This is a genomic window from Alcaligenes sp. 13f, assembly GCF_020496585.1.
Lineage (GTDB): Bacteria > Pseudomonadota > Gammaproteobacteria > Burkholderiales > Burkholderiaceae_B > Alcaligenes > Alcaligenes phenolicus.
Genome location: NZ_JAHKKC010000025.1, coordinates 1 through 52,248, shown reverse-complemented (window position 1 = coordinate 52,248; position 52,248 = coordinate 1). Strand labels below are relative to the sequence as shown.

Genomic DNA, 52,248 nt, shown 5'->3' with positions numbered 1-52,248 from the left:
CGTTACGCCAGCCCGGATGTACCATCCAGCAAGGAGCTGTCCTTGCGCGGCATAGAAGTGGAAATCGGCCTGATTCTGGGACAAGACTTGCCGCCCGGCCAGGCACCGTATTCCATGGAACAAATCTGGCAGGCGGTCAGCCAGATCTGTGTAGCCGTCGAAATTGTGGAATCCCGCTTTGCGCAGCGTGACTCCGTAGGCCGTCTATCCACCCTGGCCGATCTGGCTAGCCACGGTGCGCTGGTCTATCAGCCGCAAGGCGTCGCCGCGCAGGATATGGCACTGCTACAACCTGAATGGGCACGCCTGCAAGTGGGGCAGCAACCCTTGCTGCAAGGGCCGAACCAGAACCCGGCGGGTGAGCTGACGCGACTGCTCATCTGGCTGGCTAATCAAGGCAGCCACCACCTTGGCGGGCTGCAAAAAGGGCAGGTCATCATTACGGGCACCTGTTTACCCATGCTGTATGCCGCCCCCGGCGACCGAATTCAGGCTGCCATTCAGGGGATCGGCGAGCTGAACTTTATCTGCGCTTAAGATCTCATCGCCAGCGTCCGAAACGGCGCTGGTTTTGCCCGACAGAGCCTCTCATCAGGCAGCACAAGCTCTGCACTGCTGCTCTAGGGAATGCCGCGTGCAAAGCCGATTTGCCAATAGTGGCTGACCTTGGGAGACAAAGACTAGTCGGGTTTAAAAAAACTCATCCAACAGGCAGAAGAAAGCGATGCGCTCGGCATCCATTTCCACGCCGTACAAAGCAAAGAAAGGCGCTAGCCACTCCTTGCCCAAATTGCGCTCTATGCTGCGCGCCGTCAGCGCCAGATCCTGATAACGATCCGCCACGCCCAAACGTCCGCAGTCGATAAAACCGCTGAACTGCCCTTGATGCACCATGAAGTTGGGCAAGCAGGCATCGCCATGGGTGACCACCAGATCTTCTTGTCCTGGGCGGCTGGCATATAGCTCGTCCAGCAGGCTTTGAACCGGCATGCCCTGACGCTCATCGTCAAAATCTTCTTCATCAATCAGGCCCGCTTCCGCCCTGGCACGTGCATCGGCCAACCGATGCTCCAGGCGATGATCGAAGGGGCAGGCTTCAAGTGGCAAGCGGTGCAGGCCTTGCAAGGACGAAGCCAGTAACTCCACGGTTTGCTGGGGAGACAGGCCTTCAGTGCAGGCCAGATCGCGCCCAGGAACAGCACTCATCAGCAGCCAATGGCGGCCTTGCGCCAACAAGGTATCCAGCACCTCTGGGCAAGGCAGACCTTGCGTATGCATCCAGCGCAAGCGCTCAATTTCGTCGGGCAGCTCGGCCAAAGGCAGATCGTCTTCTGCCTTCACAAACTGGCAGGAGCCATCCGGCCAGTCCAGACGCCAGACATCAGCCCCGGACTCCCCAATGGTTTGACGTTGTACCTTGGCGGCAGCCAGTCGGGTTTGCCAGGCAAGAGGAAAACTCATACTTAAAAACCTTGCTGAAAACAGTCGATAAAAACGGAGGGAGGGATCAAGCCAAACGAATCAAACCGTGATGCCCATCAGACCTGATACTGCAGGTGAATCAGCGGGTATGGCTTGCCCTGATCATCCACGGGCGAGCGTCCAATACGCTTGAAGCCCATTTTTTCGTAAAAGCCTACAGCCTGCTCATTCTGTTCATTCACATCAGTGGTCATGCTGGGATGCAGGCTCAAGCCGTGCAGCACCAAAGCCTTTCCTACGCCCGTTCCCCGGCTGTCCGGGTCCACAAACAAGGCCTGCATATGGCCCTGCTCAAGCAGCATGAAAGCCAGCGGGTAATCCGTCTCATCCACCGCCAGCCATAAACTGGCCCGAGGCAGAAAACCGCAGACCATGACATCAATTTCCTGACGATCCTGCACGGATAAAAAATCGTGCGTGGCATCCACGGCCTTGCGCCAGATTTCAACCGCACGTTGCCCGTCCTCCGGGCGCGAATGACGAATCCTCATGGGGCGCATCCTGTTTGTAAAGTGTTAGCTGGCAAGCAGGACACTGATGTCAGCGGTAGGTACGTCAAGGCTGCAGCCGGGACAAGAACACCGGCCAGGCTCAAGACGACAGTCCCTGCGATGCAAAAATCTTTTGATAAATATTCCGCACTACTGCCTGCTTTCGCTGGTTGTAATCCCGCACACTGCCAGCCCCTTCTTTAGCCTGCATTTTGGCCTGGGCATAGCGCTGCAAATCCTCGGGATGCGTACCCAGCCAGTCCCGAAACAGGATATGGCGAATATGTTCAGGGCAATCCGGGCCGAACACATGCAGATTCACACGCGGCTCTTCCTGACGCAGCATGCGGTGCTGATACCAGGAGCGCTCACGTATGCTCAACTCATAACCCAAGGCATTCAACGCAGGAACATAGTCCTCTTCCTGCTCCGGGTCGGCCACCAGCACATCAATATCAATCACAGGCTTGGCAGGCAGGCCGAGCACCGCGGTCGAGCCCACATGCGCAATAGTCAGGGCCTTATTGCCCAGGGCCGCCTGAATTTCCTGACTCAAGCGCTGATACAGCACCGGCCAGTTCGCGTCGTAGTCCTGAACCTCGATCAGCTCAGCTTTAGGCTCGCCTGCCACCCAGGGATTCTCATTGGGGTCGCCATCCTCGAAGGTGGTGATTTTGCTTAGTGCCGATGCAGACACGGTCCTGTTCTCGCGATTCACACAAATTCTCCTTGATACGACTTTCAACTTTTCCACGTCCACCTCACATGGACTGACCGGCTTTCAAAAGTTGGGCATACACACCGTCCAGCGCAGCCAGTTCCTGATGGCTACCCTGCTCAACCAGCCTGCCCGCCTTGAGCACAAAAATGCGGTCGGCATGACGGACGGTAGACAGGCGGTGCGCAATCGAAATAACGGTACGAGTTTCCGCCATTTTGGCCAAGGCGGCTGACATGGCATTTTCCGTGGTGTTATCCAGCGCACTAGTGGCCTCATCCAGCAAGAGAACGGGCGGGTTGCGCAGAATGGTACGAGCCAGAGCCAAGCGCTGTTTTTCGCCCCCGGAAAAACGATACCCTCGCTCGCCCACCGTAGTTTCATACGCCTGCGGCAAGGACATGATGAAGTCATGAATCTGCGCGGTTTTGGCTGCGGCCAGCAGCTCCTCATCACTTGCCTCAGGCCGTGCAAAACGCAAATTCTCCGCAATGCTGGCATTCAACAAAAAGGGCTCCTGATTCACCACGCCCAGCACACTGGCCAACTGCTCGAAACTCATCTGGCGCAGATCAATACCATCAATCGTGATGCTGCCTTGATTCGGGTCGGCCAGACGCGCCAACAAGTAACCCAGGGTAGTTTTACCAGCGCCTGTCGGTCCCACAATCGCCACATGACTGCCCGCAGGAATATCCATATTGATGTCGGACAAGGTAGCGGTCTCGGATTGATAGCGGTAGCTCACTCCTTTGAGCCGCACATGACCTCGCGGTCCCGTAGCCGGGAAAGGACGGGGCTGGGCAGGCTCTGTCAACTCGGGCGGCGTATCCATGTACTCAAAAATCCGGGTGAACAGCGCTCGGGTAGTGCGCAGACGCACCCCGCTTTGCAGCAGTTCTTCCAACGGCCACATCAACTGCTCCTGCAAGGCAATCAGGGCAACCAGGGTTCCGATGGTGACCACCATCCCCTGGCCGATCAGCCAGCCACCCAGCAACAGCGTCAAAGCGGGCAAGGCACTTAAAAACAGATAGATCAGCGACCATTGCCATTCACCAGCCGTGTGCGCACGCACTTCCAGTCGGGCTACCTCCGAGGAGACCTGTGCAAAGCGCCGCGTCAAAAAACCGCCTTGTGCCAAGGTACGGGACAAAATGATGCCCGGAGCTGACAAGGTTTCCTGCACTGTCGCCGACATATTCGCGTGACCAGCCTGCTGATCATGCGTCAAACGCTCGCGCAGTTCCCCTACCTTATTACTCAGCCAGATCAAGGGCGGCAAGACAGCAAAGGAGAACAGAGCCAAGCGCCAGTCCAACAGCAACATGGCAATGGCCGTGGTGACCACCACGCTCAAGTTACGCGCCAAATCAGTGGCTGTGTTGCTGACCACAGCCTGCAAGCCACCAATATCATTGGCGATACGGGACTGAATTTCACCTGTACGAGTACGAATGAAAAAGCCCAACGACAGGCTTTGCAGATGACGATACAAACCGACCCGCAAATCGTGCATGATGGCCTGCCCGATCTTGGTGGACAAAATGGTTTGCAACACACTGATGCTGGCACCCAAGGCACTGATACCCAGCAGGCCCAGCACCAGCCAAACCAGCAGTCCAAAGTCCTGGTCCGGCAAAGCTGTGTCGATAATCTCGCGCAGCAAAAAAGGAGACACCACGCCAATCACTGCACCAAAGGCAATCAGCAGGGCCACCATAAACAAGCGCATGCGCCAGGGTTTGAACAAACCCAAAATCCGGCCCACGGAGGTATGGCGGGAGGATAGCGTTTTGTAATCAGTATCGATTTCCATCATCAAACTACTTAAGGCAGGCCGACGGATTCAGGCTAAGTCGGCCGGGTTTCCAGAAAAAATAAATGTCGCAAATGCTGTTCGGCCTGGGCAGGGCTCAGATCCGTAAAATCGGTCAACAGCATATTGGCCAAGCCGTCATACATCGCAGATAAACGCAGTGCCGTGCCCTGGGCATCGGCTACCTGCCAAAAACCTTGCTCCGTGCCCCGACTCAGGTAAGAGGCCAGTTGTTCCAGCATTCTTTTATGCACGCGGGTGGTCACTACGGCCAGGGCTGCATCGGTTTTGGCCAGATCAGTGGCATCAATCCACAAAAACCAATAGATGCGATTGCGCTCTTCAAAGGCCGTCTTCAGGTAATCCTCCATCAGAACCCGAGGGTCTGCAGATTGCGCAGCCTCCCATTCCATGAGCTGATCGAAGATCTCGCCCCAAGCCTCGGCCCGCAATTCGGACCAGCGAAAGTAATGGTTCAACAGTCCACGGCCCACACCAGCCCGTTCGGTCACCATGCGAGTGGTGGCGGCACGAACACCAACTTCCATCAGGACCTCAACCGCGGCCTGTCGAATTCGTGTGGCACTGTCTTCTTTTTCACTCATCACCTTCCCTCCCTATTGACACATTGAGCAAGCGCTCAATATTATGGCATTGAACAAGCGCTCAATCAATAAACATCTATGTCTACGGTTTCTCGAAACTCCTCCATCGACCTGATTCGCACCGCCGCTCTGATCGGTATTTGCGTGGTAAACCTGCCCTATCTGGCACTGAGCGACAGTGGCCCGACAGCCACATCCTCCTCCTATGACCACATGGCTGCCTTCCTGATCGAATTTCTGTTTCAGGGCAAATTCTTTCTGCTGTTCTCGCTGATTTTTGGCTGGGGTATAGAAATCCAGGCACGCTCTGCCCAACGTGCTGGCGTCCCCCTCAGCAGCCGCTACTTCCGCCGCATGTTCGGCCTGGCCGTGCTGGGTTGCTTGCACGCGACGCTGGTTTTTACCGGCGATATCCTGCTGCTTTACTCGGTGCTGGGTGTGCTGATCTGGCCGCTACGCAGGCTCTCCCCGCGCGGATTGATCAAGGTGGCGTTGTTGATGGTGCTAGTGGAAATTGTCAGCCTGGCACTGATCGCTTATCTGCTGGCCGGTAGCGAAGACATGGCCCCGGTGTACTCCCTGGGCGGTGCCTTCTCCGAGGCAACGCTGGCACGCATCAGCGAATGGCCGGAGTCCTTTGCCTTCCTGTTTCTGTACCAGGGTCCACTGGCCTTTGGAGCCATGCTGATGGGCTTGGCCGCGGCCAAGAGCAACTTCTTTGAAGCCCATAGCGCCGGACAACAAAAGCTGGGGCGCGCCCTGCCCTGGCTCCTGCCACTGGCTTTGGCGATCAACTTCTTTAGCGCCTCCGTGGCCAACGAAGAAAACCTGATGGGGCTGACGGGTCTGTTCAGCATCGCCATCGGCGCGCCCTTGCTAGCCACGGTGTATCTGTACCTGCTGCTGCGTTGCGGACAATGGCTCAGCCTGCCCAATGTACTGATTGAGGCAGGCCGCAATTCACTGAGCGCCTATGTCAGCCAAGGCATTCTGGCGGGTCTTGTTTTCAGCAGCTATGGCCTGGATCTGTTTGACTCCTTTGGGAATGCAGCACTGCTATTGATCTCCATTGGCCTGGCTTTACTGGCCATGAGTCTGACAGGCCTGATCGCCCAGCGCTGGGGACGTGGCCCACTGGAGGCGGTTCTACGACGCATCACCTACGGGTCCAAGCACGCCTGAACCGAGCGCCTTTTAGCTGAACATGAAACCTTGAATTCATATGAGTGAACAAACCGTTTCCAAAGACGCCACCGTCTCTTTTCGTCGCATCAACTCGCAAACCGTCTACGAGGTATGTGAGCTAAGCGAGACCCTCTCTCCCGCACAGCGCAGCATGATTGCCGACAATGGCACCTCCATTGCAGAGGCTCACTTTTCCGAGAATGCCTGGTTCCGTGCCATCTACGCTAATGACACCCTGGTGGGCTTTATCATGCTGCATATCGGTGCCGACCACGACGAAGGCATTCTGTATCCTGGTGCCTTTTTATGGCGTTTCATGATTGCCGCCCCCTTCCAAAACCTGGGTTTCGGGCGCAAAGCAATTGCACTGCTGATCCATGATCTGAAGTACCAGGGCTACAAGGAAATTAGGCTAGGCTATAGCCGAGGTGAAGGCAGCCCGGAAGCGTTCTACTCGAAACTGGGCTTTGAGCTGACAGGCGGCACCTATGGGGAGCACGAGCTGGAAGCCGTGCTGAAATTTGCTTGATAGCCAAATGGGCAAGGTGCTGAACGACGGCCTTCGCAAACCGTGTACAGCCCTTGTGCAAACCGCATCCTAATCACCAAATAGGCTTAGCGCTGCCCGAACAAATCCGAAATGGCCGTGCGCAACCAGCGCACGCCTTCGTCCTGTCGACTGCGCTCATGCCAATGTACGCGCACATCAAAGCTGGGCAGAGCCAGCGGCGTAGGCACAATGCACAAGGCGGCAGGGTCCTGGAAAGACAGGACGGCCACATTGGGCACGGTCAGCAAATAATTACTGTTGACCAGAATCTGCTCCGCAGCCAGATAGTGGGGAATCGTCAGGCTGATATTGCGCCGCATATCCAGGGAGCGCAGGGCGTTTTCCACCAGAGAATGCCCGCTGCTGGTGGCATCAATGGCCAGATGATCAGCCGCCACAAAGGCTTCCAGATCCAGCTCATTTCTGGCCAGGGGATGGCCTTTGCGCATGGCTGTCACATAACGCTCGTGGCGGAACACGCGCGAATGCACTCGCCCTTTAATCATGGGCAAAGAGCCAATCGCCAGATCAATCTCGCCCGAACTCAAACCACTTTCCAGCGATTCCCAGCCCAGATTCTTGATGACCAGGCGAATACCTGGCGCGTGTTTGGCGACAAAATTGTTCAGCCCCGGCAAAAAAACCAGCTGGCCAATATCCGTCATATGGACCTTGAAAACACGCGTAGACTGAGCAGGATTGAAGCCTTGGGTTTGCGTCAAGGCAATACCCACTTCTTCCAGCAACGGTTGCAGTTTTTCGCGCAGTGCAATGGCGATCTGCGTGGGTGCCACACCATAGCGCGCCCGTACAAACAAAGGATCACCCAGCGCCTGTCGCCAACGTTGCACCATCAGGGAAATAGCCGACTGGCTGATCCCGATACGCAGCGCGGCCTGACTCAGGTTCTGACATTCACAGATCAGGCAGAAAGCATGCAGCTCGGCCAGCGTCCAGTTATATGTTTTGTAAATATCAGATAGCACGCTGACACCACCTCAAGTCGTTTTTTGCTCTCTATTATGTGTGTTGGAAATAGTACAACGACAAGATAAATTGCCACTACGTCCCAACAAAACCAGGAGGAAAGCCCCATGAGTAAAAATGAAATCACGTGGTCCAACGGTCAATGGAACAGCACCAGCGCACCTTTGATTGGCGCGACCGACCATGCGTTCTGGATGGCCACCACGGTCTTTGACGGTGCCCGTTCTATTCAAGGCCATACTCCGGATCTGGACCTGCACTGCGAGCGCTTGAACCGTTCTGCCCTCACCCTGGGCATGGAGCCCGTGATGACGCCGCAGCAAACCGTGGACCTGGTGCGCGAGGGCCTGAAAAAGCTGCCTCACACTACGGACTACTACATCAAGCTACTGTATTTCGCACCCGGCGGCTTCTTGTTGCCCGACCCGGCCACCACCCAACTGGCAATTCATATTTTTGAATCCCCACTGCCTGCTGACAGCGGCTTTAGCGCGACCTTCAGCGAATTCCTGCGCCCTGATCCGTCCATGGCTCCTACCGATGCCAAAGCCTCCTGCCTGTATCCCAACACCCAGCGTATTTTGCGTGATGCCAGCGCACGCGGTTTTGACAACGCCATCGTGCTGGACTCCAAGGGCAAGGTGGCCGAGTTTGCTGTTGCCAATCTGTGGATTGTGCGTGACGGCGTTGCCCTGACCCCGGCGCTGAACGGCACCTTCCTGAACGGCATTACCCGCCAGCGTGTCATGCAGCTGCTGCGCGACGACGGAATTGAGGTACGTGAAGCCAGCCTGACACCACAAGACGTACTGGATGCCGATGAAGTATTTAGCACCGGCAATAACGGCAAGGTCCTGCACTGCAATCGCATTGACGATCGCCACTACGCCCGCGGCCCGATTGAAACCCGTGCTCACGAGCTGTACATGGCCTATACCAAGCGCAACTAAGTCTCAGAAAGTAGCCAACAGCATGGTTGGAAATGGGCCATGTGCCCAATAGAAAAACGGCTCATTATTGAGCCGTTTTTGTTTTTACATCTCGGCAGAAACCGAACTATCGCCCTGCCCCAAATCCGGTGTTTGAGCTCTCTCTGCCTGCGCCTGCGCCTGCTTCATCTGATTGAGCAAGCTATGCAGCATCTCTGTAGACAGACCGTGCAGCACCAAACGGTAACCTGCTCGCAAGGTCGACATGGGCACCAAGGGGTGACCATTGTTCACCAGAATCAAATGCTCGGGTGCCTGCAAAATCTTGGCCGCGTAAATCCCGATGGTCTCGTCCAGCTGCAGGGAATTGGCCGCACGCCAGAAGTCGTTATCAGTCAGCAGCAACTGGTACAGGGGCGTGAACAGTTCGATGGCGCTTTGCAGATCCATCTTGTTCAGCGGGCCTTGCGGCATATCGTCCAGCGCCAAAGGCACGGGCTGGATCATGGAGAAATCCACGCGCTGCGGCGGGCCGATTTCCTGATTATTGTCCCGCAAGGTCTGATTGAGCCGGATCACGAAATTGAACAGATTCAAATCGTGCTTCACAAAGGTGTGATCGCGCAATTCGTCGATGTTCATGGGGGTGAGCGGCGTGGTCGGCACCTGGGTGGGCGAATTGGCCGCGATAAAGGCTAGCACCTGTGATCCCAAATGGAAGTGACGCAGAATCAGCCAGTTGGCCTGTGGCGAGACAAAGCGCTTCAGACCCCACACCAGAATGCGGTGCAGCAGGCCCGAATGTGACCATTTACGCGGCAAAAAGGTTTTAACGACCTGAATCACGATAATCATCAGGCGCGCCAGTGGCCGCAGGAATGGCAGCAGGTACTGGCGCGATGACGAACTGGAGTCGGCCAGCCAAGCCTGCTTCACTTCATCAGGCAGGGGCGTGCTGCGATCCAGATACAAGGCCCGCCAAGGACTGGGGTCCTGCGGGTCATGCGGCTTGCTTAAAAAATCCGGGATTTGATCCATGACTTAAAACTCTTTCGCGTATTGGAACTGCATCAGGTACAGGGCGGCGGTACGACGCGCGGTTTCAATAATAATCTGCTCGGCGCGGCCTGTTTCATCACAATCCAGAGCCAGTTCAACGGCCACCAGCCAGCGGGCCAGGTGATGCTCGTCGTTCATGCCATGGTAGTGCAGGAAACGGTACATATTCGGTTCGAGCGACAGCGAGGATTTCAGCAAAGGCAACAAGGCCGGAACAATACGCTGGCCGGTGCCTTCAATAATATAAATCGCCCCCAGCAAACCAATCGGGTCCTGGCTGGCGGCCAAGGCATGCAGGTAAGCGTTCAGGGCCTGACCGCCGGGGTTACGGCTCAACTGCTCGATCTCGGTCGCGGTGCCACCAGCGTGCTGATAGTCCTCGAACAGAATCTTGAAGTCATCCTGCTCTTCACCGGCGTGCAGGCGAATCAGCTCGGCCAGCGGCGCGTAAGCGGGCGACAAAGAATCGCAAGCTTCACGCATCCACTTGGCCCCTTCACGTACCTGGGGAATCCAGTCCCCCATCCATTTCTGATAGTCCTGCATGCGGATGGAACCGTCGTGCAGGCTGCGCAGCAAGGGCGTACGCCACACTTGTGAACGATAGTCGTGCCAGATCGGGGCCAATTGCGTCAGCAGATCGCGCAAACCCTGCGGGGCTGTGGCCGGGTCATGCGGAGGGGCAATATCCACCTGATCCACCGAGGCCGGAGCCGACTGTTTGGCAGACGGGTAAGACACGGCCGCTGCGGGGGCATCGCAGGCTTCCACTTCCAGCAGCATGTAGGCCGTCATGAAGCGGCCAGACTCGGGCACGTAGCACAGGATTTGCTCGCCGGGCGTCAAGGTCCGGTCGCGCATGAACTCGGCCAGCATGATCAGAATGGACGCTGCGCCCGTATTGCCGCGCCAGCGCAAATTGCTGTACCAGCGCTCGGCAGGAATGCCCAGACCAGCCTGTTCCAGCAAATCCGCCACCACGGGGATGAATTTTTCGGAGGAGTAATGGCACAGGAAATGGCTGATGCGCTCGGGGTCTACCCAGCCATCACGCACCAGTTTTACGTATTCGTGTATGCCGATGTCGAACAGATGCGGCAGCAGGCGAATGTCCTGGCGCAGGGACAAGGCACCATCTTGCTCGGCCTCGGCCCAGGAATCGTAATCCAGATGGCTGCGAGTGGAATCACGCGTTGCTCCCAGCTGCATGCAAACCGGGTAATCACCCGAGAAGGATTTTTGATGAATCCAGCGCAGGCGCAGGCGGACGCCGGGCTGCGTTGTGGGCAGAACCTGATCTTGATGACTTAACAAGGCCGCGCCCGCACCATCGGACAACATCCAGCGCAGGAAGTGTGAGTCAAAGTCCGCCTGATAGCCTTGCGAAGCAAAGCGCGATCGGCGGAACAAGCGCGATGGCATTTCACTGGCCACGGCCATGCCGTGACGGTGCGCACCCAGCTCGATCCCCTGGGCAACGGCCTGCAAGGCGGTCACGCCAGCGGCGCAAATTCCGTGGACCGAATGCACCTCCAGTGGAGGAGCGGCCAATTCACCTTGAATGGCATTGGCAAAGCCGGGCATCAACAAATCCCCGCCCGAGGAGCCGCTGGCCAACAAGCTCACGTCCGCCATGCTCAAACCCGCCTGCTCCAGGCACGCACGCACGGCATTGGCGGCCATGGCCGTATTGCTCCAGCGCGTGCTGCCATCTTCACCAATGGCGTAGTAGCGCTGCTGAATACCGTTCTCGGCCAGAATGCGTTGCTTGATGCGCCCCGAAATACGGTTCAAAGGGGCAATAAAGTTATCCATTGCGGTGTTATCGACCGGCTCTCCGGGCATAAACCACTGGGCCTGATGGATAACAACGTGCTCAAAGGCCACGGGCATAGAAATACTCCTGATTACACGGAATCACGCCGACGCTCCGTCTGGCCCACGGCGTTCAAGGATTGACTGCGGTAGCGGGGCATGAACAGGCCCAGCACAAAAACACGCAGCATATAAGGCACCAGCCCCCCTTCGTTCAAGGCGTCCGGGGTGCGGGCTCGGTATTCGGTGTCGTGCAGCCGGGTCAGCTCGGACCAGTGCGCACGAGAATGCTCATGGTGGGCCACATGCAGGCCGATATTAAAGAGCAAGGGATTGACCAGGCCCTCGAAATTGCGGGCATAGGCTAGCTGCTCGCCATGACGGCCCTCATGACTGCCATCAGCATGGGCATGTTGCAGATAATTCGTGGTCAGCAGCCAGTGCAAACCGTGCAGCTGCGGCAGGATCACGTACAAAAAGCCTTTTACCGGGTCCAGCGCCAGGGCCAGCGCCCAGCTTCCCAGCCACACGCCGTACTGCGCCATGCAATAGGCCCAGACGCCCGGCCAATGACGGCGCAGGCTACCCAGCCAGCCAAAAATCATGGGGTACAGCGCAGGTACGGCCTCAAAGGGGTGCATCAACCAGCCCAGCGTGTCGTTGGTATCGCCCCGCCAGAAACGGTAGGTGCGGGCCACATCTTTTTCACCATGTTTGTAGCGATGGTGATTGCGCCCATGCGCAGGCCAGAACACGCAAGCGGGGTGGCCCTGTACCAGGGTCAGCCAGAAGTCCGTCAAACGATTGGGGAGACGTCCCCGCCACATGCGCAGATGATGATGGTTATGGTTGATGACGCCAACGCCCAGCGTCAGGAACAGCAGCAAGCCGTACAGAATCCAGGAGAAGCCGCCCCGCCACAGCACGACCACCAGCACAGGATAGGCAATCAGGTACAGCAGGCTTTGCCAATCGCGCGGCTGACGCAAACGCCACGCAGCGCTCATCCCCGCGCCTCCTCGGGGCGATCGGGCAAGCGGGTGCCAAACAGGCGATCCATAAAGCTGAATTGAAAACCGTAATTGCCGTTGTACTGCGCGTGATGGCGTTGGTGACGACGGCTGGCCGCCAGCCAATGGCGGCTGGAAACATTGGGGAAAAAGTCGTAATTGGAGTGGCCGATACTGTTGAAAAACAGGCTGAACAAGGGCACGGACAAAAGCGACCAGAAACTGAAGTCATGCACGACCATGGGCAGCAAAATCACATTGCCCAGCATGATCGACTCCAGCGGGTGGAAACTGTAGGTGGAGAACGGCGTCACCACAACGGAAGAATGGTGCGGGCCGTGATAACGGCGCAACCAGCGGGTATGCAAGAGACGGTGATTGATCCAGAAGTGCACGTCGTTCCAGATCACCAGAGCCAGAATTTCCAGAACAATGCGGGTCGCGCTGGCATCAGGCGTCAAATGCGCCCAGCCTAGCTGCAAAAAGCCCCAGGGAAAAATCATGCCGGTGCCAAAAATCAGAATGGCCGTGCCGGATTGCTTCAATTCCCGGCGCAGTTGGCCAGGACGCAAAGGGCGCGTGTCCAGGGGGCGTCCCCAACCCAAGGCAGGTAAAAGCCAATGTGTCAGCGCCAAGGTGCCCAGTGCAAACAGCACGTAAATGCCGCCGAAGAACAATAAGCCCACGCCCATTACCTGCCAGACGCTCAAGGCCTGAAAAGCCTGCCCCATTCCACTCTCTACGTAACAAAGTGCGCTAATGCTAGCGCGGTCAGGAAGATTACGTTTGTTAATTTGGTTACTAATTGCTCACATTCGTCCAGCCCGCCCAAGCAATACAGTTTTGCAATAGCGGGGGCTAATCATAGCGGGGTTTCGCCCCTATCCTTGAAGGCATGCGCTTTCAATCGGAATCCATGCCATGAAAAAGGTTGTCAGCATCCTCAGTCCATGCCCCTCTTTGGCGGGTGACGATGGTCTGGCGGCGCGTACCTTGTTCAGCCATCAGGACCACGCGGACCGGCACAGCCCCTTTCTGCGCTTGAATTATGCCGCTCCCACCCCCTACCCGGCCCGTAGCCGTCGGCACAAGGTGCATGGCTCCCCGCAACGCGGCTTTGAAACCGTCACGCTGGTGTATCAGGGCGAGCTGGAGCATCGCGACTCCAGCGGTCATAGCGGCGCTCTGGGTCCGGGCGATGTGCAATGGCTAAGTGCGGCCTCCGGCCTGCTGTATCAGGCCAGCCACTCCGAGCCGTTCGCCCGTCAGGGTGGTACCTGGGAAATGGTGCAGCTATGGATCAACCTGCCTGCTTGTGCGAAAACTCTGCCACCCAGCCAGCAGTCTCTGCCCAGCGCAGACATTCCCGCTCTGGCCCTGCCCGATCAGGCCGGACAGATACGAGTGATTGCCGGGCAATACCGGGAGCAGCCCGGCGCGGCCCGGCATCACAGCCCGCTCCTGTTGTGGGACATACAGATCAAGGCCGGGCATCAAGCCTGTTTTCAGGTGCCCGAGGGCTGGAACACCAGCTTGCTGGTGCGAAGCGGCGAAGTACAAGTGAACCAGCAAACGCGAGTGCGCCCCGCTCAGGTCGTGTTGCTAAGCCTGGAAGGCCAGACTATCCGGCTGAACGCCCAAAGCGACACCCAGCTACTGTTGCTGGGCGGCGAGCCCATTGATGAGCCCGTTTTGACCTACGGCTCTTTTGTGATGAATACACAACAGGAAATTACCCAGGCAATTGCCGACTTTGATCAGGGCCGGTTTGGCTGCCTGGGCTGAGCTTTCCCTCTCCTATTTCCAAGCTGCCACGCGCCCCGATGGCGGCCCCTGCCACCCCGACCTGACCATCCATCATCACAGCACACTTGCATTGAGCCAGCCCGCATACGATATACTGAACCGTCATCGACTTCCCTTAGACACTATGAGACGCTGGTTCGTCGTCGTCTTGCTTCTTATTCTTCCCCTGCAGGCTTACAGCTCCCACTACCACGCAACCGTGCAAGGTGGTCAATCGGCTTTATTCGCTCAACACGAATCCGATGCAGCCGAGTCTGCGGAACGCCGTGTCTCATCCGCCAATCATCCTTTGCATCAGCTCAGCGCCATTTTGGCGCACACGCCCATGCAACAGTACGCCGATCACGCGGATACCCCCTTGCCCTGCCCGGTTCAGTCTTTCTGGCTGCATGCCTGGCCATCGGCTTGTCCGACCTATTCCCTGCCAGCAATTTGCTGCGAATTTGCCCCGGAGCACCGCCCGCCCCGCGTCTGACGCCTGACGCGCCGCGGCGCCCTGCTTCTTTGCTTTTTTGCACTTATTTATCTGTCTAACAGGACAACATCATGGAATGGCTACTCGATCCCAGCATCTGGGTCGGCTTATTAACTCTGGTGGTGCTGGAGATTGTTCTCGGCATCGACAACCTGATCTTTATCGCGATTCTGGCCGATAAACTGCCCCCGCATCAGCGCGACCGTGCTCGCCTGATCGGCCTGTCGCTGGCGCTGATCATGCGCCTGGGTCTGCTTACTATCGTCTCCTGGCTGGTCACCCTGACCACGCCACTGTTCTCCATTGGCCCGCTCAGCTTCTCCGGGCGCGACCTGATCCTGCTGCTGGGCGGTCTGTTCCTGCTGTTCAAGGCCACCAGCGAACTGCATGAGCGTCTGGAAGGTGGCGATCATCACTCCAGCACCAACAAGGCCTATGCCAGCTTTGGTGTCGTGGTAGCCCAAATTGTGGTGCTGGATGCCGTGTTCTCGCTGGACGCGGTGATTACTGCCGTGGGGATGGTGGATCAACTGCCCGTCATGATGGCAGCCGTCATTATCTCGATTGCGCTGATGATCTGGGCTTCCAAGCCACTGACCACCTTCGTGAACAACCACCCCACCGTGGTGGTGCTGTGCTTGAGCTTCTTGCTGATGATTGGTCTGACGCTGACCGCCGAAGGCCTGGGCTTCAAGATCCCCAAGGGCTATCTGTACGCGGCCATTGGTTTCTCCATCCTGATCGAGTTCTTCAACCAGATTGCCCGCCGCAGCCTGCAGCGCTCGCAGTCACGCCGTCCTTTGCGTGACCGTACCGCGGAGGCCGTACTGCGCATGCTGAGCAACCGCAAGAATGAAGACAAGGACGACAACGGCAACGAGGGTCAGCTGGAACTGGACGAGCAGGCTTTCCGCACCGAAGAACGCAATATGGTCAGCGGTGTGCTCAGCCTGGCCGAACGCCCGATTCGCTCCTTGATGACGCCTCGTCAGGAAATTACCTGGCTCAATATCGAGGACTCCGCCGACACCTTGCGCCAGCAACTGCGCTCCACCCCACACAGCTTCTTGCCGGTGTGTCAGGGCGATCTGGACCAGGTGGTGGGTGTGGCTCGCGCCAAGGATTTGCTGGCCGATCTGGACGACTACCCGCAAGTCAAACTATGGCCGGATCTGCGTGAGCCCATCATCGTTCACGAGCACACCGATGTACTCAGCGCGATTGCCATGTTGAAGCAGTCCAATGGCCAGTTCGTGCTGGTAACGGACGAGTACGGCGCGATTGAAGGCCTGCTGACCCCCATCGACATTCTGGAGGCCATTGCCGGCGAGTTCCCCGACGAGGACGAACAACCCGCCATTCAGCAGATTGGCCCCAATCTGTGGCAAGTGGATGGCAGCATAGACCTGCTCTTGCTGGCCCAAGCCGTGGAAGCGGACGACCTGCTTTTGAAAGACAGCAGCTTCAATTCCGTGGCCGGTTTCCTGCTGGAGCGTCTGGACTCCCTGCCCACGGTAGGGACGGTCGTTGAAGCAGACGGCTTGCGCTTCGAGATTACCGAAGTCAGCCAGCGTCGTATTGCAACGGTGCACGTCAGCCGCTTGCAGGAACCCGAGCAGACACAGGAGTAAAAAAAAAGCCCGCTGCAAAGCGGGCTTTTTTCAATCAAGCACGACTCAAAAGCGCGATTCCGCCAGGCAAGCGCGTCACCGCCACGCCATATAACTGCTGCAAAATGTCCAGCGCCTCAGGCAAGTTATCCAGACTGACGGCAAAGCTGACCAAAACAGAGCCTAACGTGGCGTCTCGCAAAATCAGATGTCCTGACCAATAGCGGTTCAGCTCGGCCAGCACCTGCGACAAAGGCTGCTCATGAAAAGTCAGACGGCCCTGACGCCAGGACGGGAAGTCCTCCGCCGCGACTGTCTGCACCGAGCTGATCGCATGGCGACCGTAAACAAGTTGCTCACCGGCAGCCAGCCGATATCCCTGTCCACCAAAATCCACCTGCGCACTGCCGGACAAACAGGTGACTTCGGTTTTGCCATCCAGATAGCGGATATTGGTACGGCCATTAAAGGTCTGAATGGAGCCCGCACCCGCAAACACCGTACACACCGAGGCCGAGCGCTCGGACTGTCGCACTTCCACTTCCCCATCCAGCAAAGCCACAATTCGCCCCAGATGCGGGTCGTCACCGACGTTCAGGCGACTGCGCGTATTCATATCCAGCCAGACATGGTCCAGCAACTGCACGCGCCGCTGCTCGCCCGCACCCGTGCGATAGTCAGCACGCAAATCAGCCAAGGAAGGCCACAACTGCATAGGAGGCTTGGCGACCAGATACAGGCCACCACCCAGCAGCAAACCGCCCAGCAAGGCGCGACGCAAAGGCTGGTGGCCACGTTTTTTCATCAACTTGGCTTCGCGCAGCCAATCTTCACGATCTTGGGGCATGGCATCCCACATTTCGCGCGCGTGCGCAAAAGCGGATGCATGAGAAGGACTGCGCCCACACCAGCGGCGCAGCTCCCGAGCCTGACGAGAGGTCAGCGAGGACGTTTTCAGGCGGCTGACCCAGGCTCGTGCCTCCTTGTGCAAGGTGTCTTCATCCAGATTCAAGGCATTAGCAGGGTTCATCAACAATCAATTCAAAAAGCACTACACAGGGACTGACAAACGCAATCCAAAACGTTTTATCCATCCGTTTAAACGGATAAAAACGAGAACTCAAAAGTAAACATAAATTGTCGGAAACTGCAGGCCCTATCGTCAAGCCATAGCCCGTCATAAAGAGTAAAGACGGGCTTTAACAGCACTGCATCAACTGCTGGCGCAGCCAGACATGAGCCGGGTCCGCGTGGCGACGGCTATGCCAGACTTGCTGAAACAAGACCGAGGGAATGGGCAGAGGAGGCTGGAAAAACACCAGTTCAGCCTGTTCGCGCAAGTGCTCGGCACTGCGGCTGGACACCGTCAAAATCAGGTCCGTGCCCGCCAGGACTTGGGCTGCCGCACTCCAATGCGGCAAGGACAAGGCAATCTGCCGTTTAAGACCGAGCCGATTCAGGACGTTGTCGACCTCACTTTCCCCTCCCGGACGCATGGCCAGCAACACATGCGGGCGCAGCAACCACTCTTCCAAAGCAGGGGCTTGCCCGCCGCTCAGACTGGCCCGATCCGCAATGCAGATCAGGTGTTCCTCAAACAAGGTCTGCGCCTGCAAGCCGGCCGGAATTTCCGAGAACACGCTCAAGGCCAGATCAATCTCGCCATCCCGCAGCTGACCCTGCATGGCTTCCCGGCTGGCCTGGCTGACCGCCAGCCGAATACCCGGTGCGTCACGACGCAGGCGGCGCATCAACGGTGGCAAGACAATTTGCGCGCCGTAATCCGACATGGCCAAGCGAAATTCACGTTGTTCACTGGCTGGATCAAAGCCACCCGCATCCAGCAGGCCATTGAGCTGCTGCAAAGCCTGCTCCAGAGGACGCTGCAACTGCAAGGCCAGCGCAGTCAGCTCCAGCCGGGAACCACGGCGTATCAGCAAGGGATCGTTGAACACCTGGCGCAAATGCGCCAAGGCGTGGCTTACGGCAGGCTGGCTTTTGTGCAGGCGCTGGGCAGCCCGCGTCACATGCTGTTCGGTCAACAAGGCATGCAGGCTCAACATCAAATTCAGGTCTATACGGCGCAGCTCATCCATAGAACGAATAATGACTGTGCACACTATTAATTTCAATAAGAATTGCGAATAGTGCAAGATAGAGCTTTGATTCTTATGGAGATACGCTCATGCCCGGTCCCGCTTTGTTCAGTATGTTGGTGGCTGTCTTTGCCGGTTCGGCCGTGCCGTTTCAAGCTGCCAGCAATGCCGTTCTGGGTAAGGTCCTGGGGCATCCGCTCTGGGCCACACTGGTGTCGCTCTGTATCAGTGCGGCTCTGGTGCTGCCCACAATCTGGCTGATGCGCGCCCCCGCTCCCCTGACCGCGCAACTGGCGCATGCCCCCTGGTGGGTATGGACGGGTGGCGTTGGCGGGGTCATTTACATCAGCGCCGCCCTGATTCTGACGCCACGCATGGGCGCCGCCAGCTTTATTGTCTGTGTGGTGGCCGGGCAAATGCTCAGCTCCATGCTGATCGACCACTACGGTTTGATGGGCCTGACCCCACGCCCGGTACATATGGGACGCATTCTAGGCGTGCTGCTGATTTTGGCTGGTATGGGCTTGGTGCAATGGTTTACGCCTTCCGTTTCTGCGGCGGCTGAAAGCAAAAGCGCCACTGCAGATCACAGTGGCGCTCAGGAAAACAATCCAAGCCTGGCTCAACGCGCTGGCGCTGACAGCAGCACCCGATCCTGATAGGGCTTAGGCGGAAGCCTCGGTCGATTTGGAACGGAACTGGCTGCACCACCAGAATCCGGCCGACAAGGCAGCCGCCGACAACATGCCCAAGGCCAACAGCAAGCCGCTATCGAACAGCAGCGGAGCCACCACACCGGAAACGGTGGCGAACAAAAGCATTTGCCAGGCACTTTGTACCGAGGAAGCCAGGCCGCGCATGGTGGGGAAGGTGCCCAAGGTCACCACCGTCATGCCCGGCAAGGCCATGGACATGCCAAAGGCGTACACAAAAATAGGCATCACGGCCCACGGCACTTCTGCCTGGAACAGGAGGTTGTACACGGTGTTGAACGCCGCGCCAGCCAGCATAAGGGACAGGCCCAGACGAATCATGCGTGCCGGAGCCAGCTTCTCGGCAAAGCGGGCATTCAGAATAGAGCCACCCAACATACCGCCAATAAAGGGCAGGAACAGCCAGGCAAAGGCGGTTTCTGTCAGGCCCAGCACACCAATCACAAAGCTGGCCGCCGACGAAATGTACAAGGCAAAGCCGCCAAACGCACAGGCAATGGCGGAGATCGCCAGCACGAAGCGGCCATTGCTCAAGGCCCGTGCGTAATTGGCCAGAATCACCCACAGCTTCAAGGGCTGGCGCGAGGCCACGGGCAAGGTTTCAGGCAGTTGCCGCCAGCACAGCGCAATCAGGGCAATACTGAGCACCGTCAGCATCCAGAACACCGAGCGCCAGCCCGAATAACTACTTAAATAGCCGCCCATGACCGGTGCAAGCGCCGGGGCCAGACTGAAGACCATCGTGATGTGGGCAAACAAGCGCTGAGCTTGCACCCCTTGTACACAGTCGCGCGCCAGGGCCTGACCGACGACACGTCCGGCACCTGCCGAACAGCCCTGGATCAAACGGAAGAACAACAGCCAGGAAAAGCTGGGGGCCAGCGCCGAGCCCACCGACCCGATCAGAAACAGGATCAGTGAGGCCAGAATCACGGGACGCCGCCCGAAGCTGTCGGACAACATGCCCCAGAACAGGCTCATGAAGGCAAAACCAAACAGATACAGACTTAAGGTCTGCTGAACCATTGACTGGTCAACGGAAAATTCAACACCGATACGGTGAAATGACGGCAGATAGGCATCGGTAGCAAAAGGCCCCAGCATCGCCAACGCCGCCAACACCAAGGTCAGCTTGCGGTAATTCATAGATAGCTTTGGAAAACAGGGAGGGCGCCAGAATCAGCGCAGGGATAGGGGCATGGTACCCCTTAACCAGACCGTACGGACACGTCCGCACGGGGCATAGTGTATCAAACGATATAAAGCGGATCGAGCCAAGCCGCTTTCATGCTAGCTGGCCCGGTAGCCACTTGTCTGAAAAAAAGATCAGCGTCTGCCCGGCGACGGCGTACCAAAAGCCTCGCGGCTAGTCTGTCCGAAACCGCTTTGATGCAGCAGGCTGCGCTCAATAAAGCGGCTGACCTGGGAGCGCACTTCCGGCAACCAGGGACCTTGGTCAAACACTTGCGGGAACTTCATGCTGAACCAGGCATAGAGGCTGATCTGCTTGCTGAGCAATTCGGCGTCTTCCAGGCGGGAGGGGCTGGCGGATTTCAGCCAGGACGGCGCCGGTGGCAAGGCCATGGGGCGTTGTGCCACATAGGCGGACAGGCAACGCTTGAAGTAATCCAGCTCCGTATCCTTATCCACGGACACCGGCGCGCAGGCAAAGGTGAACTTCTCGCGCAAATCCAGCTTGGGAGCCAGGCGGTCTACACAAAAGCCCAGCTCGATGGCGTCTTTCAAACCCGCTGTCTGAAACAAGGGGCTATCGGAAGCCACTTTCTGCGCAAAGTACTGCAGCACAGCGCCGATATTGTTGTTATCCAGTAAAGAGGCCAGCGCCTGCACGTGCTCGGGGCTGGGTGCAATGGGCAAGCGCAAATCCACGCTGGGGGCGTCGCTTTGCAATTGGGTACGAATATGGTTCAGATCCTGCTTGTCCATCGCCCCCACATAGCCTTTGGGGTACAAGCCATAGCGGCCTGCCCGTCCGGCAATCTGGCGCACTTCGGTTGCGTTCAAGGCTCGCATGGAGCGGCCGTCAAACTTGTGCACCGTAGAGAACAAAACGCGGCGAATCGGCAGGTTCAGGCCCATACCAATCGCATCGGTGGCCACCAGCACATCGGCCTCGCCTTGGGAAAAGCGCTCGGACTCGGTGCGGCGCACTTCCGGAGCCAGCGCGCCGTAAATGGTGGCGACTTTCCAGCCTTGGGCGCGGTAACGAGCACTTAGCGTTAGGACATCCTTACGGGTGAAGGCCACCACCGCATCACCTTTGGACACGCCCCGAGCTTCACGCTGACGATCTTTGCGCCCCCGCCACGGCGCTTCCTGACGCCCTTGCTTGCCTGTGGCTCGCGGCGGGTCTACCGGATAAGGCATGACCTCCAGCGGGGTTTTGCGTTCGGTAAATTCCAGCTCCATGGTCTCTTCCATGGAACGCACCAGACGCTCGCACGGACGCAGGACGGAAGCATCACCACAGACAAACAGGGTACGGGCCGGAACACCGACCAGGGCTGCCGTCCAGGCCCAGCCGCGCTGTTCGTCTTGCAGCATTTGAATTTCGTCCAGGACGGCCACGCGCACTTCCATCGTGGGGTCCATCATCTCGACCGTGCAGGCAGTGTGCTGGGCACCGGGCACCATCACGCGCTCTTCGCCCGTCACCAGATTGCAAGGGATACCAGCATTCATCAGGCGATCGCGCACCTCCATGGCCAGCAGTCGCAGCGGAGCCAGATAGACGCCGGATCGGGCTTCCATCAGGGCTTCCAGGGCCTCGTGCGTCTTGCCCGAATTGGTCGGTCCCAAACGGAACACCAGATGGCGGCGGATGCCTCGGGCCAGGCTGAACATTTCCGGGAAGTCGCCCAAGCGCATCAAATCTTGAGCGCGCTGCTGCTCCACACTTTCCAGAATGCGGCGCACCGGGCCATTGAGCAGACGCTTTTCAAAATCCCCGGCCTCGATTTCTTTTTGCTCGATGCCCTCTTCCAGAGCCATGCGCAAGGCTTTGGCCAGTTCCAGAAAGGACGAGCCATCAATCAGGGGGCGCTGGGTTTGCAAAAACGCATCCAGCGAATCTTCCAGACGCTGGGACAGACGGTTTTGAGCTGCCGTGTTGAACAAGACTGAAACACGAGCGGGCAATCGATCCAGCTCCGAGCCGGTACGTGGCAAAGGCACGGCAGCCTGCATACGCACATTGGCGCGCCAATGCTGACGCTCGCCCGCTACGGGCACATTCACCGCCAGCCACAAGTCCTTATGCCACCACAGGCGCAGTGGATCTTCCGGGTCAATTTCGTAATCGCACGCTTCTTGCTTCTTGATCTGGTTCAGCACTTGTTGCTGACGCCATTGCGTGCGGGCGCGGTCAGCCGCTCGCTGGTACTGCGCACGCTCACGATTGCTCAAGGTGCTGGCATGCTGCTCGCGCCATTGCTCAATCTGGTTCTGGTCAATGGCCACCAGCAAATCCGGATGATGGGCAACACGGTCACGGCCGCCAGCGGCTCCGCCACGCACTTCCAGCTTGGTACTGGGCAAACGGCGATCGGCCAGCCACAGCTCGTACTCCTGCCGGGTAATACCCAGCAAGGCCATGGTCTCTTCCGAGCCTATGCACTCCTGCTCCCAGGCCCAACGCTGCTGGCGTTGCTCGCGCTGACGTTCCTGACGTTGTGCCTGGGCTTGCAGCAGAAACTCCTGCTGCTCGGCATCCAGCTTGAACTCCTGGGTCAGGACAGCGGCACTGGCATTGCGGCCATACACCGTCATGAACCAATGGGCAGGTTCCCCGGCTTGCAGGCCCTCGAAGGCCTCCAGGGTGATGCGTTGCGGCTCGCAACCTTGCTCTTTCAGCCAGGCTGTCAAACGCTCCTGGGCCTGATTGAACTTGCGCTGTTTGTCGTTTTGTTCTTTTTGACGCGCTTGTTCACGTTCTTTTTGGGCCTGCTCCCAGCGCTGACTACGTTGCTCGCGATCGCGCTGTTCGGCCTGTAACTGCCACAAATAGGTCTGCGCCAAAGGCATGGACTGCCAGGCCTGCACTAAAGCCTGCAAGCGCGGGCCGCGCTCGGCTTCGGGCCAGTTCTCGCTTAAAGGCAAGGACTGGGAGGCAATCGCTCCGGCCAATTGAGCGCGCTGTTCAAGCAGTTGCTCACGCAGGGCTTCATAAACATCCGCCTCCAGCTTGTCTGCACTCATTTGATAGAGCAGACGCAGGGTACGAATCACGACCTCGGGCACACCTTGGGACTCCAGGCGCTGGTCCGCATCCTTCAAACCCAGTTCGGCAGCGATTATCTGATTGAAAAAAGCGGCATCCTGCGGCAAGCGCCAGGCTTTCAGCCATACGCGTCGTATGCCTGCCCGGTCCTGAAAACGCGCTTTCTTGGCGACCTGACGAGCCACACCTTCCAGACGCGGATAATCCAGCCATTGGGGATGGAGCAGCAAGCCCGCTTGAGTGGGAACGGGAGAATCGGAAACAGACGAAGCGCGACGCGCAGCCATAGGGCGGGGACCTGAAAATACGGGAAGAAGAGAACGAGAAGGGCAGAAAAGCCGGTTCAAGCAAGCATGAGCAGCATTATACGGGTCTGCTCGGAGACGTTCAGAGGATACAGGCAATCACCGTGCTGAACGTCTTTGTGGGCAAGAAAATACAGGGCTACTCAGCCAGCCATTCCAGACAGCCTTGCGGCAAGGCTGCCAAACCGGACTGACTGTGATTACAGCCCGGCACGATGCGAAAACGCGGCTCGCCACCTTGTTGCTGCGCCAAAGCCTGTGCCAACTCCCGGGTGCCGTCCACCATGCGGCGCTCTTGCAAACGTAAACGACGCAGCTCGCGCTTGTCCTCGGGCATGGCTTCCTCTGCCGGGCCCAGGCTTTGCTCGAACTCGCCAACGGAGAACTGTACGGGCATCGTCATAGCGGCTTTGGGCAAGGGTTGGGCCAGCAGTCGAGCCAGATAGCCCTCCCCCCACCAGACCGAGGGGCTGGACACCACCAGTGCATCGAACAATTCTGGCTGTTGATACAGCAGTTGCAAGGCAAACAGGCCACCCAGGGAATGGCCGCAGAGCAAACGCCGCTGCGCATTCAAAGGAGCCTGTGCGTAGGCCCAGGGCAAGAAAACGTCCTGCATCATGGCCAGAAAATCTGGCGCGTGGCCCGCTTCTCCATTGAGCGCGGGGGTGAAGTCCTGATCGCGCCAGACCTCCGCGCCATAACCTATCCCCAGCACGGCACAGGCTTGTGGAGCCTGCTTTTCACAGGTGGCCAGCACCGCTTCAAATTGCGGTAGATCAAGCACGCACAGCAATGGCCAGCCCTGCGCAGGCGCTGGCACGTCCGGCCAGGCCAAAGTCAGACGATACTGTCGGCCCAATGGGGAAAGAAAATCCAAATGTTCAAGCTGCATAAAAGAATCGCGGTAAGGGCGCCAAAGCCCGGCTGATGAACTATACTTTCTTTCTATGTAAACGGTTATCATTCAGACACTTAATGTCCACATCTGCTGTTCCGGCCCCTGCGCTGGCCGACTATCAACACATCCTCAGACGTCGCTGGCTCCTTGTTGGGGCCCTGGTTCTTGTGATTCTGGCCTCGATTGTGGCCGACTTCATGTTGGGGCCCTCGGGTCTTAGCCTGGGAGAACTGAGCCACGCGCTGTTCAACCCGGAACAGTCCGACCCGACCACCCGCGTGATCGTCTGGGAAATCCGCCTGCCTTATGCCTTGATGGCCATGGCCATTGGTTTGGCGCTGGGCCTGTCCGGTGCGGAAATGCAGACCATTTTGAATAACCCGCTGGCCAGCCCCTTTACCTTGGGGATTTCCTCGGCAGCGGCGTTTGGCGCGTCCCTGGCCATTGTGCTGGACCTGTCGATTCCCGGCATTCCACAAGCCTGGACCATTGCCGCCAATGCCTTTATTTTTGCCCTGCTATCCGCCATGCTTTTGGACGCGGTGGCCCGCTGGGGCGCCATGAGTACCGCCAACCTGGTGCTGTTTGGTATCGCGCTGGTGTTCTCCTTCAATGCACTGGTTTCGCTGGTGCAATTTGTGGCCAGCGCCGAAGCCCTGCAAGGGCTGGTGTTCTGGACCATGGGCAGTCTGTCGCGCTCCTCCTGGGGCAAGGTCGGCATCATGCTGGCGGTGTTTGCGCTGATTCTGCCGCTGTCGCTGCGTGATACCTGGAAACTGACCGCCCTGCGTCTGGGTGAAGACCGCGCCACCAGCTTTGGTATCAATGTCTCACGCCTGCGCCTGGTGTCCTTGCTGCGTATCAGCTTGCTGGCCGCACTGGCCGTATCCTTTGTGGGCACCATCGGCTTTGTGGGCCTGATTGCGCCGCATATTGCCCGCCGCCTGTTTGGTGAAGATCACCGTTTCTACCTGCCCGGCAGTGCGCTGGTGGGTGGGGTAATTCTGTCCCTGGCCTCGATTGCCTCGAAAAACATTGTGCCCGGCATCATTATTCCGGTCGGCATTGTCACCTCGCTGGTGGGTGTGCCCTTCTTCCTGGGCGTTGTGCTGCGACGCCAAATAAAGTGAACCATGCTTGAAGTCCACGATCTGAGCCTGTCTTACGGCAAACGCGAAATTCTGTCCAAGTTGACCATCGAGCCTTTGCAGCCCGGTCAGCTGGTGGCTTTGCTGGGCCCCAATGGTAGCGGCAAATCCACTCTGCTCAAGTCCCTGGCGGGGCTGCTCAAGCCCACCACCGGCGAGATCCTGCTGGACGGTCAGGAGCTGAGCGGCGTCAGCTTCGAGCAGCGCGCCCAAAAAGTGGTGTACCTGCCCCAATCCCTGCCCGCCTCGGTCCACCTGCGTGTGTTTGAATCCGTACTGGTGGCGGCCAATGCCTCGGCCCCTGGTGGCCACGCCCGCGATGTGGATCATGAGCACATCATGCACATCCTGCAACGCCTGGGCATTGCGCACTTGTCCATGCACTATCTGGACCAGCTTTCGGGCGGTCAGAAACAGCTGGTGGGCCTGGCGCAAGCCCTGATACGCAAGCCTACCCTGCTGCTGCTGGACGAACCCTTGTCGGCTCTGGACCTGAACTATCAATTCCACGTGATGGATTTGCTGGCCCAGGAAACGCACGACAATAATCTGATCACTCTGATCGTGCTGCATGACCTGAACGTAGCTCTGCGCCATAGTGACTATGCGCTGATGATTGAAGGCGGTGGTCTGCTGGCGCAAGGCGAGCCTGCCAAGGTGATTACCCCCAACTCGCTGGCCCAGGCTTATGGCGTACGCGCCCGCGTGGAGAGCTGCTCGCAAGGCACCTTGCAAATCATTATCGACGGGCTGCAAGAGCCTGTGCTGTGACCTTCGGAGAACCCATGAACATCCTGCGCCACCTGCTGCTGTCGCTGACCTTGCTCTTGCCTTTGGGCGTGCAGGCCCAGCCCATCGAAGTTACTGATGCCATGGGTCGTACCGTTACCCTGCCTGGCCCCGCCAAACGCATTGTGCTGACTCAGGCACGTCACTTCCCGGTACTGGCTTTGGTCCACCCCGAGCCTGCAAACCTGATTGCAGGCTGGTCGGACGAGTTCAAAACCTCCTTCTCCAACGAGTACGAGACCTATCTGAAGCGCTACCCGCAACTGGCCAATATCCCTATTGTGGGTCGCCATACGGCAGACACCTTCTCGATCGAACAGGCCCTGGCCCTGCGTCCGGATCTGGTCGTGCTGACGGCCGCCTTTGCGGGCCTGACTCCCGGCCAGGACACACGCGACTCGGCCCTGATCCAGCGCCTGACTGCCGCCAAAGTGCCCGTCATTGTGATCGACTTCTTTGTGAACCCGCTGGAGAACACCGTACCCAGCCTGCGCGCATTGGGCTACGCCGTGGGTGAGAAAGAACGCACCGACGAGTTCATCCAGTTCTACGAAGAACACATGCAGGGCGTTGCCCAGCGACTGGCCGATCTGCCCAAGGAAGATCATCCGCCCGTTTTTGTGCATGCCCATGCAGGCAGCACGGACTGCTGCAACTCGCCCGGCGCAGGCACCTTTAACGACATGATCAGCTATGCAGGCGGCCACAATATTGGCGCGGATGTCCTGAAAAGCTCCACCGGCAAGCTGAATTTTGAATACATCAATTCCCGCGCGCCTGTGGTCTATGTGGCTACGGGCACCGGCGCAGGCAAGCGCACCACCTCCGGTGGATTGGCTATTGGCACAGGCGTCAGCGAAGACCAGGCTCGTAAAAGCTTGCAGGCCATTATCGATGGCAACCGTCTGCAAGCCTTGCCAGCCGTGCGCAGCGGCAATAGCCACGGCATCTGGCATGCCTTCAACGATTCACCTTTGCACATGATCTTTATCGAAGCTCTGGCGGCCTGGATTCACCCCGACCGCTTCCAGGGCGTCTCGGCTCTGAAAACACTGGAAGAAGTGAACCAGCGCTTCCTGACCGTACCGATGGAAGGCACCTACATGATTGATTTGAAGCCCACCCCCTAAGCCTTCATGTCACGCCTGATTCCACTGGAACTGCCGCCTGCGGGCGGCCATCCCCATCACGTCTTGCTACGCCTGCCAGACAGCAAGCCAGAACAAGGCCCCCTGTCTTTGCTGTGCCTGCTCGATGGTCAGTGGACCTTGCCCTTGCTGGAAGAAAGCGGCCACCCCGCCTTGCAGCACTGCGCGATTCTGTCGCTGGGCTATCAAGGCGATCGCGATCAGATCACACGGTATCGCGCCCTGGACTACACCCCGCCCAGCCCGGACGGCACTCTATGGGAAGACCCACGCGTCCCCCAATGGCAGGCGGGTGGCGCTCCTGCCATGATCGAACAAGTGCGTATGGCGCTAGCCTTGGCCCAAAGCATGGAGCCTGCGCTGACCCGTTCGCGCATCAGCCTGTACGGCCACTCCTACGCTGGCCTGTTCGTGCTGTATGCCCTTAGCCGGCAAAGCCTGCCCATTCAGCACTACCTGTGCGCCAGCCCTTCCTTGTGGTGGCGTGATCCCCTGATCTGGACCTTGCTGGAGCGGGTAGACAAGCCGGTGCTGGTAGATATTCTGGCCGGTGCCTCCGAGGCCTGGTATCCGCTTAGCGCTCAGGCAGCGGGCCCGGAAGGACGCAAAAATGGTGTGCCTACCCTGCCCACCATGCAAAAACTCCAAGCGCACTTGCAAGCCCAAGGCATGCAGGCGAATCTGCATGTTCTGCCCGGAGCCGGCCACGGCCACGTTCTGGCACAAGCCACCTTGCGTGCCCTGGAACTGGCTTGTGGCGCGGCTTAGCCGTGTTCTCCCGGCGCGCATGACGCGCCTTTTCACTTCATATCCAAGTTTTCCCGCCCTAGGGTAACTCCCCCCATTCATCCTCTTGTTTTAGGCCTCAACTTCTTTTAGTCTGTATTTATATGCAAGTGCATAGAAATCAAAAAAAGAGATTGGAGACAAACATGAAGGTAGCGGTATTAGGTGGCGGGCACGGTTGTTACGCAGCAGCGGCAGACTTGAGCGAACAGGGCCACGAGGTCCGTTTATGGCGTCGTGATACGGCCCAGTTGCAGCCCTTGCTGGACCGTCCAGTCATGACCTTGAAAGACGAAGCAGGCGAGCGCGAAATCCCCATTGCCAAAGTCTGCGCCGATATTGGCGAGGCCATCGCCGGTGCCGATCTGGTACTGATTCCTTCGCCCGCCATTGCCCAAACCGATATTGCCCGCGTCATGGCTCCGCACCTGACAGACGGCCAGGTCGTATTTCTGCCCCCAGGCACCTTTGGCTCCTTCATCATGAGCGAGATCGTGCGCGGCACCGGCAACAAGGCCGATGTCAGCTGGGCCGAAACCGGCACCCTGCCCTGGCTGGCCCGCAAACATGGCGATACCGTCATCAACATCACCACCCGCGCCACCCGCCTGCCTACTGGCGTGTACCCTGCGCGTAATACCGATCACGCCCTGGATGTGATTGGCAAGGTCTTCCCCAGCGTGGAGCGCTGCGAAGATGCCCTGTCTGGTGCCTTGATGAACGCCGGCCCCATCATCCACCCACCGCTGATCATGATGAACGCAGGTCCGCTGGAGCACTTCCCGGCCTGGGACATTCATAACGAAGGCACTCAGCCTTCGGTCCGTGCCGTGACCACGCAACTGGACAATGAGCGCATGCGCATTCGTGAAGCGCTGGGCTACGGTGCCCCGCACTTCCCGCTGTCCGACCATTATGAAAACGATCAGTGGATGTATGGCGACCGTTCCTCGCACTCCAAGCTGGTGAAAAGCGGCGACTGGCGCGAGAAGATCGACCTGCACGAACACCGCTACATGCGTGAAGACACCATGCTAGGTCTGGCCTTCTTTGCCTCGGTAGCCGACTGGGCCGGTGTAGATGCTCCCGTCACCAAAGGCTTGCTGGCGATTGCCGGTGCCATCGTGGGTGAAGATTTGCGCCAAGGCCAACGCACACTGGCCAGCCTGGGTCTGGACACGATGAGCTGCGAGCAACTGCAAGAGATGCTGCAAGCCGGGAGAGCCTGATGAACGCGCCCGCCCCAATCAAACGTATCGTTGCGGTGGGCGCAGGTCGCATGGGGCGGGGCATCGCCCTGGCCTATGCGCTGCGCGGCCAAGCCGTGACCTTACTGGATTTCAAACCCCGTCAGCCTGCTGATAGTGCCCGTCTGGAAGCCGAAATACGCCAGGAATTGCGTGCCACGCTGGACCAGCTAGCCGACCTGGGCATGTTCGCCGCCGAGCAGATCGACGGCTACCTGGCCTGCATCAGCGTCGCCCCCTTGAGCGAAGCAGCACAAGTGCTGGGCCAGGCCGATCTGATTTACGAAGGCGTGCCCGAAACTCGCGACGCCAAGACCGACGCACTGGGACGCATCGGCGAACTGGCTCGGCCCGATGCGCTGATCGCCTCCACCACCTCCACCATGCTGGCCTCCGATCTGGCCCCCATGTTGAGCCACCCCGAGCGTTTCCTGAATGCACACTGGCTCAACCCGGCCTTTCTGATTCCATTGGTTGAAATCAGTGCCCACCCCGGCACCAGCCAGGAAACCTTGAACCGCCTGCAAAGCAATCTGGAGTCCATCGGCAAAGTGCCTGTGGTCTGTGGCTGTCACCCCGGCTTCATCGTTCCACGCCTGCAAACCCTGATCATGAACGAGGCCGCTCGCATGGTTGAGGAAGGCGTAGCCAGCGCAGCCGATATTGATAAGGCCACCCGCTACGGCCTGGGTTTCCGCTTTGCCAGCATCGGCGTGCTGGAGTTCATCGACTACGGCGGCAACGACATTCTGTATCACGCCGGGCAATACCTGTCGCAGAACCTGGACCCGGAACGCTACGCCGTACCCGACATCATCACCCGTTATATGGAAAGTGGACGCAACGGTCTGCGCAGCGGACAAGGCTTTCACGAATACCCGGTGGACCAGCAACAAGCGTATCGACGCGACGTGCTGGCCCGCGTACTGGGAATGCTGGATCACATCGGCCTGGCCCCTGCCCGCGCCGAACACCTTGCCAAGGAGACACAGGAATGAAAAAAGACTCCCACGCTGCGCCTTCGTCTTGCTGCCCTCCAAGAGGGCGCTCTTCATCTTGGGACGGCCCTGCGATGAAGAAAACCGCTGCGTTGCTGTTTGCCCTGATGAGCTGTCACGGTCTGAGCCAGGCTCAGGAAGTCCCCACCTTGCGGGTAGGCTGGACCATTCCGGGCGAGGAAGCCAAATACCTGATGGCCAAGCGCCCCGAGCTGTTCCCGCAACTGGGCAAGAAATATCAAATCCAGTGGACTCAGTTCCAGGGCACTTCGCCCATGGTGCAAGCCATGCGTGCTGGCGTTCTGGAATGCTCCACCATGGCCCCCATGTCGCTGGCCAATGGCGCTATTGAAAGCGGTCTGGAAGCCTATATCGTGGCCCAGCACGTGCACTCGGACGATGATCACTTCTCCGTCTACTGGGCCGTGAAGGAAGACAGCCCGATCAAGACTGCGGCGGACCTGAAAGGCAAGGTCATTGGCACCAATGCTTATGGAGCCGGTGTGTACTTCGACATGCTGCTGTGGCTGCGCCAAAACGGTATCGACCCGGACAAGGACGTGAAAATCGTTGAAACCGGCTTTCCCCCTGCGGCCGACGCCATTCGCAGTGGCCGCATTGATGCCGGCCCCATGGCCCAGCCCTTTGCCCTACTGAACGAGAAGAAAGGCGGTTTGCGCAAACTGTTCTCCCTGTCCGAAGTGGCCAGCCCATCCGTACAGATTTTCGAAGCCTGCAGCAAATCCTATAGCGACGCCAATCCCGAAGTGGTGCGCGCCTATGTGCAGGACTTGAAAACAGCCATGGGCATGCTCAGCAAAGATCCTGCACTGGCCGTAGAAGTCACGGCACAAATTACCCGTGCGCCCAAGGACTTGCTGGCCCAGTACCTGTTCACCGACAAGGACTTTGCCCGCGTCCCGGATATGCAGCCCAATCTGGAATCCATCCAGGGCACCTACGACCGCTATCACAAGGCTGGTTTCCTGAAGAAAGCCTTGAACGTGCAGGACTTTTATCGGGCTGATTTACGCGAGGCAACACCATGATTGAACTGGATGGTGTCGGTAAAACCTTTAACACCCGGCAGGGCCGCAGCCATACGGCCCTGCAAGACATCGCCCTGAGCATTCCGGCAGGGCGATTCGTGTCTATTCTGGGACCCAGCGGTTGCGGCAAAAGCACCCTGCTCTATATGTTAGGGGGCTTTGAGTCCTGCTCCAGCGGCCAGATCCGCGTCAAGGGCAAGCCCATTACCGGCCCAGGCCCGGACCGGGGCCCGGTGTTTCAGGAGTATGCCCTGTTCCCCTGGAAAACCGTGCTGGGAAACGTGGCCTACGGCATGCGCGAACAAGGCATGCCCAAGGACCAGGCCGAACAGCGCGCCAGCGAATGGCTGGACAAGGTCAAGCTGGGGCCTTACGCCTCCTTCTATCCACGTGAACTGTCCGGCGGTATGCGTCAGCGTGCGGCCATCGCCCGCACCCTGGCCTATGAGCCGGACATCCTGCTGATGGACGAGCCCTTCGGGGCGCTGGATGCCCACACGCGCGTCACCCTGCAAACGGAACTGCTCAGCTTGTGGGAGCAGTTACGCAACACCGTGGTCTTTGTGACGCACGGCGTGGACGAGGCCGTCTTCCTGTCCGATACCGTGATTGTCATGACTGGCTCGCCCGGCCGCATCAAGGAGGTAGTGGAGATTGACCTGCCCCGCCCCCGCGTCCGTAGCGAGCTGCTGCGCAATCCGGTCTATCAGGAAACCATTATTCGTCTGGAGCAATCCTTGATGGCGGAGGCCCACCCATGACGCCACAGCACTGGTATGAACATCGCTGGGCCTCCTTGGTCATGGCGGCCATTCTGGTGCTGCTGGCCTGGGCAGGGCTGGCCCGTTGGGTAGGGCTGGATTCCTTCCCCAGCCCTTGGGCGGCCTTGGGCGAACTGCCTGCCCTGATCAGCGACCCGATGGCCTGGTCGGCAATCCTGCAGTCGGTTGGCCGCATGTTTGCCGGTTATGCCCTGGCACTGGTCGTAGCCGTCCCCCTGGGTCTGGCCATGGGCCGCAGCCGCCTGGTCTATACCGCTTTCTATCCTCTGGTGGCCCTGGCCTATCCCATGCCCAAAGCGGCCTTGATGCCGATCTTGATGCTGTGGTTCGGTCTGGGGGATTTCTCCAAGATCCTGGTTATTGCGCTGGGCGTGTCCCTGCCTTTGCTCTATCACAGCTATCACGGCGCAACCCGCATCGAGCCCAAGCTGATCTGGGTCGCCCAGTCCATGGGCATGGGGCCCATTGCCCGTCTGGGCAAGATTGTTCTGCCCGCCTCCTTGCCGGAAGTCATGATTGGCTGCCGGGTCGGGGTGGTCATGGCCCTGATCGTGATGGTGTCCTCCGAGATGATTGCGCGTCAGGAAGGTATAGGCAATCTGCTGTTCACCTCCATGGATATGGCGCAGTACTCCACGGTGTATGCCGTCATCATGCTGCTGGCCGTGCTGGGCATTGCCTGCGATGCGCTGTTCGAGTTTGTCCGCAAACGCTGCACACACTGGCATGACTCGACCCAGAGCCTGATGGACAAAGGATGACGCTATGACCACCAAAACCTTAGCCTCACCGGGACAAGCTATGCGTTCTACTCAAACCCGCCCGGCCAAACGCCGGGATTTGTCGGGACTGTCTTTATGCATCAGTCCGGCCCTGATGCTGATTGTCTGGGAGCTGTGCACCCGCTCGGGCTGGGTCAGCCCGCAGTTGCTGCCTGCCCCCTCTTCCATTCTGATGCGTGTATTGGAACTGGCCGGTCAGGCGGACTTCTGGCAGAACCTGGGCATCACCGTCTACCGCCTGATCAGTGGTTTGCTGATTGCCTGTGTGGCCGGTGTGGCCCTGGCGCTGATTGCACAGCTGACGCGCTGGAGCTCGTTTCTGCTGGATGCCCTGATCCGTCTGCTGGCCCCTATCCCCAAGATCGCCCTTTACCCGGCACTGATCCTGATCATGGGGTTTGAAAGCTCATCGAAAATCGCTCTGGTGGTCTCGGATGCGATTTTCCCTGTGCTGATGGCCAGTTGGGTGGCTGCGCAAACGGTGGACCGCAAGCTGATCTGGTCGGCGCGTGCCGCCGGGACATCTCGCAGCGCCTGCCTGTGGAAAATCATTTTGCCCGCCATCAGCCCGACCGTGCTGGCCGGTGTACGGGTGGCAGGCGTCATTGCCTGCGTGGTGGTCTTTCTGGCCGAGATGATTGCCTCCACCGACGGTCTGGGCCATATGCTGACCGCCGCCGCACGCAGCTACCGCACGATTGATATGTTTGTACCCTTGGTCTGGATCTGTGTGCTGGGCTTCGCACTGAACCTGACGATTGCCGCTTTGCAGCGCAAAGTGGATCATACGAACTGACACTGAACCAACCACTTGCCCGGCCAATGGCAGCGCTGGCCGGGCTTTCGCAGGCTCACTCAATCACTCTGAACGAGTAGCCTGCTTTTTTTGCATCAAGGAAGCCGCTTCACTATGGCCAGCCGTACTCTGACTGACGCCTATACCGGGCACGATACGTTTATCCCCTATCTGCTCAATCGCAGCACCTCGGCCTTAAATGCTGACTTTCAAACCTTGCTGCGCAGCCATGAACTGACCCTGCTGCACTGGCGTGTGCTGGCTTTTCTGAACGAAACCGATGGCCTGGGCGTCAGTACCCTGGCGCAATATACCGACGTGGATCAAACCACCTTGTCGCGCGCCCTGGTGGTAATGGAAAACGCGGGCCACCTGTCCCGCCAGCCCGACCCGTTGGACCAGCGCCGTGTACTGATCCATCTGCATGAGCAAGGTCGCCAGCACTTTCTGCGTGTTCTGCCCGCGGCTCTGGACATTCATCACCGCGCCATCCAGGGCTTTTCGGCGGAAGAACTGACCCAGTTGCGCCAGTTCCTGAACCGCATTCGCGCCAATATCAATGGAGATGCGCGCTAAATAGCCCGCCCCTGTGCGTTTTTATAAAGCGTCCGCGTGACCGTTTTCATGCCGTTGTCACCCTGAATCCGCCCCCAATCGGGGCGCGTTGCCTTTAAAGACCCACGCATGAAATGGACATTCAAGGGTATGAGCCTTTATTTACGTCAGGAAAGACCATAAAATGATAATGATTAACATTTAGTAGCGCAGCCTCCTGCCTGAGATGTCCTGCCAGGCAAGCTTGGCTTTCTTACGGAAAATAAGATCTCGTGACTCTCTCCCCTACCCGTGCTGGACGTCGCCAGCTTTTGCTGGCTGCCGCAGCCAGCCCTTTGCTGTTTGGCGTTCCCCGCCTGCTTCGCGCCCAAGACGGTCCCCTGAAAATTGCCCTGCTGACATCCTTGTCCGGCCCCTTCGCCTCCTTGGGCGAAAGCATGCGCGCCGGTCTGGAGTTGATGCTGCAACAGTGCAATTACGAGATGGGCGGGCGCAAGGTGCAGTTGCTGGTAGAAGACGACCACGGCAAACCGGACGAAGCCATCCGTAAAGTGCGCAAGCTGATCGAGCGCGACAAGATCGACGTTCTGGGCGGTGTCATCAGCGCCAATATCGCACTGGCCATTCGTGACATCGTGCACGATGCGCAACTGCCTACCTTCATTTCCAATGCCGCTGCCAATGGTCTGGCGCGTGAAGCCGCCAGCCCCTACGTGTTCCGCCCCACCAAAACCAGCTGGATGCTGGGCCACACCGGCGCTTTGTGGACTTTCGAGCATATCGAAAAATCCGGCGGCATCACGCTGGGTTCGGACTACACCGCTGGCCGCGAATACATTGAAGACTTCGCCAATACTTATCAGGAACAAGGCGGCACGCTGGGTGAGCGCATCTGGACGCCCTTGGGCACACCCGACTTCGCACCTATCCTGATGAATCTGGCCGCCAGCAATCCCAAATTTGTCTACACGTTTCTGGCCGGTGCCGACGCTGTGCGTTTCCACCAGCAAATGCAGGACTACCAACTGCACGGCAAGATCCAGATTGTGGGCCCCGGTGCCCTGTTCGATCAGGAAGACGTGATTACCGCTGTGGGCGAAGCTGCTTTAGGTGGCGTCAGTACCTTCCACCAATCGCCCGGCGCTCCGGCTGCCCAGGACTTTGTGGCTGCTTACCAGGCCAGCCGTGGCCGTTTGCCCGGCGAAGCCAGCACCTCCGGTTACGTGACCGGCCAGGTCATCAAGGCCGGTCTGGATGCGGTCAAGGGTGATCTGTCCAACAAGGCGGCCTTCAAACAGGCCCTGCTGGACAAGCCTATCAACACGGCCTTTGGCCCCATGGCTTTTGACCCGCGCAATAACCAGTCCATTCTGGATATTTACGTCAACCGGGTGGAAAAAGACGCGCAAGGTCGCCCCTTTAACACGGTGGTCCACACTTACCAACGTATCCAGGACCCCGGCCCGCGTTCTTGAGCTCCACCTTGTCTTATTTTCTGCTTCAAATCCTCAATGCCCTGTCCTTCTCAGCACTGCTGATGTTGGCGGGGCTGGGGCTGTCTTTAGTGCTCAGCCTGATGAACTTCATCAACCTGACACACGGCTCTTTTTTCCTGCTGGGCGGCTATATCAGCGTCCAGTGGCTGGCATCCGGCGCGCCGTGGTGGCTGGCCTTTCCCGCCGCTTTCGCACTGTGCGGGCTGATGGGCCTGTTGCTGGACCGTTTCCCCTTTCGCCAGTTCTACCAGCGCACCCACTTGATGCAGGTGCTGCTGACCTACGGCCTGTCCGTCATTCTGGCGGATTTGATGCGCTGGGGCTTCAGCGCCGACACGCTCTCGCCCATGCTGCCGCAGGTACTACGTGGCGGGGTGTGGATCATGGGCCTGCCCTTTCCCACCTATCGTCTGTTCCTGATCGTCACCGGCCTGACGCTGGCCTTGCTGTTCTGGTTCCTGCTGGATCGCACCCTGTGGGGTGCCGCCATTCGCGCTTGCGTGCAGGACGCCCAGATTGTCGAAACCCTGGGCTTGAACTCGCGTCGCCTGTTCGCCATCGGCATGGCACTGGCCGCCGGTCTGGCCGGTTTGGGCGGCGCCCTGGGCGCTGGCATGCTGTCGGTCTACCCCGGTCTGGATGAAGAGATCCTCTTGCTGGCCTTGCTGGTGGTGGTCATTGGCGGCTTGAACTCGGTACGCGGCACCTTGCTGTGCGCGCTGATTCTGGGTTTCGTCACCACCTTTGCCCGCGTCTGGGTTCCAGCCTTTGCCAATGCCGCTACCCTGGCCGTCATGCTGGGCCTTCTGCTTTGCTGGCCCAATGGCTTGAGCAAATCCGCTACGCGTCAGGTTTAAATGAACAAGCTCAACACCTGTCTGCTGCGCACTGGACTTTGGCCTGCTCTGGCTTGCCTGGTCTTGCTGAGCAGTTATTTCTGGGGCGACGCCTTCTTGTGGCGCTTTGGCACCGAAGCCCTGCTGATTGCTTGCGCAGTCCTTAGCGTCAATCTCCTGATAGGTTACGGCGGTCTGGTATCCCTGGGCCACGGTGCGGTTTTCGGCTTTGCCGCCTACGCCACCGCTGTCAGCAGCCAGTATTGGGGCGCGTCCCTGCCGCTGATGCTGCTGGTGGGCATTGGGGCGGGCACCCTGTTGTCCATATTGATGGCGCTGATCAGCCTGCGCAGTTCCGAGCTGTTTTTCATGGTGGCTACGCTGGTCGCCGGGCAATTGATCTGGGAAGTTGCATTTCGCTGGCGTGATGTCACGGGCGGTGCCGATGGCCTGCGCGGTTTCCCGCGTCTGAGCCTGGGCGATCTGCCCTTGAGCGCCCCTTACACCCTGATGATTCTGGCCCTGGCGCTGGCGGTCATCTGCTGGTTGCTGCTGCGTTCTTTCAGCCGCGCCCCAATCGGGCTGGCCTTGACCGGTCTGCGCGATCAGCCCTTGCGCATGGCCGCCCTGGGTTATCAGGCATGGCGTATCCGCCTTTACACCTTCATGATTGCAGGTGCGGTAGCGGGTGCTGCTGGCGGCCTGTATCCCTTTGCGAATCAGTACGTCAGCCCGCAGCAAGTGCATTGGAGCTTCTCGGCCACGCTCATCATCATGGGTGTGATCGGTGGCATACGCACCTGGCGTGGCGCATTTATTGGGGCCACCTTCTATCTGTTTGCCCAGACCTACCTGAGCTCCTACACGGATCGTTGGCAGTTACTGGTAGGTTTGATCTTTGTGCTGACAGTTCTGTTCATGCCCAATGGTCTGGCAGAACGACGCAAGAGGTCTGCATGAGCGTTTTATTAAGCACTCGCGAACTGGCCTTGCATGTAGGCGGTCTGGATATCCTGACGGACGTCAGCCTGGAGCTGCGTGCGGGCGAAACCCTGGGGCTGATTGGCCCCAATGGCGCAGGTAAAACCACGCTGTTCAACATCATCAGTGGTCTGGCCTCTCCTTCCAGCGGTCAGGTATTCCTGGAAGGCAAGGACCTGCGCAATCTGGGTCCGATTGAACGCGCCAAACAAGGCATGGTGCGCAGCTTTCAGACCAGCCGTATTTTTCCTGAACTGACCCTGCTGCAAAACCTGGCTCTGGCCGTGCGCATCAAAAAAGATTGCGCCTACCACTGGTGGGGCCGCAAGGCCGCCCGCGCCGCCAGCCAAGAAGCAGCCGAAGCATTGCTGGAACATAGCGCCCTGGCCGGCCGGGGCCATGTGCTGGGTCGATCCCTGTCCTATGGAGAGCAGCGCATTCTGGATTTGCTGATCGCCTTGGCGCAGCAACCCCGCGTGCTCTTGCTGGACGAGCCTACCGCTGGTCTGTCCGAGTCCGAATCGCGTGAAGTCATGGCATTGGTCCACGCCATGCGCGGCCAATGTGCCGTGCTGCTGATCAGCCATGACATTGATATTGTTTTCCAGGAATGTGACCGGATTGCCGTGCTGTCATCGGGCACCTTGTTGACCTGCGACACCCCGGACGCCGTGCGCCAGCACGAAGGCGCGCGTCAGGCCTATCTGGGCGAACTGGCTTTGGAGACGGCATGAGCACAGCGCTGAACATCTCCGGCCTGCATGCACGCTACGACCGTGCCGACATTCTGCAAGAAATTTCGCTGGATATCCCCGCCGGGCAAAGCGTGGCCCTGCTGGGCCGCAACGGCGCCGGAAAAACCAGCCTCCTGCACTGCCTGTTCAATATGGGCCCGCAGTGGAGCGGACAAATCAATGTGCACGGGAAAAACATTGCAGGTTGGCCCACGCACAAAATCGCCCTGCTGGGCATGGCTTTGGTACCACAAGGCCGGGGCCGTTTCCCAACGCTGACCGTGCAGGAAAGCCTGCGTTTGGCCGGGCTGGCTCGACGTCCGCGCTCGGATGATCGTTGGACGCTGAACAGTATCTACGAAGCCATGCCGCGTCTGTACGAACGCCGCCAGTCCTCCTGCTCCGCCTTGAGCGGTGGCGAACGACAATTGCTGGCACTGGCCCGTGCGCTGCTGACGCAGTCCTCCATTATTGTTCTGGACGAACCCAGCGAAGGCCTGGCTCCCATGACGATTCAGGACACCTTGCTGCCGCAGCTGCAAACGCTGAACGAGCAAGGCATTACCGTACTGATCGCCGAACAGAATTTAAGTCTGGCTCTGCAGTTGGCCGAACGCGCTTTGTTATTGGGTAATGGTCAACTGGTGTATGACGGCCCTGCCGAGCAACTGCGCCAGGACGCCGCCCTTTTGCAACGCCATTTGGGACTTTGACATGCTGTCTGTATACAGTTTGTCGCTTCCCTTACCCGCTGGTATGGAATCCTGGTTACGAAACCAGGTTCCCGACCACACCTTGGCGGTGATTGCCCGTCGCAGACAGCAGTCGGACCAGCATTTAAGCCTGCTGGCCCACGGTGCGCTGCGCCATTTTCTGGCGCCCTTGCTGGGCTGCACGCCGCGCGCCGTTCCCATCACCCAACTGGAACATGGCAAGCCCGTGCTGGATCTGGACGATGCCGATCTGCACTTTAGCCTGTCGCACAGCGGCGAGCGAGTGCTGATTGGAATTGCCAACCGAACTATAGGCGTAGACATCGAGGCCATGCGCCTGCCCGTCAAAGCAGGGCTGGTCGAACATTGCAGTGTGCCGTCCGAGCGTTCCTGGCTAAAGAGCGATCTGGACTTCTACGCGCTTTGGTGTGGCAAAGAGGCCGCCCTGAAACATGCAGGCACGGGTTTTCATATTCAGCCTCAAGAATTATCCTTGGACGGTCACCCAGATCATGGATGCACCGTACAATCCCCCCATCCCATCTTGCAAGGTTTGGTGGTGCACAGTCACCGGCCGGTGGAAAACTATGCCGCCGCCATCTGCCTGAACACCCCCTTTGCTCCGTGGACAGTCAGCTTTTTGGACAGCGCTCAACTGCCTGACACCAAGCTGACTGAGCACGAGTAAATCTGACAAGCCTACTTATTTATGTAATAGTTCTCATTACCATGATGAAATCTATTCCTGTTGAACAAATTTGGCCTGACGCTTTTGCCCAGCGATACCGCGATGCTGGACACTGGCAAGGGGAAACTTTTGGCGCTTTGCTGCGCACGCGCGCGCAAAACCACCCGGAACGCGAAGCCATTGTTGGCGGCACCCAGCGCTGGACCTATGGCGCGCTGGACCAGTACGCCAGTCAGATCGCGGCGGGCCTGCTGCAAGCCGGTCTGCGCAAGGGCGACCGCGTCCTGGTGCACCTGCCCAACATCCCTGAGTTTGTCAGTGTGATCTTTGGTCTGTTCCGTGCCGGTCTTTTGCCCGTGTACGTCCTGCCTGCGCACCGCATCACCGAAGTCGAACACTTTGCCAATACTGCTCAAGCGCGCGCCTATATTGGTGTGGACGCTCATGCCGGTTTTGACTACCTGCCTTTGGTGCGCGAACTGCGTGAACGCTGCCCACAGGTCGAGCAGGTTTACATCGTGGGCGACGCACAAGAATTTACGTCCCTGGCCCAGTTGCAAAGCAGCGCTGCCAATGTAGACGTACCCGTATCGGCGGCCCAGCCTTCCGAAGTGGCGTTCCTGCAAATCTCGGGGGGCAGCACCGGCTTGTCCAAGCTGATCCCCCGCACGCACGACGACTACATCTACACCTTGCGCGAGAGCGCCAAGATTGCCGGACTGGACGAGAACAGTGTGTTTCTGGGCGCTTTGCCCATTGCCCACAACTTCCCCATGAGTTCACCCGGTTTTCTGGGTGCACTGTACGCCGGAGCCAAAGTGGTGCTGAGCCCCGCCCCCAGCCCGGACGTTTGCTTTGAGCTGATCGAGCGCGAAGGCGTAACCGACACCAGTCTGGTCCCCCCGCTGCTGATGCTGTGGATGGATGCAGCCACCAAGACCAATGCCAAGCTGGATTCATTGAAAGTAATCCAGGTGGGCGGTGCCAAATTGAACGCCGAAGCGGCCAAGCGTGTACGTCCTACTCTAGGTGTGACCTTGCAGCAGGTGTTCGGCATGGCCGAAGGTCTGGTGAACTACACCCGCCTGGACGATCCCGAAGACACCATCATCAACACACAGGGCCGTCCCATCAGCCCGGACGATGAAATCCTGATCGTGGACGACAACGGCAATCCGGTCGCCCCTGGGGAAACCGGCTATCTGCTGACACGGGGTCCTTACACGATCCGTGCCTACCACAACAACCCCGCGGCCAATGCCCGCTCCTTTACCGAGGACGGCTTCTATCGCACAGGCGACGTGGTACGCATGACGCCCGAAGGCTACTTGATGGTTCAGGGCCGTGCCACTGACCACATCAACCGCGCTGGCGAGAAAATCTCCGCCGAGGAAATTGAAGATCATCTGCTGGCTCACCCGCAGGTCTTTGATGCTGCCGTGGTATCGGTGCCCGACGAGTTTCTGGGCGAGCGCAGCTGCGCTTTCATCATCCCCAAGGATGACAAGCCCCGCGCGATTGAACTGAAGAAATGGATACGCAGCCGCGGTCTGGCCGACTTCAAAGTGCCGGATCAAATCGTGTTTGTGGACCGTTTCATGGAAACTGCGGCCCTGAAGATCAGCCGCAAGGAATTGCGCGCCCAACTGCGCGAACAACTCGAAAACACAACGCAAGAACAATCATGAGTACTGCACTTACCCTGGAACGCATGCGCGCAGATATTGCCGCCATGCTGCATGAAGACCCCCAGGACATTCTGGATGATGACAATCTGATCGACCTGGGTCTGGACTCTATGCGCGTCATGACCCTGGCCACCCGCTGGCGCGAAGCTGGCGCTCCTATCGAGTTTTCCGAGATGGCCTCGGTGGTCACCTTGGGCCAGTGGTGGTCCATGATCGAACGCGCCCAACAAAACGGCCGTTGATTTTCTTACTGCAACACGCTTATGTTTAGCTCCCCTTCCGAACTGCCATTGCGCCCCCTGACCGAAGCACAAGAAGGTCTGTGGTACGCCCAGCGTTTGGACCCGCTCAACCCGATTTTCAATACCGGGCACTGCACGCATATCCATTCGGCGCTGGACACCGCGCTGTTTGCGCAAGCCATCAATCTGACGCTGACCGAAGCCGATGCCTTGACCTTGCGCATGGTGGACACGCCAGACGGCCCGGCCCAGTACCTGCGCCCGCAAGAGCCCATTCAACTGGAAATTGTGGACCTGTCTGCCCACGCAGACGGGGCCGAACAAGCCCAAACCCAGCTGATGGCAGACCTGCGCACACCGCTGGACCCAACCGTTGCGCCACTGGCACGACACATCCTGTTTGTACTGGGGCCCAAGCACCATCTTTGGTATCAGCGTATCCATCATCTGGCCGCTGACGGCTATGGCATGGCACTGATCGAGACGCGAGTGGTCAAGCTCTACAAGGCCCTGCTCAGTGGCCGTGAAGATCATGGGCATGCGCTGGAATCGTTCACCCTTTTACAGGATGACGATCAAAACTATCGGAGTAGCGAGCGCCGCAGCAAGGACAGACAGTTCTGGCTGGACACATTAAGCGATGCAGAACCCGCCCAAAGCCTGAGCGAATCCCAGGCTTTGAGCGATCATCATTTCCTGCTGGCACGCAGCGCCGTCAAGCCCGAACTGACAGCCAGCCTGCAAGCATTGGCACAAAGCAGCGACATCAGCTGGCCAGACATTCTGACGGGCCTGACCGCCGCCTATGTGCGCCGTCACACCCGCCAGGACGAATGCACGGTGGGCGTGCCCTGGATGGGCCGTCTGGGCCATATCAGTGCCCGTATCGTCTCCACCGTCATGAACGTGGCTCCGCTGCGTTTGCAGATCGACGAATCCCAGCCGTTGAATCAGTACCTGATCCAAGTTTCCAAGGCTCTGCGTCAGGCGCGTCGTCATGGCCGCTACCGCAGTGAGCAACTGCGTCGTGATCTGGGTTTGCTGGGCGGCATGCGTCGTCTGCACGGGCCCATCATCAACGTGCTGCCGTTCGATGCGCCCTACGAACAAGCGGGCCTGACCGCCAGCCAGACCGTGCTGTGCGCTGGCCCCGTGGAAGACTTGAACTTCACCTTCCGCGCCCAACCCGATGCCAGTGGCTTGCGTCTGGAAGTGGAAGCCAACCCGCGTCTGTACACCGACGAGCAGATTCAAACCCATCTGGTCCGTCTGGAGCAGTTCCTGCTGCGCGCTTTGCAGGCCGATACCCTGTCCGCCGTGCCGACCTTGACGGATGCCGAACACCACCACTGGATTGAGACCGTCAACCAGACCGCTCACCCGGTTCCTGAAACAACGCTGTGGGCACTGATCCACGCCCAGTTGCAGGCTCACCCGGAACAAAGTGGCCTGGAATTTGAGGGCAAGAAGCTCAGCTACGCCCAGATCAACGAACAAACCGCCAATCTGGCCGCGCAACTGCGTCTGGCCGGTGTGCAGACCGGCGATATTGTCGCCGTGGCCCTGCCTCGTTCGCTGGAGCTGGTGCTGTCCTTGCTGGCTATTCACCGTGCTGGTGCTGCCTACTTGCCGCTGGATCTGGACCAGCCTGCCGATCGCCTGAACACCATCTTGCAGGCCGCTCAACCGCGACTGCTGGTCGGCCAGCCCGGTTGCACGCTCAATGCCTCTTTGCTGGTCCCGCAGCCTGAACAAACCTGCACTGCGCCAGACTGGGCCGCCGCCGGTCCGCACGATCCTTCCTACCTGATCTACACCTCCGGCTCTACCGGCACACCCAAAGGCGTGCTGGTTAACCACGACGCCATCGTCAATCGTCTGGTATGGATGCAGACGCACTACAGCATTGGTGCCGGTGATCGAATTTTGCAGAAAACCCCGGCCACGTTTGACGTGTCGGTGTGGGAGTTCTTCCTGCCCTTCCTGTCAGGTGCAACCTTGGTCGTCGCCCCACCACAAGCGCACCGCGATCCGGCTCATATTGCCCGCCTGATGCGCGAACAAAGCATCACAGTGCTGCACTTTGTCCCCTCCATGCTCAGCGCCTTCCTGGATGAGCCTGCCGCTCGTGGACTGGCTCCGCGTCTGGTGTTTTGCAGTGGTGAAGAACTGTCGGCCGCTACCCGCGACCGCTTCCATTCTCTGTTGAACGCCGAGCTGCACAATCTGTACGGCCCAACCGAAGCCGCCGTGGACGTGTCCTACTGGCCTGCGTCGCGGGATGACCAATCCCAGCCTGTGCCCATCGGTTTCCCCGTATGGAACACCGCCCTGTACATTCTGGACGAGCAGTTGCAACCTGTACCGCCCGGCGTGGCCGGTCATCTTTACCTGGCTGGCCGACAGTTGGCGCAAGGCTACTGGGGCCGCCCGGACCTGACTGAAGAACGCTTTGTGCCCGACCCTTACGCCCTGCATGGCGACCGCATGTACGCCACTGGCGATGTGGCCCGCTGGCGTGAAGATGGCGCGGTTATTTTCCTGGGCCGCTCCGATCACCAGATCAAACTGCGCGGTCAACGTATCGAGCTGGGTGAAATTGAAGCCTTGCTGGCGCGTCACCCCGATGTGGCCCACGTAGCCGTGATTGCCCGTGAAGATATACCCGGTCAAATGGCGATTGTGGCTTACTGGGTACCGCAAGCAGGCAGCCAGTGCACGGACAACACGCTGGCCGCTTATGTAGGCGAGCACTTGCCGTCCTACATGGTGCCCAGCGCCTGGATCAGCCTGGATGCCCTGCCGGTGACAGCCAACGGCAAGCTGGACCGCAAGGCGCTGCCCGTTCCTGCCTTGCAGGCCCGCTCGGCAGGCTTGCCGCTGGACGGTGCCACTCAGCACCAAATCGCCGCCGCTTTCGCCACCGTGCTGGAAAGCAGCGAAGCGTTTTACGCCGACGACGACTTCTTCGCCCTGGGCGGACACTCGCTGCTGGCTGCCAAACTGGCCTTGATACTGCGCGAAGCACGCGGTCAGGCCGTATCAATTGGCACTATTTTTGAATACCCCACTATTGCCCGTCTGGCCAAACATCTGGATCAGTCTGGCAGCGCAGCAGCCGATGGTTTTGGTCCCATCATCGCCTTGCGTCCGGGGCTGAACGACCAGCCCGCGCTGTTTGTGGTTCACCCGGCCGGTGGTTTGTCCTGGTGCTATGGGGCACTGGCACGTCACCTGCCTGCCGGCCGCGCTGTTTATGGCTTGCAAGCCAGTGTGCTGTCTGACGCCTCGCTGGGTCTGGATGGCAGCCTGGATGCCATGGCCAAGGTGTATGTGGATCGTATCGAGCAAGTTCAAGCACAAGGCCCCTACCATCTGGCAGGCTGGTCCGTGGGCGGCATTATTGCTCAGGCCATGGCCGTGGAGCTGCGTCGTCGCGGTCAACTGGTAGGCATGTTGTCCTTGCTGGACGCCTATCCCAGCGACGCGTGGCGCAACGAACCGGCCCCCGAGCCCAATGCCATCTACAAGGCGCTGCTGCATATTGCGGGCCACGACCCAGACAGCTTGCCCGACGTTTCCCTGACCCGTCAGGGTGTGGTGGACTTCCTCAAGCGCAGCGGTCACCCGCTGGCCGAGTTGCCCGACACGCGTCTGGACAGCGTATTTCAGGTGGTGGAAAACAATAACCGCCTGGTGCGCCTGTACGAGCATCACGTCTATGACGGCCCCATGCTTTATTTCCGCGCAGCGCTGGATCACGCCGGCACACAATTGCATCCCGATTTGTGGAAGCCCTATGCAGGGCAACTGGACGTGCATGACATTGCCTCCTTGCACGCGCATTTGACCGGTACTGAAGCCGTGGCCATCATGGCCCCGCTGATGGACTCGGCCATGGCTTTTGCCGAACAGGCACAAGCCCAACCTGAACTCGATGTATAAGCCATGTCTGTAAGACGTTTCTTTCTGGATATCTCGCCACTAATCGAAAGTCGAGCATTCCGCTTTGCCTACTTCGCTCGGGCCGCCACGGTGCTGGTCACCGGCATGTTGATGGTGGCTGCCAGCGTGCAGCTTTATGAGCTGACCAAATCCAGTGTGGCCGTTGCTTTCCTGAACGTATCCATGGCCACCCCCATGGTGCTGGCACTGATTGCCGGCGGTGTCTTGTCGGACCGCATGGACAGGCGCAGCCTGATGGTCTGGTCGCGCAGTGTCTACATCATCAGCGTGGTGCTGTTCCTGCTCAATACGCTGCTGCCCAACCCGCAGGTCTGGTTGATCTATGTGGCCGCTGCCATTGGTGGTGCGGCAGGCGGGATCAGCGTCCCGGCCATGATGTCCGCTACCCCGGCACTGGTCGGTCGAGACAAGCTGGCCGCTGCGGCCGCCCTGTCCGGTCTGGCCATGCAGTTGGGCGGTATTATCGGCCCCGCCTTGGCAGGCGTACTGATCTCCGGTCCTGGTCTGATTTTCTGCTACGTGATTGTCCTGTGCGGTGTCATCGTCACCCCTTTACTCTTGCGTGCTCTGCCGCCCTTGCCTCCGCAAGCGGGCAAGCAGCCCCAGAAAAATGCCTTCCAATCCCTGCGTGATGGCCTTGGTTTTGTGGCCAGCCACCCCTTGCTGCGCGCCCTGTTGCTGATTGATCTGGCTGCCCTGATTCTGGCCACGCCTTTGGCCCTGATGCCCGAGTGGGGCGACACCATTCTGAAAATGGGCGCCACCGCCACCGGCTATCTGTATGCCGCTCCGGCTGTGGGTGCCACGCTGGCCGCCCTGTCCAGTGGCTGGTGCCGTCAGGTATCCCGCCCAGGTGCCGCCATCGTGATTGCCGTACTGATCTGGGGCCTGGCGGTAGCAGCCCTGTCCGTGCAAGCGACCCTGTGGTGGGCACTGGTTTGCCTGGCCATCATGGGTGCTGCCGACACCATCTCCAAAATCATGCGTATGGCGCTGGTTCAGCACCACACCCCCGATTACCTGTTGGGCCGTGTCTCCAGCTTGTGGATGACGCAATATTCCCTGGGCCAGGCCCTGGGCAATATGCAAATGGGTTATCTGTCCCGTCTGCTAGGCCCGGCAGTCGCCGTAGCCGTGGGTGGTTTGGCCTGTGCCGCTGTCGCTTGCGGTTTCGGCGTGTTTAACCAAGGCCTGCGTTCGGCCAGCAAACAGGATGGCCCGCCCAATGCCTGACATCTCGCTTTTGTTCTACCCACGCCTGCTGCACGCCTGTAGAAAGATCTCCTACATGGACCGTCTTGTCGACCGAACCTTTATTTAGGATTAAAAGATGCTAATCAATGTCAATTGCATTCGCCGTACCCCTGCCGCACTGCTGCGCAAGGCCGGCCTGAGCGCAGCCGTCCTGTCCCTGTCCCTGGCCAATGCCTTTGCGGCCCCCGCTTTTGACCAGCCTGATGCTGACTTTCGCGGTTCCCTGAATGCTGCTGGCGTGGTCTATGCAGGCTCCGAAGCCCAACTGGCAGGCCGTGGTTTCACCCCCGGCCAGGAAGTGATCCTGCTGCAAAACGGTCACTCTCTGACCCCTCAAGCCCTGGTTGCCGACAAAGAAGGCAATCTGAGCACCAAGATCGCCATCCCCGCTGACGCCGCTGTGGGTGTGCACCCTGTGGTCATGCAAGTCAGCAAGCCCTCGACGGCCGACATCTTCAATCTGAAGGTGTCCCCAAAAGTTGAGCTGAGCGGTCAGGACAAATTCGAACTGCAATCCCAGCACCTGGTTCCCGGCTTGTACCAAAGCGCCTACAGCCCCAAGAACAAAGTGCTGTTCGTGACTTCCGCCGTGGGCCGCCCACCCGTCAAGCAGTCGCAATTGGTGAAAGTGAACCCCAAGACCTTGGCGGTTGAAGCCAGCGTGACACCTGCCGCCCAAAAAGGCCGTGACGATGGTCAGGTTCAAGCCGTTTACGGTGTGGACGTGGACGACAAGCAAGGCAATGTCTGGGTCACCAACACCCGCAGCAGCTCCATTGCTGTCTACAGCCAGAAAGACCTGAAACTGGTCAAACAGTTTGAAGACGGCGTCGTCAGCCACCCACGCGACGTGGTTGTAGACGAGAAAACAGACCGTGCCTACGTGTCCTCGCCCGGCGCCAACACCATAGCTGTATTCGACACCAAGAAGCTGACTCAGCTGGACCCGATCGAGCTGCAATCGAAGACCCGCAACAAGCCCGGCAGCATGAGCCTGATTCTGGACGCTGAAAAAGACCGTCTGTACACCGTCAGCGCCAGCACCAACGAGCTGATCATTATTGACCTGAAAAACGGCAATGCTCAAACCGTCTTCCCCGTGCCCGGTGCACGTGGTCTGGCTGGTGTGTCGGTAGACAGCAAGAATGACCAGGTCTACGTCGCCGCCCAAGGCAGCGACAACCTGCTGATCATCAATGCCAAAGACGGTGCCGTTCAGCACGACATCAAGATCGGTGCCGGTGCCCTGAACGTGGTCTTCGATCCCAAGACATCCCTGGCTTACGTGGCCTCCCGCGGTGCGGGCACCGTGACGGCCGTGAACGGTAAGGGTGAAATCGTTGCCAACCTGGACGGTGGCAGCTTCCCCAACCACGTCTCCCTGGATGGCGAAGGCAATGCCTATCTGGTCAACAAATCCAAAGGTAAGGATGACCAGACGGCTGACCGCATCACACGCCTGCACCTGAAGTAAACCGCCCGATGCGCCCCTTCCATGAAAAGGGGCGCCAAGGCAAAACCCTTGCCCCAAAAAGGACTCCTATGAATAGCCGTATAGCCGACCAAGTCCGCCATGCCACCATTGAAGAATGGTTAGGTCATTACCAGGCCGACAGCAGCGTATTTGCCTCTCCCACCGTCAGTTTGATGGCACACGGCACGGCACTGGAGCGGCATACCAACAATGCCCAAGGGCAACTGCTCTCTGATGCCCAAGCCTTGCTGGCGCAAGCCGCTCAGCAAGGTCTGGACGCTCCCCTGTTGATGGGAGTGATCCCCTTTAACCCGACTCGCCAGGCTTACCTGCGCGTTCCCAAAGAATATCAGCGCGATCCCGTCCTGCTGCGCCCGGTACAGCGCCCGCCGTTGGCCAAATCCAGCAACAGCATTGCCAGCCAAAGCCTGCTGCCTGATGGCGAAGGCTACGAAGACAGCGTCAGCCGCATCCTGGCAACGATGCGCGAACAGAACATTGCCAAAACCGTGATGGCCCGCACTGTCACCATCACCCTGAACGAAGCCCTGGACCGTCAGACTGTGTTGAGCAATATGCTCCACAGCAATCCTGCCGGTTACACCTACGCCCTGCCCTTGCCGGGCGGCAAGGCTCAAGACCCGGATCTGTTTTTTGGGGCCAGCCCCGAGTTGCTGGTGCGTCGCCAGGGCGATCTGGTTACCGTCAACCCGCTGGCAGGCACCGCCCCCCGCTTTGCCGACCCACAGCGCGACCAGGCCAGCGCCGACAGCTTGATGGCCTCCAGCAAAGACCTGCGCGAGCACGCCTACGTCATTGAAGACGTGGTGCGTATCCTGTCCCAGTTCTGCGACTCCCTGGACGTGCCTGATGGCCCCAGCCTGACCAGCACCGCCAACCTGTGGCACCTGTCCACCCGTATCAGCGGCCGTTTGCGTGACCCATCCGTCACCTCTTTGGAGCTGGCACTGGCCATGCACCCCACGCCGGCCGTTTGCGGCCTGCCCACCCAGCCCGCCATGCAGGCCATCGAGGCCACTGAAGTCTTTGATCGCGGCTACTTTGCAGGCGCCATAGGCTGGAACGACCACGAAGGCAACGGCGAATGGGCAGTCGCCATTCGTTGCGGCCATTACACCCAGCAAGGGCTGACCTTATCGGCTGGCGCCGGCATTGTGGACGGCTCCGTCCCTGCCCTGGAACGCCAGGAAACCGGCAATAAACTCATGACCCTGATCAACTCATTGGGTCTGGCCCAGAACATAACAATCTAAAGGAGACACGATTCATGACCATTCACGCCTTGCCCAGCTACGAACTGCCTCAAACCTCCGTAGCCAACCGCGTCAATTGGCGCCCACAGGCCAATCGTGCCGCCCTGCTCATACACGATATGCAGACCTACTTTCTGCAGAAATACGATATGAGCCAGGCTCCTATCCCCATGTTGATCGAACGCATTGCCGCCCTGCGCGAGGTTTGCCACAAGCTGGGAATACCCGTGTTCTACACCGCCCAGCCTACCGAACAACCCGAGAAAGACCGGGCCTTGCTGAACGACTTCTGGGGCCCCGGCCTGACCGCCAGCGAATTTCACAGCCAGCAAGCCGTCGTGCCCGAGCTGACACCGGCCGAAAACGACATCATGCTGACCAAGTGGCGCTACAGCGCCTTCCAGCGCTCCGACCTGCGTGAGCAACTGCGCAAGCTGGGCCGCGACCAGCTGATCATCACCGGCGTTTACGCCCACATCGGCTGCATGACCACCGCCCTGGAAGCCTTCATGCAAGACGTGCAGCCCTTCCTGGCCATCGACGGCGTTGCCGACTTCTCGCTGGAAGAACACCACATGGCGATCCGCCACGTCTCGCAACGCTGCGGCGTCAGCCTGACCTGCGCCGAAATCCAGGACAGCCTGCAAAGCTAAACAGGAAGCACACATGAGCACACAAGAATTTGCAGGTGAATGCATAGCCGTCACGGGCGCGGCCCGTGGCATTGGCGCTGCCGTCACCCAACTACTGCTGGAACGAGGCGCCAGCGTCATCGCCCTGGACCTGGACGTAGAAGGACTGACCCAACTGAGTCAATCCGAATACAGTGATCGGGTTTCCTGCCACCTGGTCGACATCAGCCAAGCCGATGCCGTCGATGCAGCGCTAGCCCAAGGGCAGGAAAAACTGGGGCCCATTCATCGTTTAGCCTGTGTCGCGGGCGTCCTGCAAATGGGCCGCATCACCGAGCTGAGCAACGAACAATGGGATCGCACCTTTGCCATCAACACCACCGGCGTCTTTAACGTCTGCCGCAACGTGGCCAAAGGCATGATCGAGCGCAAACAAGGCGCCATCGTCAACGTCAGCTCCAACTCCGCCGCCACACCACGCATCGCCATGGGAGCCTACGCCGCCTCCAAAGCCGCCGTCACCCAACTGAGCCGCTGCCTGGGCCTAGAACTGGCCCCACACGGCATCCGGGTGAACATCATCTCCCCCGGCTCCACCGACACCCCCATGCAACAAGCCATGTGGGCACAAGGCAGCTCGCGCGAAACCGTCATCGCGGGTTCCGGCGAAAACTACCGTCTGGGCATCCCCCTGCAAAAAATCGCCACCCCCGAAGAAATCGCCGAAGCCGTCCTGTTCCTGCTCTCGGACCGCGCCAGCCACATCACCCTGTCCGACTTGCGCGTGGACGGCGGTGCCACACTGGACCAAGGCTAAACAGCCAGACGCAAAAAAGGGCGGAATCTCCGCCCTTTTTTATTGCCCATCGGAACGAGGCCGGACAAAAGCATACGAACATCCCTACTAGTGACAGTGCCGATAAGGACTGACCACCTATTGCCAAGTCAAGGAAAAACACGAACGAACCGAAACATCGTAAATGCGGCTCAATGAAGACAGACTCAGTCAGGTCAAAGCGGATCGAATCAGGTCAGGTCAGGTCAGGTCAGGTCAGGTCAGCATCAGATTAGACCTGCTCAGTGCAGGTAGCCTCCTATCAGCTACCTCTTAATTCCGTCGAGTCTGTGAACTAGATCGAGCAGCTCCAGCGTGCCAACCGCCCCCGCCAACAACCGTTGAAAGCAGGCCCACTCAAGAGCACTGCCACCATGCTGTTCGGGTCGGGGCAGGCTCAGGCGGGGCGGATCAGAGTGCTTGCCGCGGGCATCAGATTGCGTAGGGATGCAAGGGGCCTGCTGTTTGAGCCAGGCGCTTGTACTTGGTCCGGGGGACCAAGTACCTGGCGAGTTCAGGCCCCGCCCGTAGCAATCTCAGGACAAGGGAACTGGTGCGC

The 52,248-nt window shown here is 59.0% G+C and carries 48 protein-coding genes; 33 read left to right on the top strand and 15 right to left on the bottom strand.

Going from position 1 to position 52,248, the window contains the following annotated elements:
* Positions 1-537 (top strand): fumarylacetoacetate hydrolase family protein (locus KOE80_RS17285; protein ID WP_226349590.1); only part of this gene is annotated, 537 nt, incomplete at its 5' end.
* Between the two features lie 153 nt (positions 538-690).
* Here KOE80_RS17285 and KOE80_RS17280 read toward each other — a convergent pair.
* The 5 genes from KOE80_RS17280 to KOE80_RS17260 form a co-directional block, all read right to left on the bottom strand.
* Positions 691-1,461, bottom strand: a complete 771-nt coding sequence (locus tag KOE80_RS17280) for an APH(3')-II family aminoglycoside O-phosphotransferase (protein ID WP_226349589.1) — start codon at positions 1,459-1,461, stop codon at positions 691-693.
* A 77-nt stretch (positions 1,462-1,538) separates the two neighbouring features.
* Complete coding sequence (locus tag KOE80_RS17275) at positions 1,539-1,973, bottom strand: acetyltransferase (RefSeq protein ID WP_083054317.1); 435 nt, start codon at positions 1,971-1,973, stop codon at positions 1,539-1,541.
* Between the two features lie 100 nt (positions 1,974-2,073).
* Positions 2,074-2,691 carry a GrpB family protein gene (locus tag KOE80_RS17270; protein ID WP_035268397.1) on the bottom strand — a complete coding sequence of 206 codons (618 nt, stop codon included), beginning with the start codon at positions 2,689-2,691 and terminating at the stop codon, positions 2,074-2,076.
* A 43-nt stretch (positions 2,692-2,734) separates the two neighbouring features.
* Positions 2,735-4,510, bottom strand: coding sequence for an ABC transporter ATP-binding protein (locus KOE80_RS17265; protein ID WP_205717088.1), 1,776 nt, complete (start codon positions 4,508-4,510; stop codon positions 2,735-2,737).
* Positions 4,511-4,545: 35 nt separating this feature from the next.
* On the bottom strand, positions 4,546-5,115 hold the full coding sequence (locus tag KOE80_RS17260) for a TetR/AcrR family transcriptional regulator (protein ID WP_226349588.1): 570 nt from the start codon (positions 5,113-5,115) through the stop codon (positions 4,546-4,548).
* 78 nt (positions 5,116-5,193) lie between these two features.
* Here KOE80_RS17260 and KOE80_RS17255 point away from each other — a divergent pair, with 78 nt between their 5' ends.
* A complete protein-coding gene (locus tag KOE80_RS17255) occupies positions 5,194-6,297 on the top strand; it encodes a DUF418 domain-containing protein (protein ID WP_226349587.1) in 1,104 nt (367 codons plus the stop codon).
* 40 nt (positions 6,298-6,337) lie between these two features.
* Entirely contained in the window at positions 6,338-6,829 is a 492-nt protein-coding gene (locus tag KOE80_RS17250; RefSeq protein WP_203145175.1) for a GNAT family N-acetyltransferase, read from the top strand.
* An 86-nt stretch (positions 6,830-6,915) separates the two neighbouring features.
* Here the strand turns inward: KOE80_RS17250 and KOE80_RS17245 are convergent, their stop codons facing one another.
* Entirely contained in the window at positions 6,916-7,836 is a 921-nt protein-coding gene (locus tag KOE80_RS17245) for a LysR family transcriptional regulator (RefSeq protein WP_060186133.1), read from the bottom strand.
* A 108-nt stretch (positions 7,837-7,944) separates the two neighbouring features.
* On the opposite strand from KOE80_RS17245, the gene KOE80_RS17240 reads away from it, so the two are divergent.
* Positions 7,945-8,787, top strand: coding sequence for a branched-chain amino acid aminotransferase (locus KOE80_RS17240; protein ID WP_226349586.1), 843 nt, complete (start codon positions 7,945-7,947; stop codon positions 8,785-8,787).
* Between the two features lie 84 nt (positions 8,788-8,871).
* Here KOE80_RS17240 and KOE80_RS17235 read toward each other — a convergent pair whose 3' ends face one another.
* Genes KOE80_RS17235 through KOE80_RS17220 form a run of 4 tightly spaced genes read right to left on the bottom strand, consistent with a single transcriptional unit; the run spans position 8,872 to position 13,381 of the window.
* Positions 8,872-9,804 (bottom strand): DUF6999 family protein, encoded by a 933-nt coding sequence (locus KOE80_RS17235; RefSeq protein WP_226349585.1) that lies wholly within the window; start codon positions 9,802-9,804, stop codon positions 8,872-8,874.
* A 3-nt stretch (positions 9,805-9,807) separates the two neighbouring features.
* Positions 9,808-11,718: a beta-ketoacyl-ACP synthase III gene (locus tag KOE80_RS17230; RefSeq protein ID WP_226349584.1), complete on the bottom strand. Its 1,911-nt coding sequence runs from the start codon at positions 11,716-11,718 to the stop codon at positions 9,808-9,810.
* A 14-nt stretch (positions 11,719-11,732) separates the two neighbouring features.
* Positions 11,733-12,647 (bottom strand): fatty acid desaturase, encoded by a 915-nt coding sequence (locus KOE80_RS17225; RefSeq protein WP_226349583.1) that lies wholly within the window; start codon positions 12,645-12,647, stop codon positions 11,733-11,735.
* On the bottom strand, positions 12,644-13,381 hold the full coding sequence (locus tag KOE80_RS17220; RefSeq protein ID WP_035268419.1) for a sterol desaturase family protein: 738 nt from the start codon (positions 13,379-13,381) through the stop codon (positions 12,644-12,646). The genes KOE80_RS17225 and KOE80_RS17220 overlap by 4 nt, the downstream gene beginning before the upstream one ends.
* 190 nt (positions 13,382-13,571) lie before the next feature.
* On the opposite strand from KOE80_RS17220, the gene KOE80_RS17215 reads away from it, so the two are divergent.
* From KOE80_RS17215 to KOE80_RS17205, 3 genes are all read left to right on the top strand, one after another.
* Entirely contained in the window at positions 13,572-14,435 is an 864-nt protein-coding gene (locus KOE80_RS17215; RefSeq protein WP_226349582.1) for a pirin family protein, read from the top strand.
* A 145-nt stretch (positions 14,436-14,580) separates the two neighbouring features.
* Positions 14,581-14,931, top strand: coding sequence for a hypothetical protein (locus tag KOE80_RS17210; RefSeq protein WP_035268424.1), 351 nt, complete (start codon positions 14,581-14,583; stop codon positions 14,929-14,931).
* Between the two features lie 71 nt (positions 14,932-15,002).
* Positions 15,003-16,562, top strand: a complete 1,560-nt coding sequence (locus KOE80_RS17205; protein WP_021447067.1) for a TerC family protein — start codon at positions 15,003-15,005, stop codon at positions 16,560-16,562.
* A gap of 34 nt (positions 16,563-16,596) precedes the next feature.
* On the opposite strand, the gene KOE80_RS17200 is transcribed toward KOE80_RS17205, so the two are convergent.
* Both KOE80_RS17200 and KOE80_RS17195 read right to left on the bottom strand, forming a co-directional pair.
* On the bottom strand, positions 16,597-17,571 hold the full coding sequence (locus KOE80_RS17200; protein ID WP_083054338.1) for a FecR family protein: 975 nt from the start codon (positions 17,569-17,571) through the stop codon (positions 16,597-16,599).
* Positions 17,572-17,740: 169 nt separating this feature from the next.
* Complete coding sequence (locus tag KOE80_RS17195; protein ID WP_060186125.1) at positions 17,741-18,637, bottom strand: LysR family transcriptional regulator; 897 nt, start codon at positions 18,635-18,637, stop codon at positions 17,741-17,743.
* An 89-nt stretch (positions 18,638-18,726) separates the two neighbouring features.
* Here KOE80_RS17195 and KOE80_RS17190 point away from each other — a divergent pair, with 89 nt between their 5' ends.
* Complete coding sequence (locus tag KOE80_RS17190) at positions 18,727-19,296, top strand: DMT family transporter (RefSeq protein WP_060186124.1); 570 nt, start codon at positions 18,727-18,729, stop codon at positions 19,294-19,296.
* Positions 19,297-19,302: 6 nt separating this feature from the next.
* Here KOE80_RS17190 and KOE80_RS17185 read toward each other — a convergent pair whose 3' ends face one another.
* The 3 genes from KOE80_RS17185 to KOE80_RS17175 all read right to left on the bottom strand — a co-directional run bounded on the left by KOE80_RS17185 (position 19,303) and on the right by KOE80_RS17175 (position 24,790).
* Positions 19,303-20,496 carry a multidrug effflux MFS transporter gene (locus tag KOE80_RS17185; protein WP_060186123.1) on the bottom strand — a complete coding sequence of 398 codons (1,194 nt, stop codon included), beginning with the start codon at positions 20,494-20,496 and terminating at the stop codon, positions 19,303-19,305.
* A 180-nt stretch (positions 20,497-20,676) separates the two neighbouring features.
* Positions 20,677-23,877, bottom strand: a complete 3,201-nt coding sequence (locus KOE80_RS17180) for an SUV3 family DEAD/DEAH box RNA helicase (RefSeq protein ID WP_226349581.1) — start codon at positions 23,875-23,877, stop codon at positions 20,677-20,679.
* 157 nt (positions 23,878-24,034) lie between these two features.
* On the bottom strand, positions 24,035-24,790 hold the full coding sequence (locus KOE80_RS17175; protein WP_203145181.1) for an alpha/beta hydrolase: 756 nt from the start codon (positions 24,788-24,790) through the stop codon (positions 24,035-24,037).
* An 83-nt stretch (positions 24,791-24,873) separates the two neighbouring features.
* Here KOE80_RS17175 and KOE80_RS17170 point away from each other — a divergent pair, with 83 nt between their 5' ends.
* The 25 genes from KOE80_RS17170 to KOE80_RS17050 all read left to right on the top strand — a co-directional run bounded on the left by KOE80_RS17170 (position 24,874) and on the right by KOE80_RS17050 (position 51,671).
* Positions 24,874-25,926 carry a FecCD family ABC transporter permease gene (locus KOE80_RS17170; RefSeq protein ID WP_021447070.1) on the top strand — a complete coding sequence of 351 codons (1,053 nt, stop codon included), beginning with the start codon at positions 24,874-24,876 and terminating at the stop codon, positions 25,924-25,926.
* 3 nt (positions 25,927-25,929) lie between these two features.
* Positions 25,930-26,715 (top strand): ABC transporter ATP-binding protein, encoded by a 786-nt coding sequence (locus KOE80_RS17165; RefSeq protein ID WP_021447071.1) that lies wholly within the window; start codon positions 25,930-25,932, stop codon positions 26,713-26,715.
* 14 nt (positions 26,716-26,729) lie between these two features.
* Complete coding sequence (locus KOE80_RS17160) at positions 26,730-27,863, top strand: ABC transporter substrate-binding protein (RefSeq protein ID WP_060186121.1); 1,134 nt, start codon at positions 26,730-26,732, stop codon at positions 27,861-27,863.
* 6 nt (positions 27,864-27,869) lie between these two features.
* Positions 27,870-28,649 carry an alpha/beta hydrolase gene (locus tag KOE80_RS17155; protein WP_226349580.1) on the top strand — a complete coding sequence of 260 codons (780 nt, stop codon included), beginning with the start codon at positions 27,870-27,872 and terminating at the stop codon, positions 28,647-28,649.
* A gap of 164 nt (positions 28,650-28,813) precedes the next feature.
* The gene (locus KOE80_RS17150; protein ID WP_226349579.1) at positions 28,814-29,896 is read left to right on the top strand and encodes an NAD/NADP-dependent octopine/nopaline dehydrogenase family protein; all 1,083 of its coding nucleotides are present in this window, start codon (positions 28,814-28,816) and stop codon (positions 29,894-29,896) included.
* Positions 29,896-30,912: a 3-hydroxybutyryl-CoA dehydrogenase gene (locus KOE80_RS17145; protein WP_226349578.1), complete on the top strand. Its 1,017-nt coding sequence runs from the start codon at positions 29,896-29,898 to the stop codon at positions 30,910-30,912. Before KOE80_RS17150 ends, KOE80_RS17145 begins: the two co-directional genes overlap by 1 nt.
* A 74-nt stretch (positions 30,913-30,986) precedes the next feature.
* Entirely contained in the window at positions 30,987-31,961 is a 975-nt protein-coding gene (locus tag KOE80_RS17140) for an ABC transporter substrate-binding protein (protein ID WP_009462834.1), read from the top strand.
* Positions 31,958-32,722, top strand: a complete 765-nt coding sequence (locus tag KOE80_RS17135) for an ABC transporter ATP-binding protein (protein WP_009462836.1) — start codon at positions 31,958-31,960, stop codon at positions 32,720-32,722. The genes KOE80_RS17140 and KOE80_RS17135 overlap by 4 nt, the downstream gene beginning before the upstream one ends.
* A complete protein-coding gene (locus KOE80_RS17130; protein WP_035268452.1) occupies positions 32,719-33,504 on the top strand; it encodes an ABC transporter permease in 786 nt (261 codons plus the stop codon). The genes KOE80_RS17135 and KOE80_RS17130 overlap by 4 nt, the downstream gene beginning before the upstream one ends.
* Before the next feature lie 40 nt (positions 33,505-33,544).
* Positions 33,545-34,321, top strand: a complete 777-nt coding sequence (locus tag KOE80_RS17125) for an ABC transporter permease (protein WP_226349577.1) — start codon at positions 33,545-33,547, stop codon at positions 34,319-34,321.
* 114 nt (positions 34,322-34,435) lie between these two features.
* Positions 34,436-34,897 (top strand): MarR family winged helix-turn-helix transcriptional regulator, encoded by a 462-nt coding sequence (locus tag KOE80_RS17120; protein WP_009462841.1) that lies wholly within the window; start codon positions 34,436-34,438, stop codon positions 34,895-34,897.
* A gap of 251 nt (positions 34,898-35,148) precedes the next feature.
* On the top strand, positions 35,149-36,351 hold the full coding sequence (locus tag KOE80_RS17115) for an ABC transporter substrate-binding protein (RefSeq protein WP_226349576.1): 1,203 nt from the start codon (positions 35,149-35,151) through the stop codon (positions 36,349-36,351).
* A gap of 8 nt (positions 36,352-36,359) precedes the next feature.
* On the top strand, positions 36,360-37,229 hold the full coding sequence (locus tag KOE80_RS17110) for a branched-chain amino acid ABC transporter permease (protein WP_035268872.1): 870 nt from the start codon (positions 36,360-36,362) through the stop codon (positions 37,227-37,229).
* Positions 37,230-38,168 carry a branched-chain amino acid ABC transporter permease gene (locus KOE80_RS17105; RefSeq protein WP_009462849.1) on the top strand — a complete coding sequence of 313 codons (939 nt, stop codon included), beginning with the start codon at positions 37,230-37,232 and terminating at the stop codon, positions 38,166-38,168.
* On the top strand, positions 38,165-38,923 hold the full coding sequence (locus KOE80_RS17100) for an ABC transporter ATP-binding protein (RefSeq protein WP_226349575.1): 759 nt from the start codon (positions 38,165-38,167) through the stop codon (positions 38,921-38,923). Before KOE80_RS17105 ends, KOE80_RS17100 begins: the two co-directional genes overlap by 4 nt.
* On the top strand, positions 38,920-39,636 hold the full coding sequence (locus KOE80_RS17095; protein ID WP_009462853.1) for an ABC transporter ATP-binding protein: 717 nt from the start codon (positions 38,920-38,922) through the stop codon (positions 39,634-39,636). Before KOE80_RS17100 ends, KOE80_RS17095 begins: the two co-directional genes overlap by 4 nt.
* Before the next feature lies 1 nt (position 39,637).
* Positions 39,638-40,324 (top strand): 4'-phosphopantetheinyl transferase family protein, encoded by a 687-nt coding sequence (locus KOE80_RS17090; RefSeq protein WP_226349574.1) that lies wholly within the window; start codon positions 39,638-39,640, stop codon positions 40,322-40,324.
* 41 nt (positions 40,325-40,365) lie between these two features.
* On the top strand, positions 40,366-42,012 hold the full coding sequence (locus KOE80_RS17085; RefSeq protein ID WP_226349573.1) for a (2,3-dihydroxybenzoyl)adenylate synthase: 1,647 nt from the start codon (positions 40,366-40,368) through the stop codon (positions 42,010-42,012).
* Positions 42,009-42,254, top strand: a complete 246-nt coding sequence (locus KOE80_RS17080; RefSeq protein WP_226349572.1) for a phosphopantetheine-binding protein — start codon at positions 42,009-42,011, stop codon at positions 42,252-42,254. Before KOE80_RS17085 ends, KOE80_RS17080 begins: the two co-directional genes overlap by 4 nt.
* A 21-nt stretch (positions 42,255-42,275) precedes the next feature.
* The gene (locus tag KOE80_RS17075) at positions 42,276-46,199 is read left to right on the top strand and encodes a non-ribosomal peptide synthetase (RefSeq protein ID WP_226349571.1); all 3,924 of its coding nucleotides are present in this window, start codon (positions 42,276-42,278) and stop codon (positions 46,197-46,199) included.
* 3 nt (positions 46,200-46,202) lie between these two features.
* The gene (entS, locus tag KOE80_RS17070) at positions 46,203-47,453 is read left to right on the top strand and encodes an enterobactin transporter EntS (protein ID WP_115635319.1); all 1,251 of its coding nucleotides are present in this window, start codon (positions 46,203-46,205) and stop codon (positions 47,451-47,453) included.
* A gap of 97 nt (positions 47,454-47,550) precedes the next feature.
* Complete coding sequence (locus KOE80_RS17065; protein WP_115635320.1) at positions 47,551-48,948, top strand: YncE family protein; 1,398 nt, start codon at positions 47,551-47,553, stop codon at positions 48,946-48,948.
* A gap of 68 nt (positions 48,949-49,016) precedes the next feature.
* Positions 49,017-50,222 carry an isochorismate synthase MenF gene (locus tag KOE80_RS17060; protein WP_060186110.1) on the top strand — a complete coding sequence of 402 codons (1,206 nt, stop codon included), beginning with the start codon at positions 49,017-49,019 and terminating at the stop codon, positions 50,220-50,222.
* 14 nt (positions 50,223-50,236) lie between these two features.
* On the top strand, positions 50,237-50,875 hold the full coding sequence (locus KOE80_RS17055) for an isochorismatase family protein (RefSeq protein ID WP_226349570.1): 639 nt from the start codon (positions 50,237-50,239) through the stop codon (positions 50,873-50,875).
* Between the two features lie 13 nt (positions 50,876-50,888).
* A complete protein-coding gene (locus tag KOE80_RS17050; RefSeq protein WP_035268474.1) occupies positions 50,889-51,671 on the top strand; it encodes a 2,3-dihydro-2,3-dihydroxybenzoate dehydrogenase in 783 nt (260 codons plus the stop codon).
* The last annotated feature ends 577 nt before the right edge of the window (positions 51,672-52,248 follow it).

Bases quoted from the DNA above. Each gene is read 5' to 3' on its own strand.
- KOE80_RS17280 (WP_226349589.1), bottom strand. From the start codon at position 1,461: ATGAGTTTTCCTCTTGCCTGGCAAACCCGACTGGCTGCCGCCAAGGTA.
- KOE80_RS17275 (WP_083054317.1), bottom strand. From the start codon at position 1,973: ATGAGGATTCGTCATTCGCGCCCGGAGGACGGGCAACGTGCGGTTGAA.
- KOE80_RS17265 (WP_205717088.1), bottom strand. From the start codon at position 4,510: ATGGAAATCGATACTGATTACAAAACGCTATCCTCCCGCCATACCTCC.
- KOE80_RS17260 (WP_226349588.1), bottom strand. From the start codon at position 5,115: ATGAGTGAAAAAGAAGACAGTGCCACACGAATTCGACAGGCCGCGGTT.
- KOE80_RS17255 (WP_226349587.1), top strand. From the start codon at position 5,194: ATGTCTACGGTTTCTCGAAACTCCTCCATCGACCTGATTCGCACCGCC.
- KOE80_RS17250 (WP_203145175.1), top strand. From the start codon at position 6,338: ATGAGTGAACAAACCGTTTCCAAAGACGCCACCGTCTCTTTTCGTCGC.
- KOE80_RS17240 (WP_226349586.1), top strand. From the start codon at position 7,945: ATGAGTAAAAATGAAATCACGTGGTCCAACGGTCAATGGAACAGCACC.
- KOE80_RS17235 (WP_226349585.1), bottom strand. From the start codon at position 9,804: ATGGATCAAATCCCGGATTTTTTAAGCAAGCCGCATGACCCGCAGGAC.
- KOE80_RS17230 (WP_226349584.1), bottom strand. From the start codon at position 11,718: ATGCCCGTGGCCTTTGAGCACGTTGTTATCCATCAGGCCCAGTGGTTT.
- KOE80_RS17225 (WP_226349583.1), bottom strand. From the start codon at position 12,647: ATGAGCGCTGCGTGGCGTTTGCGTCAGCCGCGCGATTGGCAAAGCCTG.
- KOE80_RS17220 (WP_035268419.1), bottom strand. From the start codon at position 13,381: ATGGGGCAGGCTTTTCAGGCCTTGAGCGTCTGGCAGGTAATGGGCGTG.
- KOE80_RS17215 (WP_226349582.1), top strand. From the start codon at position 13,572: ATGAAAAAGGTTGTCAGCATCCTCAGTCCATGCCCCTCTTTGGCGGGT.
- KOE80_RS17210 (WP_035268424.1), top strand. From the start codon at position 14,581: ATGAGACGCTGGTTCGTCGTCGTCTTGCTTCTTATTCTTCCCCTGCAG.
- KOE80_RS17205 (WP_021447067.1), top strand. From the start codon at position 15,003: ATGGAATGGCTACTCGATCCCAGCATCTGGGTCGGCTTATTAACTCTG.
- KOE80_RS17200 (WP_083054338.1), bottom strand. From the start codon at position 17,571: ATGAACCCTGCTAATGCCTTGAATCTGGATGAAGACACCTTGCACAAG.
- KOE80_RS17195 (WP_060186125.1), bottom strand. From the start codon at position 18,637: ATGGATGAGCTGCGCCGTATAGACCTGAATTTGATGTTGAGCCTGCAT.
- KOE80_RS17190 (WP_060186124.1), top strand. From the start codon at position 18,727: ATGCCCGGTCCCGCTTTGTTCAGTATGTTGGTGGCTGTCTTTGCCGGT.
- KOE80_RS17185 (WP_060186123.1), bottom strand. From the start codon at position 20,496: ATGAATTACCGCAAGCTGACCTTGGTGTTGGCGGCGTTGGCGATGCTG.
- KOE80_RS17180 (WP_226349581.1), bottom strand. From the start codon at position 23,877: ATGGCTGCGCGTCGCGCTTCGTCTGTTTCCGATTCTCCCGTTCCCACT.
- KOE80_RS17175 (WP_203145181.1), bottom strand. From the start codon at position 24,790: ATGCAGCTTGAACATTTGGATTTTCTTTCCCCATTGGGCCGACAGTAT.
- KOE80_RS17170 (WP_021447070.1), top strand. From the start codon at position 24,874: ATGTCCACATCTGCTGTTCCGGCCCCTGCGCTGGCCGACTATCAACAC.
- KOE80_RS17165 (WP_021447071.1), top strand. From the start codon at position 25,930: ATGCTTGAAGTCCACGATCTGAGCCTGTCTTACGGCAAACGCGAAATT.
- KOE80_RS17160 (WP_060186121.1), top strand. From the start codon at position 26,730: ATGAACATCCTGCGCCACCTGCTGCTGTCGCTGACCTTGCTCTTGCCT.
- KOE80_RS17155 (WP_226349580.1), top strand. From the start codon at position 27,870: ATGTCACGCCTGATTCCACTGGAACTGCCGCCTGCGGGCGGCCATCCC.
- KOE80_RS17150 (WP_226349579.1), top strand. From the start codon at position 28,814: ATGAAGGTAGCGGTATTAGGTGGCGGGCACGGTTGTTACGCAGCAGCG.
- KOE80_RS17145 (WP_226349578.1), top strand. From the start codon at position 29,896: ATGAACGCGCCCGCCCCAATCAAACGTATCGTTGCGGTGGGCGCAGGT.
- KOE80_RS17140 (WP_009462834.1), top strand. From the start codon at position 30,987: ATGAAGAAAACCGCTGCGTTGCTGTTTGCCCTGATGAGCTGTCACGGT.
- KOE80_RS17135 (WP_009462836.1), top strand. From the start codon at position 31,958: ATGATTGAACTGGATGGTGTCGGTAAAACCTTTAACACCCGGCAGGGC.
- KOE80_RS17130 (WP_035268452.1), top strand. From the start codon at position 32,719: ATGACGCCACAGCACTGGTATGAACATCGCTGGGCCTCCTTGGTCATG.
- KOE80_RS17125 (WP_226349577.1), top strand. From the start codon at position 33,545: ATGCGTTCTACTCAAACCCGCCCGGCCAAACGCCGGGATTTGTCGGGA.
- KOE80_RS17120 (WP_009462841.1), top strand. From the start codon at position 34,436: ATGGCCAGCCGTACTCTGACTGACGCCTATACCGGGCACGATACGTTT.
- KOE80_RS17105 (WP_009462849.1), top strand. From the start codon at position 37,230: ATGAACAAGCTCAACACCTGTCTGCTGCGCACTGGACTTTGGCCTGCT.
- KOE80_RS17100 (WP_226349575.1), top strand. From the start codon at position 38,165: ATGAGCGTTTTATTAAGCACTCGCGAACTGGCCTTGCATGTAGGCGGT.
- KOE80_RS17095 (WP_009462853.1), top strand. From the start codon at position 38,920: ATGAGCACAGCGCTGAACATCTCCGGCCTGCATGCACGCTACGACCGT.
- KOE80_RS17090 (WP_226349574.1), top strand. From the start codon at position 39,638: ATGCTGTCTGTATACAGTTTGTCGCTTCCCTTACCCGCTGGTATGGAA.
- KOE80_RS17085 (WP_226349573.1), top strand. From the start codon at position 40,366: ATGATGAAATCTATTCCTGTTGAACAAATTTGGCCTGACGCTTTTGCC.
- KOE80_RS17080 (WP_226349572.1), top strand. From the start codon at position 42,009: ATGAGTACTGCACTTACCCTGGAACGCATGCGCGCAGATATTGCCGCC.
- KOE80_RS17075 (WP_226349571.1), top strand. From the start codon at position 42,276: ATGTTTAGCTCCCCTTCCGAACTGCCATTGCGCCCCCTGACCGAAGCA.
- entS (WP_115635319.1), top strand. From the start codon at position 46,203: ATGTCTGTAAGACGTTTCTTTCTGGATATCTCGCCACTAATCGAAAGT.
- KOE80_RS17065 (WP_115635320.1), top strand. From the start codon at position 47,551: ATGCTAATCAATGTCAATTGCATTCGCCGTACCCCTGCCGCACTGCTG.
- KOE80_RS17060 (WP_060186110.1), top strand. From the start codon at position 49,017: ATGAATAGCCGTATAGCCGACCAAGTCCGCCATGCCACCATTGAAGAA.
- KOE80_RS17055 (WP_226349570.1), top strand. From the start codon at position 50,237: ATGACCATTCACGCCTTGCCCAGCTACGAACTGCCTCAAACCTCCGTA.
- KOE80_RS17050 (WP_035268474.1), top strand. From the start codon at position 50,889: ATGAGCACACAAGAATTTGCAGGTGAATGCATAGCCGTCACGGGCGCG.